The organism is Bacillus cereus group sp. MYBK222-1 (assembly GCF_051916425.1).
Taxonomy (GTDB): domain Bacteria; phylum Bacillota; class Bacilli; order Bacillales; family Bacillaceae_G; genus Bacillus_A; species Bacillus_A paranthracis.
Map to the genome: position 1 here is coordinate 1 of NZ_JBQAGP010000006.1, position 57,671 is coordinate 57,671.

Below are 57,671 nucleotides of genomic sequence, written 5' to 3' on the forward strand. Positions count from 1 at the left end.
CGCAGGTTCAAATCCTGTCCCCGCAACCAAATGGTCCCGTGGTGTAGTGGTTAACATGCCTGCCTGTCACGCAGGAGATCGCCGGTTCGACCCCGGTCGGGACCGCCATTTTAATAAGGCTCGGTAGCTCAGTCGGTAGAGCAGAGGACTGAAAATCCTCGTGTCGGCGGTTCGATTCCGTCCCGAGCCACCATTTACTTTAATAAAATACGCCGGCTTAGCTCAATTGGTAGAGCAACTGACTTGTAATCAGTAGGTTGGGGGTTCAAGTCCTCTAGCCGGCACCATGTAAGTTTCGGAGGGGTAGCGAAGTGGCTAAACGCGGCGGACTGTAAATCCGCTCCTTCGGGTTCGGCAGTTCGAATCTGCCCCCCTCCACCATTTACATAGGGGCATAGTTTAAAGGTAGAACTGAGGTCTCCAAAACCTCCAGTGTGGGTTCGATTCCTACTGCCCCTGCCAAATATATTTACACAACATGGCGGTTGTGGCGAAGTGGTTAACGCACCGGATTGTGGCTCCGGCATTCGTGGGTTCGATTCCCATCAGTCGCCCCATTTTTATTTTAAAAATTATAAATAATCTAATGGATACTTACATATAATTAAGTAAGAATTCGATGGGCTATAGCCAAGCGGTAAGGCAACGGACTTTGACTCCGTCATGCGCTGGTTCGAATCCAGCTAGCCCAGCCATTTTTGCGGAAGTAGTTCAGTGGTAGAATACAACCTTGCCAAGGTTGGGGTCGCGGGTTCGAATCCCGTCTTCCGCTCCAGTAAAATTTTATATGGCGGCATAGCCAAGTGGTAAGGCAGAGGTCTGCAAAACCTTTATCACCGGTTCAAATCCGGTTGCCGCCTTTTCTTTTGTGCCGATGTGGCGGAATTGGCAGACGCGCACGACTCAAAATCGTGTTCCTTCGGGAGTGTCGGTTCGACCCCGACCATCGGTATCACGAACGGCGTAATAAAAAGACTCTACACCAAATGTGTAGAGTCTTTTTATATTTTCATCACACTACAAAATAAGCATAAATAGTGTGTTGGTGAAATGGTAGGATTTTTTTGCTAAATTATGTTATGTGCTTCTAAAATTCGTAATAAACGTAGGAATTCATGTATAATATAACTTGTCGAAAGAACAAAATGATAGTGATTTATATTATGTCTGTAATATGAATCAAAAATGAACTTTTTATATTTCTTTTAAAAATGTGTTGAACACACATGATATTTCATATTAATATTTTTATGTAGATTTAAAACGGGAAAGAGAGTGGAAAGTATGGGTCGTAAATGGAATAATATTAAAGATAAAAAAGCATCAAAAGATGCAAATACTAGCCGTATATACGCGAAATTTGGACGTGAAATTTATGTAGCGGCAAAACAAGGCGAGCCAGATCCGGAATCAAACCAAGCGCTTAGAGTTGTATTAGAACGTGCGAAAACATACAATGTTCCAAGAACAATTATCGATCGTGCAGTTGAAAAAGCAAAAGGTGGTTCAGAAGAAAATTATGACGAGCTTCGTTATGAAGGATTCGGACCAAATGGAGCTATGGTAATTGTAGATACACTTACAAACAACGTAAACCGTACTGCAGCAGATGTACGAGCTGCATTTAGCAAAAACGGTGGTAACATGGGTGTAAACGGTTCTGTAGCTTACATGTTTGATGCAACAGCTGTTATCGGCCTTGAAGGGAAAACATCAGATGAAGTTCTTGAGATTTTAATGGAAGCAGATGTGGATGCACGTGACATACTTGAAGAAGAAGATGCTGTTATCGTGTATGCTGAACCAGATCAATTCCATGCAGTACAATCTGCTCTTAAAGATGCGGGTGTTGAAGAATTTACAGTTGCCGAATTAACAATGCTTGCACAAAACGATGTAACACTTCCTGAAGATGCACAAGCACAATTTGAAAAAATGGTTGATGCATTAGAAGATTTAGAAGATGTACAACAAGTTTATCACAACGTAGACTTAGGAGAATAATACGATAAAAGCCCCTGTTCGTTTAACGAATAGGGGCTTTTTTAATAAAGGTATTTTATTGTAAACAGGGAATATGCTTATAGGGATATATGAAATATTCATTATTGCTAGGAGGCTTAACATGGAACAAAAAACACCAAAACATATCGTTGCTGTAGCAGGCTATTTAACAAATGAAAAAGATGAAGTGTTATTAGCAAAGGTACACTGGCGAGCTGATACGTGGGAGTTACCAGGAGGACAGGTAGAAGAAGGGGAAGCACTCGATCAAGCTGTTTGTAGGGAAATGCTTGAGGAGACGGGTTTAACTGTGAAGCCGCTTGGAGTTACAGGAGTTTATTATAATGCTTCCATGAACATTTTAGCTGTCGTTTTTAAAGTAGCATATGTAAGCGGTGAAATAAAAATTCAACATGAAGAAATACAAGAGGCTAAATTTGTTGCTTTAAACGAAGAGAACATAAATGAGTATATAACGCGTCCTCATATGAAATCCAGAACACTTGATGCGATGAGAGCAACCCATTTCATTCCGTATGAAACGTGGGAAGTGCAGCCGTATAACTTAATAGGAAGATTGTAAAGAAAAGAGTAGCCGATTTGAGATACAGTCAAATCACTACTCTTTTTTGTATACTGTTTAAGAAAAAGGTCAAAATAATAATAGTGTTAGTATTGATTTAAAGAACGTTTGTTCTGTATAATATATGATATATTATGTACATTTAGATTACTAGATACTCAAAAGTATATATATTGGTAGATGATATAATGAAAATAGGGCGCTTTAATAGAGAAAGTATAATAGCCTTAAGATCTAATCTGCTATTGATTTAGCATAATCTATATTCAATATTTTAGATGAATAGTAGATAAAAAAGGACTGTGATACAATACTTTTTTATCCCGCTATTTGCCGGGCAGCCAGATTGGTGGGGGTCTGATGAAAGTTTCAATTTATACCTTACAATGATGTAAGGTACGTGTAAGAGAAATCGATGGGATATTTTTTTACAACAAGGTATTCTTAAAGTAAGAGTTATACGCTATGTGGAAAAGAGGTGTTTAAGATGAAAGAACGAGTATTATCTAGGGTGAATTATCATCAAAAAGTTGCATTAAATCCAATGACTAAGTTTTTTTATAAAGCCATTATTTTATTATTATTGTTAAGTTTTACGTTATTATTCATTGGAAATGTAATGATTGAGAAAAGTGATATTAGTAAATTACATGTACCGGCTAAGTTAGAGGTACCAGAATCATTGACACATGCATTTATTGCGACAGAAGATAAAAGGTTTTATCATCATAACGGTTTAGATTATATAGCGATTGTCAGAGCGTCTGTTGAAAATATAAAAGCTGGTGGTGTTGTGCAAGGCGGAAGCACAATTACACAGCAGTTATCTAAAAATGCTTTTTTAACGAATGAACGTACATTTTCTCGTAAGTGGAAAGAGATTTTCTATACGAAAAAAATTGAACGTACATTTACGAAGGATGAAATTTTAAAATTGTATGTAAGCAATATTTATTACGGAGAAGGAGCATGGGGAATTGAAAAAGCAGCAAACCTATACTTCGGTAAAAAGGTGAGCCAATTAACATTGGCTGAAAGTGCAATGATGGCTGCTGTAGTAAAGGCACCTGCTTATTACTCACCGGCACAAAATTATGATAAGGCCGTAGAGAGACGAAATGTCGTTTTGAGATTGATGGAGAAAGAAGGCTATATCAATCATGATGAGTATGTGCAAGCAGTTAGTGAGAAGTTAGTCATTCGTCATGATATAAAAACAGAGCAGTCGATGTTAAATAGTGCTCGTGAAAAAGCAGTAAGCTAATGGAAGTTCCTACATAGGAGCTTCTTTTTTTGAATAAATTGTGACAAATCGTGACACAATATCGTCACAATTATTGTGTTTTTGTAATTTATGTGAGCGTGTTCATTGCGTGACGTATATAAGTGTTGATATTATGTGTATTGTGTACAATGCTGTATACAGAATATGAAATTAAAGAGGAATGTATATGAAATCATCGAACAAACTCATGGCTCTTGGTATAGTTTTTTCCATTGCAGTATTGATTGTGATCGGAACGATTGCGTATAGCATCATAAATGACAAAAAAGATAAAGGGAATGAGATGTTTGCTTATTCCACACAACAATCTTTAGGGAAAGATGATGCTCCGGTTAAGGTAGTTGAATTTGGAGACTTCAAATGTCCCGCTTGTCGTACTTGGGATGTAACAGTATTGCCACGATTAAAAGAAGAGTATATTGATAAAGGTAAAGTGCAGTTATACTTTATTAATTTTCCGTTTATTGGGAAAGACTCTGATTTAGGTGCAGCAGCTGGTGAAGCAATTTATAAACAAGATAAAGATTCATTCTGGACTTTCTATGATGAGATTTATCAAAGTCAAAAGAAAGATACGGAAGAATGGATTACAGAAGAATTACTTCTTAACATTGTGAAAGAGAAGCTTCCGAAAGTTGATGTAGATCAATTTAAGAAAGATTTACACAGTAAAGAAATAAAAGAAAAAGTACGTAAAGATTCAGATCGTGCTCAAAAATTAAAAGTTCAAGGTGCTCCTTCAGTATATATAAACGGAAATCTTGCAAACCCTGATTTCGATAGTATGAAGAAGGCGATTGATAAAGAATTGAAAAAGTGATGAGCTACTCATCACTTTTTCGACTTTTTTCGATAAAATTCTTGCTTCCGCTTTTTGTACATGCTATACTACTTTACATAAGTTATTCTAATATCTTATATGTATTTCATATTTGCGGGTGTAGTTTAGTGGTAAAACAAGAGCCTTCCAAGCTCTGGTCGAGAGTTCGATTCTCTTCACCCGCTCCAAATTTTATTAAATGTTTTTCTATAAATTGTGATCAACGCAGTGTTTCGTTTCCGAGATAAACGAGGCATTGCGTTTTTTAATGTTTGGAAAACGTAATTGTATGCGAAAATAGAAGTAAAGAATAGTATTCCGAAAGTGAATTGCTAACTAATAGATCGTTACATAAAGGATGGATTCATCTGAGGAGGCGATTAGGAATGGATTTTGAACAATTAAAGCAAGATGTTATTGCGTATAGTAAAACGATTGGTATAGATAAAATAGGCTTTGCTAGTGCTTCACCATTTGAAGAATTAAAGCAGCGGTTAATCCAGCAGCAACAATTAAATTATCAATCTGGATTTGAAGAGCCTGATATAGAAAAGAGAACGAACCCACAGCTTCTATTACCTGGTGCAAAATCAATTATTGCGATTGCATTAGCGTATCCTTCAAAATTAAAAAATGCACCATTAAGTAAGCGTGGAGAACGCCGCGGGATTTTTTGTCGTGCTTCTTGGGGACAAGATTATCATCTCGTTTTACGAGATCGTTTGCAGAAATTAGAAGCATATTTAATCGAAAAACTTCCCGATATAGAAGTTAAGTCAATGGTTGATACGGGTGAATTAAGTGATCGAGCTGTTTCAGAGCGTGCTGGTATTGGATGGAGCGGTAAGAACTGCTCTATTATTACACCTGAATTTGGTTCGTATGTATATTTAGGAGAAATGATTACAAACGTTCCATTCCCACCAGATCAGCCGATAGAAGATCAATGCGGGAGCTGTACAAAGTGTATTGATATTTGTCCTACAGGTGCTTTAATACAAGGAGGACAGTTAGATTCGAAGAAGTGTATAGCATTTTTAACACAGACGAAAGGATTCCTACCAGAAGAGTATCGCGACAAAATAGGTAATCGTATTTATGGATGTGATACGTGTCAGACAGTTTGTCCGAAAAATAAAGGAATGGATTTTCATAATCACCCTGAGATGGAACCAGATCCTGAGTTAGTTAAACCGTTATTAACACCGCTTTTAACAATTAGCAATCGTGATTTTAAAGAGAAATATGGAATTATGTCTGGTTCATGGAGAGGTAAAAAACCGTTGCAACGAAATGCAATTTTGGCACTTGCACATTTTAAAGAAGCATCAGCAATTCCAGATTTAATAGGTGTTATGAAAGATGATCCAAGACCAGTGCTTCGCGGGACGGCAGCGTGGGCGCTTGGAAAAATTGGTGGAGACGGCGTGGGCGAAGCTATTGAAAAAGCGATGCAACGTGAGAAAGACGAAGAGGTTCTTCATGAAATGAATCGCGGACTTGAACTGTTAGCGCAGAAAAAAGAGTAGATAATATCTCCCTTTTTCATATTGTAATATGGGAGGGAGACGAAATGGTTGTAAAAATAAATATTGAAAAGCAAGTCCAACACTTTTTAGCATATATAACAGAGAAACGAACAAATGTAGATGGTATTGCTGAAGATTTATTACAAATAGCAAAGAGAAAGAAACAATTATTTCAAAAGCGTAATGCAGAGATAGTAAAAGCAACTGCGGATGTTTCTTTTATGAGGCAATTAAATAATAGCAATCATCAAGAAATTGATTATCAAATACATTTTAAATATTTAATTAAGCATAAAGAATTATTTTATATTGAAGAGGAACAATTAAAACGAAGAGTTTGTTTAAATAATAGCCGGATAATAAGTGATTATGCTATTGAAGTGCCAGAAGCAGTTGGAATGAGTGAGACATTAGAAAGGGAAGTTACAAAAGAGAAGTACGGTTCCTATCAGTACAACCGTTTAGAGGCAGTTAAATATGCAGAGCGTTGGTGGGATGATCGAAACCCTGCATATCGTAATTTCCCTGATAATTGTACGAATTTTATTTCTCAATGTCTTCATACTGGAGAAGTACCAATGAATGGATATCCTAATATTCGTAAAGGATGGTGGCAAAGGGAGAATCAGTGGAGTTGGAGCTGGGCTGTTGCACACTCTTTTTATTGGTATTTGTCAGGTGCTACATCAGGACTTCGAGCTGAAGCTGTAGAAAGGCCAGAGGACCTTATTCTTGGTGATGTCATCGCTTATGATTTCGAGGATGATGGTAGGTGGAACCATACGACGATTGTAGTAGCAAAAGACGCAGATGGTATGCCACTTGTAAATGCACATTCAGCGAATAGCCGTCGGCGTTATTGGAACTATGAAGATTCTAGTAAATATACACCACAAATGAAATATAAATTCTTTCATATTATTAATGGGTAGAGATTTTTCGCTCAAGTGGTATAATACGTAGTAGACAAAAAACAGAGGTGAATATCGCGTGGGAGTACATGTTGTTTTATATCAACCAGAAATTCCAGCAAATACAGGGAATATTGCTCGTACTTGTGCAGCAACTGGAACAGAATTACATTTGATTAGACCGCTTGGATTTTCAACGGATGATAAAATGTTAAAGCGTGCAGGATTAGATTATTGGCAGCACGTGAAAATTACGTATTATGATTCAATTGAAGAGTTTTATGAGAAAAATAAAGACGGTGAATTCTTCTATTTAACAAAGTATGGCGAGAAAGCTCATACAGCGTTTGATTATAGCAAACGTGAGAAGGATTACTATTTTGTATTTGGAAGAGAAACGAACGGCTTACCAGCTAATGTAATCGAAGAAAATTTCGATCATTGTTTACGTATTCCAATGACTGATAAAGTGCGTTCATTAAATTTATCTAACACAGCAGCTATTTTAATTTATGAAGCATTCCGTCAACAAAATTATCCAGGATTAGATTTAGAAATTGTTTATTAAAAGTCGCCATATGGCGACTTTTTTTCTAAAAATAAAAATAATATGTAATCATACATTTAAAAAAGGATACATATTCATATAAAATGGGATATATGAATAAAAATAGATCAGACGGGTTGAGATAAATATGAAGGAACAATATAGTAATCAAAATACCTTTTTAAGTATGATAGATATGGATTTAATAAGAAGAGGATTATTACATGCTATTCAAGATTTAGTATTTATTGTTAAAGTTATTGATGATGAAACATTTACATATATTTATGTAAATAAGTTAGGTATGGATTATGCGAAGCTAAGTGAAGAATGTTATGGAAAAACTTTTGCAGAAGTATTACCGGAAGATACGGCGGAAATATTGCAAGTACAATATGCAAAAGTAGCGAGCGAAGCGAAAGCACATACCTTTTGTGATGTAGTTAGTTTACCAACTGGTAACTTACATTATGAATCTTCACTTAATCCTGTATTTGATGAAGAAGGAGTATGTCAGTTTATTATTTGTATTACAAGGGATATCACAGCTCAAATAGAGGAGAAGATGGAGATAGAGGAAAAACAAATGCTGTTTAAGTCATTACTAGAATATAATAATGACTCCATCATATCTATAGATTCTATAGGAAGAATTACATATGCAAATCCAGCAACGTATGAAATATTTGGATACCGATTTGAAGAATTAAATAATAAGTTTATTTTTGAATTTATTAATAAAGAATATGAAAAAGATTTTCAAATTATATTTAAAGAAGCCATGCAAGGAAGGGCAAAGCAAATTGTTTCAAAGAAATATGTTCATAAAGAAGGGTACGAGCTCTATATTTCCTTGAGAACTATCCCGATTATTGTAAATGGTGAAATTGTTGGAGTATATATTGTTACAAGGGATGTTACAAAGCAAATATTAAATGAAATGAGAACGGAATATTTAGCTTATTATGATCAGCTAACAGGATTAATGAATAGAATTTCATGTACAAATAAGTTAAATGATTTTTTAAATGAGAAGGTAGCTTTTGCGTTTATCTTTATAGATTTAGATGAATTTCACCTTATTAATGATACGTTTGGTCATAAAGAAGGAGATAAAGTGTTACAAAAAGTTACAGAATGTTTAAGCAGTTTTCAAATACCCGGTATACACTTATTTAGAGAACACGATGATCAATTTGTTATGTTAATAGAAAATATAACGAAAGAACGTGTAGAGGGAGTTTCCAAAAACATACTGAAAAGGATTAGTGAACATTTTGTAATCGAAGAAGAGGACGTGTATTTAAGTGCTTCAATCGGAATTGTAATGGCTCCAACAGATGGAGAAGATGAAAAGATATTATTCCAAAGAGTTGATGCTGCTTTGGAAAAAGCAAAAGAAAAAGGAAAAGGGCATTATCATTTTTATTGCAGTGGGTTAGATTGTGAGCGTGAACAAAGATTTATAATAGAAAACCAATTACATCGTGCTATAGAAAAAAATGAATTCTTCTTATATTATCAGCCGCAAATTAATATTGAAACGAAAAAAATAGCTAGTATGGAGGCTTTAATAAGGTGGGAGAATAAAGAATTAGGATTTGTCTCTCCCAATCAATTTATTCCGCTAGCAGAAAGAACAGGATTTATTATTAAGCTTGATGAATGGGTAGTAAATGAAGTGTGTCGACAAATACGCGAATGGTTAAATAAAGGATATGAAGTTGTCCCAATTGCAGTTAATATTTCAGCCAGGCATTTTCGCTCTATTACATTAATAGAGATGATTACACGAGCTTTACATAAGTACAATGTACCAGCTCATTTATTAGCGATAGAGGTTACAGAAGGAGCCCTTATACATAAAGATATATCGAAAAGAGTATTGCTACAATTAAAAGAACAAAATTTAAAGATTCATTTAGATGATTTTGGTACAGGGTATTCATCTTTGAGTTATTTAAAAACGTATCCAATTGATACTTTGAAAATTGATCGTTCTTTTATGGAAGGTATACATGTAGATGAACGCGATACGAATATTACGGCTGCAATTATTCATCTAGCTCATACGTTGGAATTGAATGTAATTGCAGAAGGGGTAGAAAAAGCGGAACAAATACAATTTTTGAAGGAAAAGAATGTGAAGTTTGTACAAGGTTATTATTATAGCCGCCCTTTATCAAAATATGATGTGGAAAATGTGTATTATAAATAATCGATAAAAAAAGTGATGTGCTAAGAAGCACATCACTTTTTATGTGTACCGGGTTTATCATTGTAACCAGATGTAAAAATAGCTGTAAGAAATGTGAGTGATACACCTAAAATTAATAATAATTTCATACTAATATCCCTCCTATTTTTTCAGTTTACGAATCTGAAATATGAATCGAAATGTATGTAATGTTCTTGGAAGAAAAGAATTTATTTAAAATGAATAGAGGTGTAAAAACTTTAATACCTATATTATACAGAATTTTCTTTGAATTTTGGAGAGAATTTTATAACACTACTGTATATTTCATTTTGATTTAAAGAATGTTTAAGGACATCCTAGCATACCTTTTATAATAATCCGATTGAACAAGGAGATGGGGGAGGAGCTATAATGGATATTCTAAAAAAAATTGAACAGCATCGAGAAGCAGAAGAACGCTTACAATGGGAAGGTACGTTTGCGGAGTATTTGGAGCTTGTGAAGGAAAGACCATGGGTGGCTCAAACAGCACACTCTCGCATTTACAATATGATAAAAGATGCTGGAATTGAAGAAGTTGATGGTAGAAGAAAGTATAACTTCTTTAGTAATCAGCTATTTGGGTTAGAGGATGCTTTAGAACGTCTTGTAGAGGAATATTTTCATCCGTCTGCAAAACGATTAGATGTTAGAAAACGTATTTTATTATTAATGGGTCCTGTTAGTGGAGGTAAATCAACATTAGTTACGATGTTGAAACGAGGATTAGAAACATATTCAAGAACAGATCGAGGAGCAATTTTTGCAATTAAAGGGTGCCCAATGCATGAAGATCCACTTCATTTAATTCCGCATCATTTACGAGATGATTTCTTTGATGAGTATGGAGTAAGAATTGAAGGGAATTTATCACCACTCAACGTTATGCGCCTAGAGCAAGAATATGGTGGGAGAATTGAAGATGTAGTTGTGGAGCGTATTTTCTTCTCTGAAGATCGCCGAACTGGTATTGGTACATTTAGCCCTTCTGATCCTAAATCACAAGATATTGCAGATTTAACAGGTAGCTTGGACTTTTCTACAATTGCAGAATATGGTTCAGAATCAGATCCACGAGCGTATCGCTTCGATGGAGAATTGAATAAGGCAAACCGTGGGATGATGGAATTCCAAGAGATGTTAAAATGCGACGAGAAGTTTTTATGGCATTTATTATCGCTTACGCAAGAAGGGAATTTTAAAGCGGGAAGATTTGCACTTATTTCAGCAGATGAATTAATTGTAGCGCATACGAATGAAACAGAGTATCGCTCTTTCATAGCAAATAAGAAAAATGAAGCATTACACTCAAGAATTATTGTAATGCCAGTTCCATATAATTTACGAGTGAGTGAAGAAGAACATATTTATGAAAAAATGATTCGTGAAAGTGACGTGTCCGATGTGCACATTGCACCGCATACACTTCGGGTTGCAGCAATGTTTACGATTTTAACTCGTTTAAAAGATCCGAAGCGTCCAGATATTGATTTAATTAAAAAGATGCGTTTGTATGATGGAGAAACGGTAGAAGGTTATAATGCGATTGATGTAGAGGAGTTGCAACGCGAATATCAAGATGAAGGTATGAAAGGTATTGATCCTCGTTACGTTATTAACCGCATTTCTTCTACAATTATTCGAAAAGAGGTACCATCTATTAATGCTCTAGATGTGCTTAGATCTTTAAAAGATGGATTGGATCAGCATCCATCGATTAGTAATGAAGACCGAGAGCGCTATATGAACTTCATTTCATTAGCAAGAAAAGAATATGATGAAATTGCTAAAAAAGAAGTACAAAAAGCGTTTGTTTATTCGTATGAAGAATCCGCTAAGACACTTATGGATAATTACTTAGACAACGTTGAGGCGTACTGCAATAAGTCGAAATTACGTGATCCGTTAACAGGTGAAGAAATGAGCCCAGATGAAAAGTTAATGCGCTCGATTGAGGAGCAAATTGGAATTTCAGAAAATGCTAAAAAAGCATTCCGGGAAGAAATATTAATTCGCATCTCTGCTTATGCACGTAAAGGAAAACGCTTCGACTATAATTCGCACGAACGTCTTCGTGAAGCGATTCAGAAGAAGCTATTTGCTGATTTAAAAGATATAGTGAAAATTACAACATCAACGAAAACACCAGACGAAAATCAGCTGAAGAAAATTAATGATGTTGTTGCACGTTTAATTGATGAGCACGGCTATAATTCTTCTTCAGCAAATGAATTATTACGCTATGTAGGTAGTCTGCTAAACCGATAGTTTGATAACAAAACGCTGTCTCTTGTATTTTGCGGGACAGCGTTTTATTATCCAGTCATATGTGTAAAGTGTCATACCTTGTCCAAATGCAATAAATTAAGATGCAATTTTATGAATTTATTGTCAATTATTTTTACAATATGCATATGATAGAGTAACCAACCATTCATACGAAAAAAGCCAACACAATACAATATGTTGCAAAGTGTAAATGTGTGCAACTATGCATTGTGTTTCTTTCTTATCAAAGGCTGAATGATTCTTTTCTAGTATGTGAGTGGCAAAATTTTGTTTAGGATGCTCGGAGTATTATATGAAAAACGTTATATATGTTTATGGGATGATTTTCGATGGGCAGTTACCTTTCATTCTAGCTGGCACAGTATAAAACAAAATTTCTAGCTTGCTGTTCATATAGGAAGACAATTACAGTAAGGAGGGAAAGAAATGGGTGAAGAAAACCAACCAAATTATACGATTTCACAGGAAAACTGGTCCCTCCATCGCAAAGGATATGACGACCAACAACGCCATCAAGAGAAAGTACAAGAGGCAATTAAGAATAATTTACCCGATCTTGTAACAGAAGAAAGCATTGTTATGTCTAATGGTAAGGATGTTGTAAAAATACCGATTCGTTCTTTAGATGAATATAAGATTAGGTACAATTATGATAAAAACAAACACGTTGGGCAAGGAAATGGTGACAGCAAAGTTGGTGATGTCGTTGCGAGAGATGGATCAGGTGGTCAAAAGCAAAAAGGACCAGGAAAAGGGCAAGGAGCAGGGGATGCGGCTGGGGAAGATTATTATGAAGCTGAAGTCTCTATTTTGGAATTAGAGCAAGCATTTTTCAAAGAGTTAGAGCTGCCTAATTTAAAGAGAAAAGAAATGGATGAAAACAGGATTGAACATGTTGAATTTAATGATATTAGAAAAACGGGATTATGGGGCAACATTGATAAGAAAAGAACGATGATATCCGCATATAAACGAAATGCGATGCGTGGTAAAGCATCTTTCCATCCAATTCATCAAGAAGATTTAAAGTTCCGCACTTGGAATGAAGTATTAAAGCCAGATTCAAAAGCTGTTGTATTAGCGATGATGGATACGAGTGGATCGATGGGCATATGGGAGAAATATATGGCACGGAGCTTCTTTTTCTGGATGACGAGATTTCTACGCACAAAGTATGAAACAGTAGATATTGAATTTATTGCCCATCATACGGAGGCAAAAGTAGTTCCAGAGGAAGAGTTTTTCTCAAAAGGAGAAAGTGGTGGAACAATTTGTTCTTCTGTATACAAAAAAGCACTCGAGCTAATTGATAATAAATACTCACCAGACCGCTATAATATTTATCCATTCCATTTTTCAGACGGTGATAATTTAACATCAGATAATGCTAGATGTGTAAAACTTGTTGAAGAATTAATGAAGAAGTGTAATATGTTTGGGTATGGGGAAGTGAATCAGTACAATCGCCACAGTACACTTATGTCAGCCTATAAAAATATTAAAGATGAAAACTTCAGATATTATATTTTAAAGCAAAAAGCAGATGTATTCCATGCGATGAAGAGCTTTTTTAGAGAAGAATCAGGAGAGAAAATGGCATAACCCCTTTTTGAGGGGTTATTTTTTTAGTTGACATTGATAATGAAAATCATTATCATTTATTCGAGAAATGATTACATTTTAACTTATATATTTTGGAGGAGATGTCAAGTTGAAAAGAAATAAAAGAAAACATATAAATGCAATGATTATAGCGGCGACGTTATCACTTCCGTTTGCTGTTTATTCAACACCTGCTTTAGCGGCAGTAGCAATTGAGGCGAATAAAACGGGACAAGGTTTAGAAGATGGTACATATGACGCTGTTATTAAAGCGTATAAAGATAAAACAAATGAAGAGTCTATGGCAGCTGTTTATATAAAAAATCCGAAATTAACAGTTGAGAACGGAAAGAAAATTGTAACAGCAACGTTAAGTGATAGTGATTTCTTTCAATACTTGAAAACAGAGGATATACATACTCCTGGTGTGTTTCATGATGTGAAAGTAATATCAGAAGATAAAAAGAAAAATGGAACGAAAGTGATTCAGTTTGAAGTAGGGGAATTAGGAAAAAGGTATAATATGCAAATGCATATTTATATTCCGACAATGGCTTATGACAATAAGTATCAAGTACAGTTTGAAGTAAATACATTGAATTTAGAAAATAATGTTCCAGAAGCACAAAAGGAAAATAAAGAGGATAAAGTGGATCAACAAGATGAAAATGGAAATGTAATATTAGATAAGCAATTACAAAAGCATATTAATAAATATAACTTGAATAGAGAAAATTTAGATACCCCAATAACTAAGGAAGATTTATTAAAAGTTAAATCTTTAATAGTCGTTGAAGCTAAAAGTAAAGGAATAAAAGACGTAAGCAGTCTAGAATATATGAAGAACTTAGAAAACTTAACGTTGGAAGAAGTTAAGTTAGAAAATATAAAATTTATCTCGAATTTGAGGCAATTGAAATCATTAAGTATAACCTATGGCGAACTTGAAGATATTGGACCTTTGGCTGAGTTAGAACATATTGAGAGTTTAAGCTTGAGAAATAATAAAATTTCAGATTTAAGCCCACTAAGTCAAATGAAGAAGATTAAATTGCTAGATTTAAATAGTAATTATATAAAAGATATTAAACCATTATTTACAGCGAAATCTTTAAGGACTTTGACTGTAGCAAATAATCAAATTAGTAATGCTAATCTTGCTGGGATTGAGCAACTGAAGAATGTGAAGAGTTTATCTTTAAGTAACAATGGACTTACTAATATTGAACATATTACACCAATGAAAAAATTAGTAGAGTTAGACCTTTCTAAAAATGAATTAGAAAACATCGAACCTTTATCAAGAATGTCTACTGTACAATCACTTAATTTAGAAGAAAACTATATTTCAGATATAACACCACTTAGTCAATTAACAGGTTTATATGATTTAAAGCTAGCGTTAAATGAAATTCGTGATGTTAGACCGGTTCAAGAGTTAGGAAAAAGAACGTACATTGACGTTCAAAGACAAAAAATCTTTTTAGATGATGTAGAAAAAGATAAGGAAGTTAAAATACCTATCTATAATTTACAAGGCGAGCCACTCGATACTATTCAATTAAAGAATGGAGATGGAATAGTTAATAATGGTTCTGTTAAATGGAGTACTACCGGTGAAAAAACATATGAATTTATATTAGATATAAAGCCAGAAGAAAATCGTATTAAGTTTAATGGAACAGTAATTCAAAATGTTGTTGAAAGGTTAGATGAAATAAAAGAGGATAATGAACAAAAGGAAAATGTAATTCTCGATAAAACTTTACAACAACATATTAATAAAGAGAATTTAGGTAGAGAGAATTTAAACGCTCCTATCACAAAAGAAGATTTATTACAGATTAAAAAATTAGAGATCCTTAAAGAAAAAGGAAAAGAGATAAAAGATATAACAGGCTTAGAATACATGATGAACTTAGAAAAACTCACTTTGGAAGGAGTAGGTCTGAAAAATATTGAGTTCATCTTAAACATGAAACAATTGAATAATTTGAATGTATCTCATAATCAAATTGAAGATACTACTCCATTATCTTCATTAAAAAATTTACAATGGTTAAATCTTACAGATAATCGTATTAAAGATGTGTCAGTTCTTGGATCAATGTTAGACTTACTTAGTTTAAAATTAGCTGAAAATGAGATTCGTGATGTAAGGCCGTTAATACAATTAGGCCAGTGGGGAACAATTGATGTTAGAAGGCAAAAGGTCATTTTGGATGATGCAGAAATAAATAAAGAAGTGAAAATACCTGTATATGATTTAGAAGGGGAACGAATTGAAAAGATTACGTTAAAGAGTGCAGGTGGAATGCTTACTGATGAGGGAATCATTTGGAGTACTCTAGGAGAAAAAATATATGAATTTGACTTGGATGCAGATCATTATGAGACGGGCATATTATATAGTGGCATCGTCATGCAGAATATAGTAGAAAAATTAATACCGAAAGAAGAAGTAAAAGAGCCGGAAAAAGAAGTTGAAGAAACAAAAGAAGAAGTGAAAGAAACGATAAAAGAAGTTGAAGAAGAGCAGGAGGAAGTAAAAGAGCTGGAAAAAGAAGTTGAAGAAACAAAAGAAGAAGTGAAAGAAACGATAAAAGAAGTTGAAGAAGAGCAGGAGGAAGTAAAAGAGCCGGAAAAAGAAGTTGAAGAAACAAAAGAAGAAGTGAAAGAAACGATAAAAGAAGTTGAAGAAGAGCAAGAGGAAGTAAAAGAGCCAATAAAAGAAGTTGAAGAGGTAAAAGAAGAAGTGGACGAGCCAACAACAGGAGTTGAAGGGGCGAAAGCTGAGATAAAAGGAACAGGAAAAGAAATTGAAGGTTCAAAAGACGCAGTAAATCAATCCACAGTAGTCCAAGAACAAAACGTGAATAATGAAGTTGTGAAAGAAAATAAACCAGTTGTTAATAAGCAAGAAGAAAGTAAGAAATCATTAGGAGCAACAGGTGGACAAGAGAATACCTCAATATTACTTTCAGGCATAGCGTTAGTTCTTTCAGCATTGAGTATGTTTGTATTTAGAAAGAGATTATTTAAGAAATAAAAAACGTTTTATTTTATTATAATGTAATATGATTATATGAGTTTTTAAGAAGACATTATCATGGCGATTTCATTTTGAAATATGCTTATGATGATGTCTTTTTTAGAAGGAGATAAATGGAAAAGGTGTCGGAGAGCGGTTATTACAAGCTTCAATTCAATATATTTTCTCCTTCCAAGGGATGAGAGAGGTAGAACTATGTTTGAATACGAATTATGATCGTGCGATGAAGTTGTACAAGAAAGTAGGTTTTGAGGAGAAGGCATGTTTACAACACTATATAATAGAGTAAAAAACCCCATTCGTATGAAAATTATATTTCATACGAATGGGGTTTTTTAATTTACTTTTTTCCTCATTTATCATGGATTTAGAAATAATTTGAGGTGCCAATCGTTACATAACCTTTTTTATTTTTTGCGGAACTTCTTTCGTTTGCAAATTAACATCTTCTTTTCGTAGCTCTTTAAAGAGTGAAGTAACCATAAGGACGACTACGATAGAAAATGGTAGTGCTGCGATGATCGCTGCAATTTGCAGTGCATTTAATCCTCCAGCTTGTAATAAAATAGCTGCAATAATCGCGATTGTTAATCCCCATATAAGTTTTAAACTATTTTTTGGTGATAAGCTTCCGTTACTTGTTTGCATAGAAACGACAAATGTTGCCGAGTCAGCAGAAGTAACGAAAAATGTGGCTACTAAAATTAACCCGATAATTGTTAAAAATGTAGAGAACGGTAGATGTGAAATAACAGCAAATAATCCAATCTCTGTACCATTTTTTGCGATTTCATCAGCTATACCAAGCGATTGGAACATTTCCATATGGATAGCGGTACCGCCAAATACTGCAAACCAAAATGTGCAGATGAGAGTTGGGACTAATACAACTCCAAAAATAAATTCTTTTATTGTGCGTCCTTTAGAAATACGGGCGATGAATGTACCGACGAATGGAGACCAAGAGATCCACCATCCCCAATAGAAAATAGTCCAGTTTTCTATCCAAGAAGAAGATTTTTCATTAAATGCTCCTAAATTTAATCCCATACTAGGTAAAGCTCCAATATAAGAACCGAGTGTAGATGTGAAATATTTCATAATAAATACAGTTGGTCCTAAAAGTAAGAAGGAGACGAGTAATATACCTGCAAGAGAGAAATTTAAGTTACTCAAATATTTAATCCCACGATCTAAGCCTGTTTGTGCACTTGTTAAATATAAAACAGCGAAGATAGCGATAAGTACGAGCTGTGTAAGTAAAGTGTTATGAATAGAAGGGAATAAATAGCTTAATCCTCCAGCAATTTGTTGAGCACCAATCCCAACAGAGGGCACAATACCAAATACTGTGGCTAAAACAGCTAAAATATCGACTGTTTTTCCGATAGGAGAATTTTTCGATCGATTAAATAATGGAGTAACTGTAGCCCCAATTGTGCTACCTTTTTGTTTGCGGAATGTGAAATATGCAATTGTTAAAGCAACCATTGCGTATAGTGACCATGGAAAGAGACCCCAGTGGAAAAATGAATATTGCATAGCGAGCTTGGCGCTTTCCTCTGTACCTGCTTTTCCTGTTAGTGGATCTGTAAAGTGTGAAATCGGTTCAGCGATTCCATAAAAGAGGAGTCCAATTCCCATTCCTGCCCCAAATAACATGGATAGCCAAGATGGATAACTATACTTTGGTTTTTCTCCATCTTTACCAAGACGAATAGAACCGTACTTAGAAAATGCTAAATAAGCAGCTAAAATAATCATTGCAGTCATAAGTAGAGAGTAAAACCATCCAAATTTATTGAGGATAAATGAGTTTAAAGAAGATGTAACGCTTTGTAAATCATAGCCTTGTATCCAACTTGCCGGGGTAATTCCCCATATGATGAATAATGTTGTTAGCAAGATGGAGATATAAAATACACTGTTCTCTTTTTTTATCATAGAATCCCACCCTTGTTTAATAAAGTTAACAATTATATTAATCATAACAATTAAAGGGTTAATTGTCAAAAAATTCGATTTTTAATGTGTGTAAAAGGACTGTTTAATCGCTAAAGATTCATAACTATTGGCGGCTAGATAGTAGGGAGATTGTTCACGATATGTACAAAATGTAAGGAGAAATAATATGAAATATTGCATTTTATATTGTTGTATCTAGATTTTATGTTAAATTCTTGGATGGAATATTAAAATAGGGGGCAAGGATATGAACAAGAAATCAAAGATCAATAAAGTGATGCTTAGCATTAGTACAATGGCTCTATCGCTGGGGGCAATTCAAACTCATGCATCAGCAGAAGAAAAGGTGCCATATAATGTATTGCATTCGAAACCAGTAGGAATTGAAAAGCCAGTAGATGAGATTGGACACGTTTCTAAAGCGGAGGAAACATTATCGTTTCAAGAACGGTTAAAAGTAGGAGACTTTTCACAACGACCAGCATCTATTCCGAACAAAGCGGCAGTAAAGCAAGTTAAAGAAAGCTATTCAATGGCTGATTTAAACAAAATGAATGATCAAGAATTAGTCGAAACGTTAGGTAGTATTAAGTGGCACCAAATTACAGACTTATTCCAGTTTAATGAAGATGCAAAAGCTTTTTATAAAGATAAAGGGAAAATGCAAGTCGTTATAGATGAATTAGCTCATCGGGGTAGTACATTTACGAAAGATGATTCAAAAGGAATTCAAACGTTTACGGAAGTGCTACGTTCAGCTTTTTATCTGGCATTTTATAATAACGAATTAAGTGAATTAAATGAAAGAAGTTTCCAGGACAAATGTTTACCTGCTTTAAAATCTATCGCAAAAAATCCAAACTTTAAGCTTGGTACAGCTGAACAAGATACAGTCGTATCTGCATACGGAAAATTGATTAGTAACGCTTCAAGTGATGTTGAAACGGTTCAATACGCAGCTAATATTTTAAAACAATATAATGATAATCTTCATACGTATGTAGACGATCGTATGAAAGGACAAGCTGTATACGATATTATGCAAGGGATTGACTATGATATACAGTCTTACTTAATTGAGGCTCGTAAAGAAGCGAATGAAACGATGTGGTATGGAAAAGTAGATGGGTTTATTAATGAAATAAATCGTATTGCTCTTCTAAATGAAGTAACACCAGAAAATAAGTGGCTCGTTAATAATGGAATTTACTTTGCTAGTCGTTTAGGGAAGTTTCATAGCAATCCAAATAAAGGATTAGAAGTTGTGACACAGGCAATGCATATGTATCCACGTTTAAGTGAGCCGTATTTTGTCGCAGTAGAACAAATTACAACAAATTATAACGGAAAAGATTATAGCGGGAATACAGTAGATTTAGAGAAAATACGTAAAGAAGGAAAAGAGCAGTACTTACCAAAAACGTATACATTTGATGATGGATCTATCGTATTTAAAACAGGAGATAAAGTATCGGAAGAAAAAATTAAGAGACTATACTGGGCTGCAAAGGAAGTAAAAGCGCAGTATCATCGTGTAATTGGGAATGATAAAGCGTTAGAGCCGGGCAATGCAGATGATATATTAACGATCGTAATTTATAACAGTCCAGAAGAGTACCAATTAAATAGACAACTGTATGGATATGAAACGAACAACGGTGGAATTTATATTGAAGAAACAGGAACATTCTTTACATATGAACGCACGCCAGAACAAAGTATTTATAGTTTAGAAGAATTATTCCGCCATGAGTTTACCCATTATCTGCAAGGGAGATATGAAGTGCCAGGTTTATTCGGAAGAGGAGATATGTATCAAAATGAAAGGTTAACTTGGTTCCAAGAAGGAAATGCAGAGTTTTTCGCAGGGTCTACTCGAACAAATAATGTAGTACCGAGAAAGAGCATCATTAGTGGATTATCATCTGATCCTGCAAGTCGTTATACAGCAGAGCGTACATTATTTGCTAAATACGGTTCTTGGGATTTCTATAATTACTCGTTCGCATTGCAGTCTTACTTATATACGCATCAGTTTGAAACATTTGATAAAATTCAAGATTTGATTCGTGCGAATGACGTGAAAAATTATGATGCATATCGTGAAAATCTAAGTAAAGATCCTAAGTTAAATAAAGAGTATCAAGAGTATATGCAGCAGCTAATCGATAATCAAGATAAATATAATGTACCGGCAGTAGCAGATGATTATTTAGCTGAACATGCCCCAAAATCATTAACAGCAGTAGAGAAAGAAATGACTGAAACGTTGCCGATGAAAGATGCAAAAATGACAAAACATAGCTCCCAATTCTTTAATACATTTACATTAGAAGGTACGTATACAGGTAGTGTAACAAAAGGTGAGTCAGAAGATTGGAACGCAATGAGTAAGAAAGTAAATGAAGTTTTGGAACAACTTGCGCAAAAAGAATGGAGTGGCTACAAAACTGTTACAGCATATTTCGTCAATTATCGTGTAAATAGCTCAAATGAATTTGAATATGATGTAGTCTTCCACGGTATCGCAAAAGATGACGGAGAAAATAAAGCTCCAACGGTTAATATAAATGGCCCTTATAATGGACTTGTAAAAGAAGGTATTCAATTTAAAAGCGACGGCTCAAAAGATGAAGATGGAAAAATCGTTTCTTATTTATGGGACTTTGGAGACGGAAGCACAAGTGCAGAAGTAAATCCAGTACATGTATATGAAAGAGAAGGTTCATATAAAGTAGCGTTAATAGTAAAAGATGATAAAGGGAAAGAGAGTAGAAGCGAAACAACGGTTACGGTTAAAGATGGAAGTTTAACAGAATCAGAACCAAATAATCGCCCGGAGGAAGCAAATCGTATTGGACTAAACACTACGATAAAAGGTAGCCTTATCGGCGGGGATCACACTGATGTTTATACATTTAGTGTAGCATCAGCGAAAAATATTGATATTTCCGTTTTAAATGAGTATGGAATCGGGATGACATGGGTACTTCACCATGAATCAGATATGCAAAATTATGCTGCTTACGGTCAAGCAAATGGCAATCATATAGAGGCAAACTTTAATGCAAAACCAGGTAAATATTACTTGTATGTATATAAATATGATAATGGCGATGGAACATACGAATTATCAGTAAAATAAGTGCTTTTCCAATGTATGTTTAACTTTACTTTTTGTGGAAAATAGTATATTATATAGATATATAATATATCGGTTATTTTCTAGGAGGAGCCTGTCACAATAGGCTTCTCCTGTTCTTTTTTAGAGGCCTGTACTGCAGGCTTTTCTTTAAAGAATAAATAACTGAAAATTAAGAACAATAATCTTTGAAAGAGGTGGGGCATACACATAACAAAAAAGGGATTGTTTAAGAGAGGGGGATAAGAAATGGTTTTGTTTGGTTATCCACTTGAGACAATTTATTTATACGGATTTATTATTGCTACTATACTCACTGTGATTTATATCTTTTTTGGGGATATATTTGAATCCATATTTAGTTTTGGAGGCGGATCTGTATCCGTTGTTACTTTATTACTTAGTTTTTTCGCTATGTTATGTGGACTTAGTTATATAGGAGAATATTTATTTTCCTTTAATAGTATTCTTATTTTCGTGGCTGCATTTGCTATATCCTTTATTGGTGTATTCATAATGAAAATATTAATTTTAAAGCCGATTGCAGAGGCTGAACAAAATACTGTGCAACGTATGGATGAATTCATTGGTTGCAAGGGAGAAGTCATTACGACAATTCCTACAGAAGGATTTGGTGAAGTATTAATATCCTCCCAATTTGGAAGTAATGCAATTCCAGCTAAAACAATTGGGAAAAAAGATATTTCACAAGGAACTGAAGTTATTATCGAGGGAGTCCAAGATGGTGTTTTGCTTGTACAAAACATCGCTTATTCTTTAAAAAAACCAAAATTATAAGGGGGAATTTACATGACGATTCCATTAATTATTGGTGGAGTTTTACTCGCAATTTTAATTCTACTCATTTTAGTATTCATTACGAAGTATCGAACAGTTGGACCAGATGAAGCGTTAATTGTTACAGGGAACTGGCTTGGTGGTGGGAAAAATGTAGTTACCACTGATGATGGAAAGAAGATTAAGATTATTCGCGGTGGCGGTACATTCGTAGTGCCAATTATGCAAAGAGCAGAACCTTTAAGCCTACTAAATTACAAGTTAGAAGTGGGTACACGTGATACGTATACGAAGCAAGGTGTTCCAGTTACAGTAAATGGTGTTTCTATTATTAAAGTAGGTTCTACAATTGAAGAAGTATCTACAGCAGCTGAGCAATATTTAGGAAAAGAGACAGAAGAGTTAAAGGTAGAAGCAAAAGAGGTTTTAGAAGGTCATTTACGTGCGATTTTATCCTCTATGACAGTAGAAGATGCGTATAGTAATAGAGAGCAATTTGCTCAAAAAGTGCATGAAGTAGCTTCTACAGATTTAAAGAAAATGGGTCTTCGCATCGTTTCCTTTACAATTAAAGAAATCATGGATAAGAACGGTTACTTAGATGCACTTGGTCAGCCACAAATTGCGACGGTTAAGCGTGATGCAACAATTGCAAATGCAGAGCGTGAAAAGGAAGCTCGTATTGAAAAAGCTCGTGCTGAGAAAGAAGCGAAAGAAGCTGAATACCAACGTGATGCCCAAATCGCTGAAGCTGAAAAACATAAAGAATTAAAAGTACAATCTTATAAGAGAGAGCAAGAACAAGCTCGTGCAGATGCGGATCTTTCTTACGAATTACAACAAGCGAAAGCGCAACAAGGTGTTACAGAAGAGCAAATGCGCGTTAAAATCATTGAGCGTGAGAAACAAATTGAATTAGAAGAAAAAGAGATTGCGCGTCGTGAAAAGCAATACGATGCAGAAGTAAAGAAAAAAGCAGATGCAGATCGCTATGCTGTTGAGCAATCAGCGGAAGCAGAAAAAGTAAAACAAATTAAAAAGGCAGATGCGGATCAATATAAGATTGAAGCTGAAGCGAGAGCACGTGCGGAAGAAGTACGTGTGGAAGGTTTAGCGAAGGCGGAAATCGAAAAAGCGCAAGGTCAAGCGAAAGCGGAAGTACAAAAAGCACAAGGTACGGCGGAAGCCGATGTTATTAGGTTAAAAGGTTTAGCAGAAGCAGAAGCGAAACAAAAAATTGCAGAGGCATTTGAGTTATATGGCCAAGCGGCAATTATGGATATGGTACTTAAAATGCTTCCAAGTTATGCGAAGGAAGTTGCAAGCCCACTTAGTAACATTGATAAAATTACAGTTGTCGATACAGGCGGCGGTGGTAAAAATAGCGGCGCCGGAAAAGTTGCAGGTTATGCGACTGATTTAATGGCAACGATGCAAGAAACATTAAAAGCTTCTTCTGGTATTGATTTAAAAGAGTTATTAGAAGGATTTGCTGGAAAAGGAGCAGTACAACAATTATCAAACGATAAACCGGTTGTATCAGTAGTAGAAGATGAGAAAAAAGAAGTAGAAAAAGATAAAGAATAGTATAGTGGGTGGAACCTCTAGTAAGTGAGATACTAGAGGTTCTTCTGTGAATTGTTCGAATAATTTACATTTTAATATATTGTTTTAATTATTTAATTTATATAGAATGAAAAAGGTATGTATTAATTCTTTAATAGAAAAAGAGATAAAGAGTTGATACGTTTTAATCGTATAATTTATATAAAGAAATTAAATGTAAAACAATTACATTTAAAACGGTATGGAGGGGTAGAGATATGTTTCAAGGGAAATTAAGAAGAAGTAGTTTAAAAGCAAAGTTACTTGTGTCATTTGTTATTGTTTTAATTCTTCCAAGTATTGTAATTGGTTGGACGTCTTATCAGCAAGCAAAGACAAATTTTAATGAAACAATTTTACAATCAGCGGAAGATAACGTAAAGATTTTAAATAATGTTATTAATAAAGAGATAGACAGTAAAAAGGTAGACGCAGTATATTTTACAAAGTTATTTAACGGAGTAAGTTACGGAACTGATCAGCTTCAAAATGTGCAAAATAAATTAGAAGAATATAATAAATTACATCCAGAAATAGAAGCAATTTATACGGGGGCTAGTACGGGACAATTTATTCAATCACCGTCTATTCAAATGCCAGATGGGTATAATCCTACCGAAAGAGATTGGTATAAAGAAGCAGCGAAAAAAAGCGGAGAAGTGGTTATCACAGCCCCATATAAGTCAAGTACAACAGGGAATATTGTTATTACAATAGCAAAACAAAATGAGGATAAGAGCGGTGTTCTCGGTATTGATTTAATTATTAATGATATTGTAAATACTTCAAAAATGGTCAATATCGGCAAAAAAGGATATGTAGCAATCTTCGACCAATCTAAACATGTAATAGCACATCCGACGATGAAACCGGGTGACAAAATAGAAGAAAAACTTGAGAAGGAATTGTACAAACAGGAAACAGGTGATTTTAAATTCAAACTCGATGGTGATGATCGCAATATTACCTTTATAACAAATAAGCAGACTGGATGGAAAATAGCAGGAATTATGCCTTCAAAAGAAATTATTGAAGCAGCTAATCCTATTTTCTATAAAACGCTAACTGTTATTGGTATTTCATTAATAATTGGTGGGATTTTAATTTACTTCATAATTGCTTCTATCATTAGTCCGTTAAAACAACTTGTTATATCATCGAAAAAGATTAGTGAAGGCGATTTAACAGAAACAATTACAGTTCATTCTAAAGATGAAATTGGACAGCTAGGAGAAAGTTTTAATGAGATGGCGGCATCATTACATCAGGTCATTTCCAATATAAATACTTCAGCAAGTCACGTGGCGGCATCTTCAGAAGAATTAACAGCTAGTATGAAGCAGACAAGTGAAGCGACGGAACAAATTACACAAGCAATAGAGCAAGTGTCGAGCGGGGCTGAAATACAAACGAAAGAAGTTGAAGAAGGCGCAACATTATTAGAAGAAGTTACAGAAGGAATTCAGCGTGTTGCAGATAGTTCTTCATTAGTATCCACAGCATCTATGTATACGAAGAAAAAGGCTGAAGATGGTGGGAAGTTAGTTGAACAAACTGTGAATCAAATGCAATTAATCCATGAGTCTGTTTCACAATCAGATAAAGTTATTGTTTTGTTAGATGATAAATCAAAACAAATTGGAGCAATTCTTGAGGTGATTCAACACATTGCAGAGCAGACCAATTTATTAGCGTTAAATGCGGCAATTGAGGCTGCAAGAGCTGGAGAGCAAGGAAGAGGATTTGCAATTGTAGCAGATGAAGTACGAAAATTAGCTGAGCAATCAGGACAGTCTTCTACGGAAATTGGAAAACTAGTGAAAGAGATCCAATTTGATATCAAGGAAACGGTAAGTTCTATGAAGCAAGTTGGGACAGAAGTACAATCAGGGCTTGTAGTTGCAAATGAAACGAAGCAAAGCTTTGCTGAAATACTGAAATCTACGGATGATACAGTTGTACAAATTGATAACATGGTAGAAGTAGCGAAGCAAATGACAGTAGATGCAAAACAAGTTAGTGCATCAATTAATGAAATTGCAGCTACGATTGAAGAAAATGCAGCAAGCGTTCAAAATATTGCTGGTTCTTCAGAAGAACAATTAGCTTCAGTAGATGAAATCAATGCAGCAGCAGTTCATTTATCACAAATGGCAGAAGAATTACAGGAGATGATTGGTAAGTTTAAAGTGTAATAATGATTGTTAAGAAACGAGGTAATAATTTTACTTCGTTTCTTTTTTATGAAGAGAAAAAGAAAGAAATATAGAGTAACCGTGTTATGATTAAGTATAATTAAAGAGACTGTATATTCTTTAAATTCTATCTTTAATCATGTTAGGGGAATGGTTTTGAAATTTAAAAAATTAAAACTCCAACCGAGAATCACATTAACTATTAGTACACTTATTCTTGTTGTACTTATGCTAACGAGTTATTTATTTTATTACATATTATCTGAAACGGTAGAAGAGCAAATTGGCAAAAGAGCTTTGCATGTTGCGAAAACAGTTGCTGCTATACCAGAAATCAAGGAAGCTTTTCAAACAGAAAATCCAGCTTCTATTATTCAACCGATTGCGGAAAAAATTCGAATTGATACAGATGCTGATTTTATTGTAGTTGGAAATAAAGAAGGGATTCGTTATGCACATCCTAGGAAAGATAAAATAGGAGAAGCAATGGTTGGCGGAGATAACAAAGGAGTTTTATTAGAAGGGAAATCTTACGTTTCGAAAGCAACTGGATCATTAGGCCCTTCATTACGTGGAAAAGTTCCAATCCATAATCAGGAAAATGAAATCATTGGTGTGGTATCTGTTGGATTTTCAATGGATGATATTCATGGAGCGGTAGAAGTGTATGGAAAGCGTGTGTTTTGGATTACAATAATAGGCTTATTAATTGGAGTAATCGGCTCTATATATTTAGCTGGCAGTATAAAAAGAATGATGTTTGGGATGGAGCCAGAAGAAATTTCATCTTTATATGAAGAGCATAGTACAGTGATTCAATCTGTACGTGAGGGGATTATTGTCATTGATCAACATGGCATAATTAGTTTAGTTAATCAAGCAGCCTATGATATTCTTTCGCTAGATGAACAACGAAATATTATTGGAGAATTTATTTTAGATATAATTCCTAATTCAACGATATTAGATGTACTTCAAACTGGTGAAGAACAGTTTGACCGCCAATTAAATATAAAAGGGCAGGCTGTTATTGCGAACCGTCTACCCATTAAAGTAAAGAATAAAGTAACTGGCGTTGTATCGAGCTTACGTTTGAAATCTGAAATGGATCAGTTAACAGCAGAATTATCTCAGACGAAGCAATATACAGAGGCATTACGAGCGCAAACGCATGAATATAACAATTTGTTGTATACGCTTTCAGGTCTTATCCAGCTAGAATTATATGAAGATGCTTTGGAGCTTATTCATAAGGAAACAGCGGTATATCAAGATTTTGTTCAATTTATTATGAAACGAATTCAAAATCCATGGTTAGGTGGGATTTTAATTGGATTCTATAATAGAGCAAGAGAGTTGAAGATTGATTTTATGCTAGATAGAGAGAGTAGCTTAGACAAATTAAGCCCGCATATTGAGAGTAATTATGTCGTTTCTATTTTAGGAAATTTAATTACGAATGCATTTGAAGCGATTGAAAGAAATGAAGAACATGATAAGAAAGTAAGAATGTTTGTAACTGATATCGGAGAAGAAATAGTCATTGAAGTGGAAGACTCAGGACAAGGGATTCATGATGAGGTCATTACTAGCATATTCTATAAAGGCTTCTCGACGAAAGAAGGCGAGAAGCGAGGATATGGATTAGCAAAGGTGAAAGAGTTAGTAGAAGATTTAAATGGAAGTATCGCAATCGAAAAAGGGGATTTAGGTGGTGCATTGTTTATTATTGCATTACCAAAAGAGAGAGGCGAATTGTAATGGGTGAGGAGATTGAAGTATTGATTGTAGAAGATGATATTCGAATTGCAGACATTCATCGTCGTTTTACTGAAAAGATTGAGGGATTTAAAGTAATTGGAACAGCGACGACTGGGGAACAAGCGAAAGAATGGCTAGATCTTGTGAAGCCACAGCTCGTTTTATTAGACGTGTACTTACCTGATATGCAAGGAACGGAACTTGTCACATATATTAGACATAATTTACATGATACAGATATTATTATGATTACAGCTGCATCGGAAACAGATGTAGTGAGGCACGCCCTGCGAGGTGGAGTAACAGATTATATCGTAAAGCCACTTATGTTTGATCGATTTAAAGCAAGTTTGGAAAATTACCAAAAAAAGCTTGTGCAGTTAAAGAAAAATAACCAATTATCTATCGAACAAATAGAACATCTATGGTCTCAAAGAGGCGTAAAGGGAAATGAAATAGAATATGCCCCGAAAGGTATAGACCCCTTAACTTTAGCAAAAATAAAAAAGCATATGTTAACAGTGAATGAAGAAGGTATTACTGCGGAAGTGCTAAGCTCAATGGTCGGAGTAAGCAGATCGACAGCGAGGCGTTATTTAGAATATTTAATATCAGGAAAGAAAGTTCATGCGGAGCTTATATATGGGAGTGTTGGGAGACCAGAAAGAAGATATTTTCTTATTCCTTCATAATAAAAAACAGTAGAGGATATATGTCCGCTACTGTTTTTTTATTTTATATTGGAATAACCCCAATTAAAATTCCAGTAATCAACATGACCATTGTCGTTCCAACTGCCCACAATAAAGTAAAACGTTGATGTTCACCAAAATCAACCTTTGCCATCCCAACTAATAAATAAGTGGATGCAACAAGAGGGCTTAATAAGTGAACAGGTTGCCCGAGTAAGGAAGCGCGTCCCATTTCAGCTGCACTAATTCCATAGGTAGCAGCAGCTTTCGTTAAAATAGGTAGTACACCGAAGTAAAATGCATCATTGGACATGAAGAATGTGAATGGCATACTAAGAAGTGCTGTAATAATTGGTAATTGTGGGCCAAGAGCATCTGGTATAAGAGTTACTACACTTTTAGCCATTGCATCTACCATTTTTGTTCCTGATAAAATTCCAGTGAAAATCCCAGCGGCAAATACGAGAGAAACAACTGCTAATACGTTTCCTGCGTGAGAAGCAATACGCTCTTTCTGTTGCTCTAAGTTCGGATAGTTAATCATAACAGCAATAGCGAAAGCGATTGTAAATAAAACAGGTAATGGCATAACTTCTAGTATAAGACAGACAAGTAAGGTAGCAGTTAATAAAAAGTTAATCCATAGAAGTTTAGGGCGCTTATGAACAGCAGCTTCTACTGTTGCAGCTTGCTCATCTGTTGTTTGCATTTGTTTTAAATATTGTATATCCATAATTCCTAAACGTTTTCTTTCTTTTTTTCCAAGATAGTAAGCAACGAAAACTACCCAAAGTGCACCAGCAATCATTCCTGGTATAAGTGGTGTAAAGAGCTCTGATGCGTCTAGTCCAAGTGCACTCATAACACGAGCTGTCGGTCCACCCCACGGTGTAAGATTTGTCACGCCTGCACCTAACATAACAACCCCAGCTAATATAAGTGGATTCATTCCAAGGCGTTTATATAGTGGGTACATTGCGGAAACAGTAATCATATACGTTGTCGTTCCATCCCCATCTAATGAAACGATAATTGTAAGAATCGCTGTACCAACAACAATTTTTAAAGGATCTCCTTTTACAAATTTCAAAATCCTACTAATGACAGGATCAAATAAACCGCTATCAATCATAATTCCAAAATATAAAATAGCAAACATAAGCATAATACCAGTAGGTGCTAGTTTTTGAATGCCCTCTAACATCATAGGTCCCATGTTTGCATAAAATCCTCCAATTAATGCGAACGTAATTGGAATTAATATTAATGCTACTAGTGCTGACATACGTTTTGTCATAATTAAAAACATAAAGACAAATACCATTGCAAATCCAAGTAGTGCTAACATGTAATCTCCCCCTCAAAAATGATTGCGCTTTCAAAATAAAATAAAAATTCAGAAAAAGGTTTTTTGTTTATCATAAAAGCATCTATTTGAATGGTAAATAATTTGAAAAATAACATCATTAGAAGCATAATTTTTATTTTGGTCATTTTGTTCACGGGAGTTAATTTGAATTTTTAAAAAGTAAGCTGCTCTCCATAAGAATGGTAGAATAAGATGACAATATTGAAGTGTGAAATAGGGAGTAGATTTTATATGAAAACAAGAATGGAAGAGATTTGTAGTTCTTATGAAGGAAAAGTAGAAGAGATTTTTGTTAATGAATCTTCTTACGTATATGAGTGGGAAAAATTAATGATGATCCGAAAAAATAACGGTGAACTTGAAAAGGTTGCAGTCGGCATCAGTGGAAATATAAGATTAGTAAATGTAGTTGTTGGGCAGCAAATTCATACAGATACATTATTAATTAAAATAGAAGATGATTTAGTAATTACAGGTTGTGAATGATGAGAGGTGTGTAGAGAGGACTACACATCTTTTTTGTTCCATATATTACAAAAGACACATCATTTTTTCACAAATCGCACACAAGTTTTTGATATGCTCCTTGTAGAAGATACGGTTAGGGAGGAAATACAATGAGAACAAAGTATGTGATGCTTGCTATATGCTTATTCTTTGTCTTTACAATTGTAGGATGTGGTAAGAAACAAGCAGAGGCTGTGGCAATTGATGAGAAGCATGATAAGTGTGATATTTGCCAAATTGGGGTAATGGATAATCAATTTGCAACAGAAATCATTTTAGAAAATGGAAAAGCATTAAAGTTTGATGATATCGGTTGTATGTATAAATGGATGGAGATTAATCCAGGTGAAAAGACGAAAGAAAAATTTGTTCGAGATTATGATTCGAAAGATTGGGTTTCGTTAGAAGACGCTACTTATGTATATGATAAAACAATTACAACACCAATGGCTTATAATGTCATTTCATTTAAAAACAAAAAAGATGCAAAGAGCTTTGTATCTAACTATAAGGGGAAAGTTCTCTCGTATAAAGAGCTAGCAGAGCATAAATGGGAAATGAATAAAGAAATGATGGGGAACACGAAAAAGGGAAATCACGGTGGGCATCATTAATACTAGAAAAAGACAACTGCATAGTTGTCTTTTTCTAGTATTATTCAGGTGCAAATATAGAAAAGGTGTAAAATTTTTAGAAGAACGGTTACAATGGAATGTAGTGACCTAAAGCAACCATGTATGTACTTTTTAGAAATGTATACAAATGCGGTGAAAACGTGCTAAACTAATTGCTTCATAATGCTAATGATGAGGCCATCAGGCGTATCATTCCAATAGGTTGAGAAACATCATATAAGTTTAAGATAATCCAATTAAAGAAGGAATATAAAGTGCTTATGGATAAATGTACTCAAGAAGAGTTATTGTATGTGATGGAGGAATGGTTAAGAAAACATTATCTTTCATAGGAGCTGTAGTTGTGAGAAAACAAAAAATTTTATTATGTATGTTATTAGGACTTTTAATGACGGTAGTGGCTTGCGATAAGCAAGAAGAGCCAGAATCGAAACCGGTTCATGTGAAAAACGAAAAGAAACAAGAGAAGCATAAAGAACAGGAAGAATCTAAAGAAGAAAAAAGTATAAATTTAATGGACAAACAGTTGCTACTTTCTGCCACTCTTGGAGACACAGAAACAGCTATGAAGTTGATTCAAGATGGAGCGAATATAAATGTAGAAGGTGACAACGGAGAAACACCTGTCCTTGCAGCAACGTACCAAAATCATGTAGAGACAGTGAAAGCATTAATTGGTGCAGGTGCTAATATTGAAATTAAAGATGAGAAACAAAGTAATCCACTTCTTTATGCGAGTAGAGAAGGATATACGGATATTGTAAAAGTATTAATTAATGCAGGAGTTAATACGAAAGAAACGACTAAGTCAGGTGGAACAGCACTTATTTCTGCATCTGAGCGTGGCCATGTAGAGGTCGTAAAAGAATTGTTAGAGCATACAGATATTGATGTCAATTATAAAAATGCTCGTGGTGGAACAGCTTTAGTAGAAGCAATTGTATTAGGAAATGGTAGTGAAAATCACAAGAAAGTAATTCAAATGCTTATTGACCACGGGGCAGATGTAAATATGGCCAATAAGGAAAATATTACGCCACTGCAATATGCTGAAAAAAGAGGTTTTAAAGATATTGCAAATATGTTGAGGGTAGCTGGAGCGAATGAAGTAGTACAGCCACAACCGCAACCGGTAGAATAACAAGTATGAAATAATCCCATTTAGATAGACAGAATGAAGAAGTCATTGAGTATGATGGATTCAGTAATGTGTATGTAAATGGGATTTTTGTTTTGGGCATGAAAAATAGATTATGAATGGTATATGGAGTAACTAAGGAGAATATAAATGAGGCTCTCAGAACTTGATTTAATAGCAATTCAGGTAGAGGTTTTATTTGTTCATAATCAAGTAGGAAAAATGAAATATGTAAATGAACAAGGAAATCCGAAAGCACCACGCTGTTTTCTTGGCAGAACTCGTGAAGGGAGTATAACGAGATATCATTGTGATCTGGATGATGAAACGGTAGGTAAGATTGAGAAATTAATTCGAGAACCTTCAAATCATATAGAGATAGCAAAGATTATCCATGTATTAAATGAAGAAAGAACAGTAAAAAATATTTGGATGGGCCCTGCTTTCATGTTCTCTAATAATTTACATAAGCCAACTAGAACAATACAGATAACAGAGAAGAATAAAGAGCTTTTGCGAGAAAATTTTCCTAATCTAATAGAACAGATGGAGTGGAGGCAACCTTACTTTGCAATTGTAAAAAATGAAAAGGTAGTTTCTATATGTTGCAGTGCTAGGAGTACACCTGTAGCTGCTGAGGCGAGTGTGGAAACTTTAGCGGAGAATGGGTATGGTACTGATGTTGTTACAGCCTGGGCGATATCAATACAAGAAGAAAACCGCATTTCACTTTATAGTACTTCTTGGGATAATTATGCCTCACAAGAAGTTGCGAGAAAACTAAAATTGATTAACTATGGAATGAATTTGCATATTACTTGAATTTTAAAGATAGTTGTTTGCTGTTGGGGGTTATTCGTATATCTAGATTAATGTTAAGAAAATATGGTGAATATTAACATTCGATTAACAGCTAATTAACAATCTATCAAAACTGACTTAATAAATGCATACTATAGTAAAGGTAACAAAATAACTAGGGTAGAGAACATTTGAGAACACCCGCTTACATATAACGTGCCACTTTCTTAGGTGTGCTCTATTCCCTAGAGTTCAAATAAGGAGAAAGGTGTTCTATGTAAGTAGGTGTTTTTAGTTTGGATAAAAACAGAAAAGCTAGGTGGAATGAATGTTTAAAGAACCTTATATTGCGATGATAAAGGATTGGAAAGGATACAACACATACAAAAAATTACCGAAAACAGTTTTTCTTATGACGGGTTCAATGCTGGAGTTACCAGAGCGTGTATATGAATTACAGAAACATGGACATGATGTCTTTCTTCATTGTGATTTTATACAAGGTTTAAATACGAATACAGAGGAAGCACTTTTGTATATTCAAGACGTTATCGGAGCACAAGGTATTATTTCAACAAAAGGATCTACAATTCGAAATGCCAATAAAATTGGATTAAAAACGATCCAACGTATTTTTATTGTCGATACTTTATCTCTTACAAAATCAATTGAAAATTGTAAAACGACTAAACCGAATGCAGTAGAGATTATGCCTGGTATTATGCCTTCCATTATTAAGCAGTTAGCAGAGGAAATAGAATTTCCTATCATTGCAGGCGGACTGATTCAAACACGAGAAGATGCGGAAATTGCTATTCGTGCAGGCGCAAGTGCAATTTCAACGAGTCATTATGAAGTATGGATACAAGAAGAAAAAAGGAGTGCAACTTTGTGATTGAATTGAAAAATGTTTCAAAGGTATATAAAAATGCAGAAGAGACAGCGGTTAAGGGGGTATCGGTTCACATTAAAAAGGGTGAGTTTTTTGTTTTAGTTGGGCCTTCAGGATGTGGGAAAAGCACATTATTACGAATGATCGCTGGCCTAGAAGAAATTTCTTCGGGGGATTTAATTATTAATGAACGTGTTGCAAATGATTTAGAGCCGAAAGATCGTAATCTATCAATGGTATTTCAAAATTATGCACTATACCCACACTTATCTGTAGAAGAAAATATTTTATTTGGACTTAAGGTAAGGAAAGTACAAAAAGAAGAGCGGCAAAAGAGATTAATGGAAGCTATTGAAATGGTAGGGCTGAAAGAGTATGTGAAAATGAAACCAGGTCAATTATCAGGTGGACAAAGACAGCGTGTTGCGCTTGCTAGAGCGATTGTGAGCCAAGCACCGATTTGTTTAATGGATGAACCACTTTCGAATTTAGACGCGAAATTACGTGCGCAAATGAGAATTGAAATTAGAGAAATTCAGCAGCGTTTAGGAATTACAATGATTTACGTTACTCATGATCAAATAGAGGCGATGACTATGGGAGATCGCATCATGGTTTTAAATAAAGGAAGCATACAGCAAGTTGGAACACCGCTTGACATCTATAACGAACCAGCAAATGAATTTGTTGCAAGTTTTATAGGGTCTCCTTCGATGAATATAAATGATGGAGAAGTAAACAAAGAAAAAGGTGTATTACATATAGGGCAATTGCAAATTCCGTTATCTATTGGACAGTTAAAGCAATTACCAGAAGGAATAATTCGCATAGGCATGCGTCCTGAGCATATTGCCCTGTCTGAGGAAGGACAAGAAGTTACGCTACAATCTGTAGAAGTATTAGGCAACGAATCTATATTAAACTTCGCAATAAATGGAACAACTTGGAGTGCAAAAGTCATTGGACAGCTAATCCTGAACAAAGGTGACAAAGTAAAATTATTATTCTCACAAGATAAGTTATGCTTCTTTCATCAAAATACGAATGAACGATTAAAAGTGGTAGCTGAAGAAGAGTTGAAAGTGGTGGCGAAATAATGATTGAAGTAGGCAAGTTACCAGCCCAAGCAAAGGTGGCAAAAAAGAAGAATTTATGGAGTAGAACGAAAGATTTAAGAATAGGATTATTATTTTTAGCGCCATCTATTTTATTGTTCTCGATTTTTCTTTTTTATCCATTATTTAGGACGATTTACTATAGCTTTTATTTAACAGATATACACGGAGAAGCTAATCTTTTCGTTGGCTTAGAAAATTATCAATACTTATTTTCTGATCCTGCTTTCTACAAAAGCATAAAGTCAACTTTATTATTTGTTGTATATACAGTGCCTACGAGTATTATACTCGCTTTATTTCTTGCATTGATTGCAAACGGAAAGGTAAGAGGTATTGGGTTATTTCGAGTTCTGTTTTCTTCGACAATGGGAATATCAGTAGCTGCTAGTGCGGTGATTTGGTTATTTTTATTTCATCCAAGTGTCGGGTTATTCAATAATATATTAGCTTCTATGAATTTTCCTGCAATTGCATGGTTAACGAGTCCGGACTGGGCACTATTCTCTGTATCAGTTACAACGGTTTGGGTGAATACAGGATTTGCATTTTTAGTTATATTAGGTGGTTTACAAAATATTGATACGTCTTTATATGAGAGTGCATCTATAGATGGTGCTAGCTATTTATATAAGCTTCGTCGTGTTACATTACCGATGCTATCACCAACTTTATTCTTTATCGTGACAGTAACGTTAATTAGTGCGTTCCAAAGCTTTGGACAGATTGATATTTTAACGCACGGTGGACCAAATGATGCAACAAATTTAATTGTATATTCGATTTATAAAGAGGCATTTGTGAATCATCAATTTGGGACAGCAAGTGCACAAGCGATGGTACTATTTGTTTTCATTTTCATTGCTACATTACTTCAATTTAAGTTTGCTGAGAGAAAGGTGCATTATAAATGATCGTTAAACAGTGGAAACAAAATTTCCTGCTATACATGCTGCTCATAATTAGTGCAGTAATGGTATTTTTTCCTGTGCTGTATGCGTTTTTAATAAGCTTTATGACACCAGACGATATTCAAATGAGAAGGATATTTCCAACTCAATTTACTTTTGATAATTTCATTAATATTTTTCAAAAAGTACCACTTTTTACATATTTATATAACAGCTTAGTTGTATCGACAGTTGTTATGATTGGACAACTTATCGTGTCAAGCTTAGCGGCGTATGCTTTTGTCTTTCTTCAGTTTAAGGGAAGAAATCTTATTTTTTTCCTGTTTATTTCAACGATGCTTATTCCGTGGGAAGCGACGATGGTACCTAACTTTTTAACGATTCAAAACTTTGGCTGGATCAATAGTTTCGCTGGGATGACAGTGCCGTTTTTTGCAACAGCTTTCGGTATTTTCTTGTTACGCCAACATTTTATGACACTTCCGAATGAACTGAAAGAAGCTGCTTTTATTGAAGGGATTGGAAATGTAAGATTTTTGTTCAGCGTTGTAATTCCGTATTGTAAAACGAGTTTTATTACGCTTGGCGTATATAGTTTTTTAACAACATGGAATATGTACTTATGGCCACTTTTAGTGACCACTGATGAAAAGGTAAGAACAGTTCAAATTGGTGTGAAGCAGCTTCAATCTCAAGAAGTTGCAACTGATTGGGGAAGCGTAATGGCTGGCGTTACGGTTATCGTTATACCAACATTGATTCTATTATTTTTAGGACAAAAGCAATTACAACAAGGATTAACAAAAGGTGCAATTAAATAACTAAGAGAAGGTGAGATTAAAATGAGTCTAGTTAAAAAAGGTGCTGCTCTATTAATGGTAGCAACAATGGCATTATCTAGTGCTGCTTGTTCAAATAGTAAAACAGAAGGAAAACCTGAAGCACAGGCGAAAGTAGCACCAGTTGAAAAAAATGGTGATAAAACTGTAATTCGTTTTTGGCACGCGATGGGTGGAAAAACACAAGGGGTATTAGATGGGCTTGTTGCGGACTATAATAAGTCACAAAATAAATACGAGATAAAGCCAGAGTTCCAAGGGACATATGAAGAGTCTTTAACGAAATTTAAAACGATGTCTGCTACGAAAGAAGCGCCAGCTCTTGTTCAGTCGAGTGAAATTACAACAAAATATATGATTGATAGTAAAAAGATTACGCCAATTGATAGTTGGATAAAAAAAGATAAGTACGATACTTCAAAGTTGGAAAAAGCAATTACAAATTATTATTCAGTTGATGGAAAAATGTATTCTATGCCATTTAATTCATCTACACCAGTATTAATTTATAATAAAGATGCTTTCGCAAAGGCGGGCTTAGATCCAGAGAAAGCTCCAAAAACATATGCGGAATTGCAAGAAGCAGCGAAAAAGTTAACGATTAAAGAAGGCGGAAATGTAAAACAATATGGATTTTCAATGCTGAATTATGGTTGGTTCTTTGAGGAATTGTTAGCGACACAAGGCGCTTTATATGTAGATAATGAAAATGGTCGTAAAGATGCTGCAAAGAAAGCTGTATTTAACGGTAAAGAAGGACAGAAAGTATTTGGGATGCTAGATGAGTTAAATAAAGCTGGTGCACTAGGAAAGTATGGAGCAAGTTGGGATGATATTCGTGCCGCGTTCCAGTCTGGACAAGTTGCTATGTATTTAGATTCTTCAGCTGGTGTTCGCGACTTAATTGATGCATCTAAGTTTAATATAGGCGTGTCATATATTCCATATCCAGAGGATTCGAAACAAAATGGTGTTGTTATTGGAGGAGCATCATTATGGATGACGAATATGGTTTCAGAAGAAACACAACAAGGTGCTTGGGACTTTATGAAATATTTAACGAAGTCAGACGTACAAGCAAAATGGCATACTGCAACAGGTTATTTCTCTATTAATCCAGATGCATATAATGAACCATTAGTAAAAGAGCAATATGAAAAATATCCACAGTTAAAAGTAACAGTAGATCAATTGCAAGCGACGAAACAATCTCCAGCAACACAAGGTGCTTTAATTAGTGTATTCCCAGAATCACGAGATGCAGTTGTAAAAGCATTAGAAGCAATGTATGACGGAAAGAATAGTAAAGAAGCGTTAGATGAAGCTGCCAAAGCGACAGATAGAGCAATTAGCATTTCAGCTCGTACGAGTCAAAAATAAGAGAAAGCCGTATCCGAAAAAGGATACGGCTTTCTTTAGGAGATAAGGGATCAAAAAAATGAAGAAGTCTTATCTCTTTTATATGAGTAAAGGGTCTAGAATGAATCTTGTCCTTTTCATTATTTGTTTAACTCCATTGCAACTTGTTTGCCATTTACGAAAACCTCTGCCACTGCTACTAAAACTTCCATCACTTTTTTCATTTCTCATCTCTCCTTGTTTTTTGTTTCATTTCTTACTTTTAGTATAAGGAAATATAGCAATTGCAACTATCGAATTGAATGACAAGAGACTTACATTGTTGTAAGGATAATCGTTGTATCTGTAATAAATACGGTTTTAAAATACAATTCTGAAGTTTCTGTCGTTTTGAATTATAATTAGAAAGAGGGGTGATAATATGAAAAGAATTCTTGTTATTAGTGATATTCATGGCGAAATAGAAAAGTTCGAACAGTTATTAGAAGAAGCTCAATACGATGCAAAAAAGGATCAACTAATTTTATTAGGGGATTATGTAGATCGTGGTCCAAATGCACGTGCAGTAATTGAAAGGGTAAAAGAGTTAAAAGAAGATGGAGCCCTCGTTCTAAAGGGAAATCATGAAGATATGATGATTAAGGCGTTAACGACTGATGAGGAACGTTCATGGAACCATTGGGTAAAAAGGAATGGTGGAGATAAGACATTATATAGCTATGGATTTGTAGAAGAAGATATTGTAGTTAATGAGGAAGACTTCCAAAAACCAATTTTACAATCGCATGTTTTAGAAGATCATGTAAAGTTTATTCAAGAATTAAATCATTACATTGAAACAGAAGAGTACATATTTGTACATGCTGGTGTTGAGCCTATGAAACGAGTTTCTGAATGTGAACCATATACGTTAATGTGGATCCGTAATGAGTTTCATAATGGATATAGTGGCGAAAAGGTTGTTGTATTTGGCCATACGGAAACAAAAACGCTTCACGGTAGTGAGAATTGTGGCGTGTATTTTGGTAGTAATCGAATTATTGGAATTGATGGCGGGGCTGTGTATGGTGGTCAGCTAAATTGTTTGGAATTGCCAAGTAAAAAGGTATATGTAGTAAAAAATTGAAAGAGATAAGGGAAATCTTATTTCTTTCAATTTTTTATTAAGCTAAATTTAAGAAAGAGTCTTTATAATTAATCTTTAAAATTCTGTATCAAGAAAAAGTGTAGAAAGAACGAATTAAAAATGAAGTTACAAAATATAATGATATTCTTTTGTTAGGAAAAGCAGGAATGTGATTATAAATAGAATCGAACGATATGGTGGAAGGTGAGAATATGCGCTTACTCGTAGTAGAAGATAATGCTTCGTTATTAGAGTCTATCGTACAAATTTTGCGTGATGAATTTGAAGTAGATACAGCATTGAATGGAGAAGAGGGATTATTTCTAGCGTTACAAAATATATATGATGCAATTTTGCTTGATGTGATGATGCCAGAGATGGATGGTTTTGAAGTAATTCAAAGAATACGTGATGAAAAGATTGAAACACCAGTCCTGTTTTTAACAGCGAGAGATTCTTTAGAAGATCGGGTGAAGGGATTGGACTTTGGTGGAGATGACTATATCGTTAAGCCATTTCAGGCCCCTGAATTAAAAGCGAGAATTCGTGCTTTACTACGCAGAAGTGGTAGTTTAACAACAAAGCAGACTATTCGATATAAAGGGATTGAACTGTTCGGAAAAGATAAAGATGTTCAAGTAGATGGACAAAGTATGAAGCTAACATTAAAACAATATGAGCTTCTAGAGTACCTTATTCAAAATAGCGGAAAGATTTTAATGAGGGAACAAATTTTTGATCGTGTTTGGGGATTTGATTCAGATACGACAGTGGCAATTGTAGAAGTGTATGTACATCATTTACGTAAAAAATTAGAGCCATTCGGTTATCAGAAAGATATTCAAACCGTTCGAGGTATTGGATATATATTAAAAGAACAATGAAAAAGGGAAGTATGTTTCAGAAGACGCGTATTCGATTGACTATATTGAATTCATTAGTATTTATCATTTTGATAGGCGTATTAGGTAGTATCATTTATTCTTACACATATAAGCGTATTTATAGTGGAGTAAATGAATCGATAGAAAAAGCCGTTCAACATAGAAAGAATGCAGATGATAAAAAACTACCTAAAAAAATTAGAGGCTATCCTCCAATTGGGGATCCAAGGATAATGGAGTTAACTTGGCTTGGAAACACGGTGGAGATAGATATTGAAAACGGCAAACGTCGTTTTATTTTTGAAGACAATTTGGAGAAGTTTTCTCCAAAGAAATTAGGAACTTTGCAAGATATAGAAGTGCAAGGACTATATTTTAGGACGTTTGCATTTCAACAAGATGGAAAAATAGTTCAAATCGTACGCGATATAACAGCTGAAGAAGAAATGTTAAATACTTTATTTTTAATTCTTACTATAGGTTGTAGCATAGGAAGCCTCTGTGCAATCGGTATCGGCTTTTTCCTAGCTGGTAGGGCACTCGTACCTATTCAAAATTCATGGGAAAAACAGCAGCAATTCGTTTCTGATGCATCACATGAACTAAGGACACCGCTTGCAGTTATTCAATCAAAAACAGATGTTTTATTCCAGTCACCATCCGCTACGATAGAAGAAAAAGCGATGGATATTTCTACAATTTCAAAAGAATGTAGGCGGTTATCAAAACTCGTTAGTAATTTATTATTGCTAGCACGTTCTGATTCTAATCAAATTGAGATGGATAAGAAAACATTTGAACTCGATAAATTGTTAGAGGAAATAGTAGCTCCATATAAGGAGATTGCTTCTTATCAAGAAAAAGAAATGATACTAAAAGTAGAACGTGGCGTATCTTTTATGGGTGATAGAGAGCGGATTCATCAAATGATGGTCATACTGTTAGATAATGCGATGAAGTATACGAACGAAGGCGGGCAGATTCAAATCAATTGCACGCAAACGAGTAGTTCAATTCGTATACAGGTGAAAGATGACGGGATAGGAGTGAAAGAAGAAGATATTCCGAAATTATTTGATCGTTTTTATCAAGGGGATAAAGCAAGAAGTACGTCAGAAGGAGCTGGATTAGGTCTTTCAATCGCAAATTGGATTGTAGAAAAACATTACGGAAAAATATCAGTAGAGAGCAAATGGGAAGAGGGCACTTGTTTTGAAGTGATTTTCCCTAAACACCAAAGAATATAAGTGAGAAGACGATCTTGTTTTTACAAGGTCGTCTTTTTTTAAGGGAAAGTTAAGAAACTATTTTTAACATGTATTATATACAGAAAAGTTCGCCCTATAAAAAGAAGCGATTATAAAAAGGTATTTGAGTAGATTATATCGATCATAATGTTATTTCGATTATGAATAGGGAATGATGGAAAAGAAAGTGTAAGAGGGAGGAATTAATTTTGAAAAAGAAAATGATGATGGTATTCACTATTGGAGTAATGAGTTTAAGTATATTAGGGGGTGCCTCTCCTTCTGAAACATCAAAAGGAAAGACAGATTACACACAGCGCAGCAAAGAACAATTAAACAATGGAAAGATACATGCTGTGCATACAGAAGAAAAGGCGGAGAATTTAGGGATTGAAACGGCAGGGAAAGAACAAATTACGCTAGAAAAAGAAATCCATGAGACGGAAGTAGGAAGAGAAGCAGAACAGTTAGGAATTTCGATTGAAGGAAAAGATGTTGGAACTCTTTCAGAAGAAATCTATGAAACAAAAGTGAAGCAAGAAGCGTTAAAGCTAGGCATATCAATAGAAAATACATCAATTGTAAATTTGATTACTCAAATTAATACGATTAAAATTAACGATGAAGCGGATAAATTAGGTATTTCGACAAATGGAAAAGAAATAGAGGACATTGCAGAAGAAATCTATGGAACGAAAGTAAGAGAGGAAGCAGGCAAGTTAGGTATTTCACCAAAAGGAAAAGAGATAGAAGTGTTAGCGCAAGAAGTATACGAACAAAAAGTACAGGAAGAAGCAAAAGAATATCATATCGATTTGTATGGGAAAGATATATATCAAGTATTAAGCGAAATTAATGAACAAAAAGTGTTACAAATGGCAGATGAGCTTAATATGGATAAAACGAATAGGAACGTTCAAGAATTAGCAGAAAAAATAAAAAAGGATCAGCCTGAAAAAGGAAAAGAACTAAATTTTGTACCAGTGATTCGAACGGATGCGGACGCGTTTTATTCTTATTTAACGAACTAAAAAGGGCGTGAAAGTGATACGGAAGTTTAAGTGGTATATAGGTATGGCTTTACTCGTTATAGCAGTATGGGGGATCTATACAAATGGAATTACAAAGTATGTGGAGAAATTAACATTCTTCAATATGAAAAGTGGAAAACAAGTAGAGTTTAATCGTGATGAAAAGGTCATTTTATCAAATGTACCTTTCATTCAGCAGTTACCAGAGTTAGATAGAGGCTGTGAAGTGACGAGCTTAGCGATGATGTTACAATACGCAGGTATTACAGTGGATAAGATGAAATTAGCAAACGAAATAAAGAAAGTTGATTTTATGAACGATGGTGTACGTGGGAATCCGAATGAAGGATTTGTAGGAAATATTTATACCTTTTCTGAATCAGGATATGGTGTATATCATGGACCACTTTTTCAATTAGCGAAAAAGTATTTACCTAACAAAGCTGTGGACTTAACAGGGAAGAGTATAGAAGAGCTTTATAAGAGTGTAAAATCAGGACAACCGGTAGTCATGATTACGAATGCAACATTTGCGCCATTAGATAAAGATGAATTTACTACATGGGAAACAAATAGTGGAGATGTTTCTATTACGTATAATGAACATTGTGTAGTACTTATTGGATATGATAAGGAGTTTGTATATATTCGAGATCCTCTAAGTGATAGCTTAGATGTAAAAGTACCGAGAGAAAGTTTTGAAAAGGCATGGGTGCAAATGGGTAGTCAGGCGATTAGTTACATATAAGATGGGTAAATAAAAGGAAGGAGGCTGAAACAGCCTCCTTCCTTTTATTTATTTTCTGTTGCATTGATTACAAACTGATCATAATATTTTTCATTCACGTATATATTTAATACCCATAATCCAGATGAAGGTAGTGACATAGTGAGTGGGAGTTCGGTTGTAGTAGAATCAATTGTATTTGAAGTAGTCCAAGTTGGTTTAGAAGTTTCTTGTTGAAAGAGTACGGGTGTTGGGGTTACTGATCCTTGTTTTAGTGCAATAATAGATAGTTTTCCAGTTGGCATTTCAGGATCTAAAAAGTACCACATCATTTCATTTTTTTCATTTGCGATAATAGGGCTATCAGCCAGTGCGATTTTTTCTTCGATACCTTTTAAAGGTGTTTTTTCTTGTATGAAGGAGGGTGTTTCTTCCCAATTTACATCTTTTAAAACGCTAAGATGAAAGAAGGAAGGTGCATTAACTTGGGTGGATGACGTGGCGATAGCTTCTTTTTTAGGTGCTTCTGAATCAGGCTGCAATTGCGAGCATCCAGTGATGAGAAAGGAGAAAAGTAGCATAGTTCCAATTTTTTTCATGGTGTCACACTCCTAATTTTTACTGTTAGTGTAATTGTATTTGCCAGAAAGAGGGACAATTCCTTTAAAGTATAAAAAGAGGTCGTAAGTTTTGTACGACCTCTTTTGACATTTTTTATATTTGTTCAGTTGAAAAGGTTGGTTCTCGTTCTTTTTGAGGCATCGTTAAGAAAATAACAGAAAGAACGATACATACGCCGCCTAGTAATTGATACGCTCCAAATGATTCATTTAGCCAAGCGATTGAAACGATAGCTGCTACAAGTGGTTCAATGCTAGATAAAATGCTCGTTTCTGTTGCTGCTAAATATTTCAGACTACCGATATAAAGAAGGAAAGAAAGAGTGCCACTTATAATGATAAGGATAAGCATAGAAAAAGTTTTTGGTGTAAAGGTTTGTGAAAGTTGACTCCATCCAAACGAGCGATTAAAAATAAGCAGAGCGATGCCGCCGATTAGCATCCCCCAGCCAATTACTATGGTTGTTCCGCATTCTTTAATAAGAGAAGCTGGATGGAGGGTATAAAATGCAAATCCAATTGCTGTTAATAGGCCAAAAATAATGGCTTCTTTCGATAAAACAATATTTTCAATTGAACCGTTTGTAATAATAAAGTACGTTCCCGTTAGTGCAGTAATAATTGCGAGTAGTTGCATAGAAGCAGGGAATTTTCTTTGTCCAAATGCGACATAAATGGTAATAAAAACAGGACCTAGAAATTGAAATAATGTCGCTGTGACCGCATTACTAATATGAACTGTTTCGATAAAGGCATATTGCGCACCGAGCATGCCGAGAATAGAGAAAATAATAAGTTGTATAGAATGTCTAGAGTGTTTCCAAATTTGAAATATGTTTTGTTTCTTTATAAGTAAAAAAGATAAAATAAATAATCCCGCAAGCAACAAGCGAATTGTTAAAAAATCAATTGATGATACGTTAGTATGTTGAAATAGCCACTGAATCATCGGACCAGATAATCCCCATAAGGTAGCTCCTGTAATAATCATAATGAGTCCAATCCGTCTACTATTGTTCATAATCATGCATCTCCTCTCGAGTATTTGATTTTTTATGTGTGACATGATAAAAGGAATTATATATAACTTCTGGTACTGTAAAAAGTATCAGATTTTAGTTTTATTAAGGGGTCAGATATTATGTTAGAATTAACGCCTAATTTAAATATGAATAGTAAAAAGGCATTGTACGTGCAATTGTATGAGTATATAAAAAAAGAGATTAAGGATGGAACGATTTCCGCTTTTACAAAATTACCCGCAAAGAGAAAGCTGGCGAGCTATTTACAAGTGAGTAAGAATACAATAGAAGCGGCTTACGAGCAATTACTTGCAGAAGGTTATATTGAGTCGATATCAAGAAAAGGTTATTTTGTATGTAAATTTGAACAAATGATGGATGTAGAAGGAAGCGAAGCGAAAGTAGAAGAAGTATCGTTTCGGGAGGAGAACTATACATTTGATTTCACACAAACAGGGGTTGATACAAAAACTTTTCCGTTCACTATGTACCGCAAGCTTATAAATGATGTATGGCAGCCGCGTAATAATGATTTACTTTTTCTTGGACACCCTCAAGGAGAATTAAGCTTACGAGAGGAAATTGCGAACTATTTGTATGAATCTAGAGGTGTACGTTGTTCAGCTAGTCAAATTGTATTAGGTGCGGGAACACAAATATTAGTGAAGTTACTTTTTCAATTGTTGAAGGGAAGTAATTACGCTGTTGAAAATCCAGGGTACCATAGGAAAATGGTCGTTTTTGAACAGGGAGAAAAGAAGGTTCAAATGTTGTCTTTAGATAGGGACGGCATTTGTATGGCAGATTTAGAAAATAGCACTGCAAATGTTGTATTTGTAACTCCTTCTCATCAGTTTCCATATGGAATGATTATGCCTATTACGAGAAGGACGCAGCTTTTACAATGGGCAAAGAAAGAAGAAGATAGGTATATTATTGAAGATGATTACGATAGTGAATTTCGTTATTCAGGAAAGCCAATTCCGGCACTACAAGGGTTAGATACAGATGGGAAAGTTATTTATATGGGGACGTTATCAAAAGCTTTGTTGCCCTCATTACGGATGAGCTATATAGTATTACCGAAGAATTTAATTAAAAAGTATCAAAAAGAATATTTATTTTATACACAAAGTGTTTCAAGAATGGATCAAGAAGTGATTAGAAAGTTTTTACATGAAGGTTATTGGGAAAAACATATTCATAAAATGCGTGTCGTCTACCGGAAAAAGAGGGATCGACTTGTTTTTGAAATAGAGAAGTATTTCTCTAATCATGTTGAAGTGATAGGAGAAGATTCGGGATTACACATTTTATTAAAAGTACATAATGGAATGCGAGAAGAAGAACTCATTCAAGAAGCTGCAAAATATAGTATTAAAATATATCCTGTTTCTACGTACTATAAAGACGGTACTGCACCTGAAAATGTCGTTTTACTTGGGTTTGCGATCTTATCAGAAGAAGAAATTGCGCAAGCGATTCAACTATTAAATACAGCGTGGTTTAGAAAAAAGTAAAAAAACATCCTCATACATGAGAGGATGTTTTTTATTATTTATTTTCGTCTAAGAATAAGACCATATGCTCTTCGTCCCAATATTGTCCGTTATATTTTAATGAACGTTCTTGTACACCGAATGTTTTAAATCCTAATGATTCATAAAGTTTTTTTGCTCCATCGTTGCCAACAACAACATCAAGCATAACTTGTTCCACCTCTAAAGATTTAGCAAGCTCAAGACATTCTTTAATAAGTGCTTTCCCTGCTCCAAGTCCGCGTGCTTTTGGAGATACATATACAGAACCGATTTTAGCTTTATGTTCTTGTTTTACATATGGTTTCGTTTCCAGCGTTGCAACCCCGATTAATTTTCCATCTTTGAATGCGCCTAGCGTATAGTTTTCATCTTGTGCTAATTTTTGTGCTTTATATTCAATCGCACACTCTTTATTAATAATATCTTCATAAGAAGAGCTGAAAGCCTCAGGGTTTTGCTTTAATCCTTCTACACGAAGTTCTAAGTAAATTTCCGCTTCGTCTTTTGTTAATACATGGATATCCAATTATATCACCCTCCAAATCTTTGACAAATGTATCTTTATTTTATATTGAAATAAGAATAATTTCAAAAGCTTAGCTTATATAAGCTGATTTTATGAACAAAATAACACCAGTAGTTTTTACTATTACTGGTGTTTTCACACACATATTATTCAAAAGGTAGCTCAATTATAAAGGTAGTTCCTACCCCTAATTTGCTTGTTACTAGAATGGCACCGTTATGCAATTCCACAATTTCTTTAGCAACAGCTAGCCCGATACCTTTTCCCCCAGTAGCTCTCGTTCTAGATTTATCAACACGATAAAAACGATCGAAAATATGCGGAATATCTTCTTCAGGAATACCTTCACCTTCATCTTGTACACTTATTGTAAAAGAATTTGTTTCAGCGAGTACGCGTATCGTAATAGTAGTGTTTTCTAGTGAGTGTTGATAAGCATTGTGTAATAAATTTAACATAACTTGTTCCATACGTCTTTCGTCTATGCAAACTCCTAAATCGTCTTTGCAATATACATGGAGTTGCATTTGTTTGTTAGTTAATGTTGTTTTTGTTTTTTCAACCATTCGCTCTAAAAAAGGCCTAAGAAGCACTTTTTGTTTTTTTATAACAAATTGGTGTTGTTCTAATTGTACAAGCATAAATAAATCTTGAACGAGATCAGTTACACTATCTGTTTCATCCTCAATGATTTGTAAGTATTCTTCTCGCTCTTCTTTCGTTAAAGTGTCTCTCTTTGCCACTTTCGCATAACCTTTCATATAGGTTAATGGAGTTAATAATTCATGAGCAACACTAGCGAGAAACTCACCTCTTTCTTTTTTCATGTAAGTCAGTTCACTGGATAAATCTTCAATCGTTTTTGCTAAGCTTCCAAGTTCATCATTCCGTTTAATACCTAATTGAATTGGCTTATTTAATTTTGACATTTTTTCTGTTGCCCTCTTCATTTTGATGAGCGGTTCTGTAATAACACGAGAAAAAATAAAGACAGAAATAGTCGTTAAAATAATCGTCAAAACACTAATAATAAGAAATTGCTTCATGAGTTTAAGTAACATGTTTTCTAAGAAAGATGTTTTTAATAACATATATAACTTTCCTTGAAACTTTGTTGTGTTAAGTGGGCTTACTGTGGTGATGAATTTTGATTTTTTCCAGTTTCTTTCAACGATTAATCCGCTTTCTGGGACAGATTCTGTTTTACAAGTAAGTTGTTTTTGCATTTCTTTTGTTACGGGTTCTGAGGTGGAAATAATTTTGCCGTTATGGTCAGTAATAATAATAGCTATATCGGAGTTAGAAATTGATTCCGATTCAACTAAGTGTGCAGCCGCATTCGCAATATCGAACTCGGGGTACACGGGGCGTTTAGGATTTTTATTATGTTCAGTGTGTTGCATTTCTTTATAATATTCATCCCGTCTCTCGCGGTTTTTAATTTTTTTACTATAGCGATTACCTTTTTCTAAAAGAGCGAGTGTTTCCTCTTCAATGCGCATTTTAGAAATACTTTTGTAAAAAGATACGAAAGCAATCGTTTCAATGCATAAAGCTAATATTAAAAAGTATGTCCCGATTTTAAGTGAAAGTTTACTCATTTTCTCACCATACCTTATTCATAATAAAGGGTCAGTGGTATACTAGTTTCCACTGACCGAAGTGATTATTCACTTTTCCATTTATATCCGACCTTATAAACAGTTTCTAAGTAATTTTCAACTGGAAATCCTTTTTTCCGTAATTTATCGCGGATATTGCGAATATGTGAATCGATTGTTCTATATTCAATGTCTGTTTCATAACCCCAAATTTTTTCGATTAAATCATCTCGGCTATAAGCACGGTTTGTATTTTGTAAAAATAGTCCAAGTAACGAAAATTCGATAGGAGTCAGTGAGATTTTTTCGTCATACACTGTGACAGTATGTTTCGTTTTATCCCACTCAATACCATTGAAGCTAACAAATCCATCTTTCTTTGTACGGCGTAATATAGCCTCAATTCGTGCAACTAATACATGCTCATCAAATGGTTTTGTAATATAGTCATCTGCGCCGATCGTAAGGCCTTTTACCATATCGTAATTTTGATTACGAGCTGTTAGCATAATGATTGGAACGTTGGAAATTTGACGAATTTGATAGCAAGTATCCCATCCATCCATATTCGGCATCATTACATCTAACAAAACAATATCGAAGTCTTTTTGTTCTATTAACTTTAGTGCTTCAAGGCCAGAGGTAGCTTTCATACAAAAATAGCCACGAGGACTTAAGAACAGATCTAATAATCGTAACATACGTTCTTCATCGTCTACTAATAAAATTTTTACCATAATCTTGTGCACCCCAAACTGTTCATTCTACTTGTATAGTTTACATGAAAATGATAAAAAACTCTTTTTATGTGATTGAGTGGAAGAGTGATTTCTCGCTCAGAGTAATTGACATAAAAAATGCACTAGTTTTGCACAACTATTTTTTATAATAGAAAACGTAGCGACACAAAATACCCTATGTTGCGACATAACGTCATGTCATTTTATTTATAAAATGACAATTCCATTCTATTGTGTATGTGAGATAGAGAGGGTTTTCGTATTCACCTCGCATCGGATAAGAAAAATTTCCTATCTCACACTTTTTTTAAAAGGAGATCATACACATGAATCCAAAAGAAGAAATTTCAAAAAAAGAAAAGCAAGATCGTAATACGGTTGTCATGTGCGTTGCCGTATCTATGGTTATTATTATAAGTTGTGTAAATAAAATTTTGGGGATTTTATAATATAAAAAAAGCTTATTGCTTCTTAAGAAGCAATAAGCTTTTTTCGTTGTTAGGGGGAGTATTTTTATATAATAAACCAAGGTAAAATTGCTAATCCAGAAGTTACAATTGCTGTAGTAAATATTAAAAGCATAGCTCGTTTGTTTTGTTTCATGTCACATTCTCCTCTACATATCAAGTACATGCGATCAGCGTGGGATGTAGTTCCCCACTGAGTAAAGTTTCACTTTATATTTTTAGTATAATGAATGGAAAGGTTTGGTACGATCGATAAAGGTGACATGAAGATTACATTGTTGTAATGAAAAAAGCATCTTTCTTAATAAAAAGATGCTTTTGGAAAACTAGATTGAAGTATTAATCATTTAAGAATAGAACCATATGTTCTTCGTCCCAATATTGACCGTTATGTTTTAATGAACGCTCTTGTACGCCGTAAGTTTGGAAACCTAATGACTCATATAATTTTTTTGCTGCATCGTTACCAACTACAACATCGAGCATAAGTTGTTCTACATGTAATTTATCGGCATTTTCAATAATTGCTTTAATAAGAGCTCGTCCTGCTCCAAGGCCACGTGCTTTAGGGGAAACAAAAACGGAACCGATTTTTGCTTTATGTTCTTGTTTAATGAAAGGCTTTGTTTCTAAAGTAGCAATGCCGATTAAATCGTTATCTTTGAAGACACCTAGAGTATACTTATCCGGATTGCTTAATCGTTTTGCCATAGCAGCTACAGGATCCTCATGTTTAAGAACATCTTCATAAGAAGAGCTAAAAGCTTCCGGGTTCTTCGTTAAACCTTCCATACAAACTTTTAAATATATTTCTGCGTCCTCTGTCGTTAATAAGCGAATTTCCATCGTTGTAACCTCCTTGGTCGATTTCAAATAAAGTGAACCTTTTATAAGATTGTGTATGTGTTTTGTGAGCAGTCTCTTTTAATTTGTAAAAGAATGAAAAGATATATGCTACAATGTTTTGTTTTTTAATATGTAATGAAATTATATATTAACTTTATTAACTATTCAAGTGTTTAATATATTACATTTTTATAACTAAAATAACTCCTCGATTGAGGAGTTATTTTAGTTATTCGATTGATAACCATCAATTCGATGTGGATGCGTGTAAATATTACAAGAGTCATTTCTAATAAATCCTACGACTGTAATGCCTAAATCGTGAGCGAGTTGCAATGCTAGTTTTGTTGGAGCGGATTTAGATAGAACAATTTCACATCCGATTTTTGAAACTTTGAGTAAAATTTCGGATGAAATACGCCCGCTAAATGCAATGATTTTTCCTTTAACAGATATATCGTTGCGTAAACAATGTCCATATATTTTATCTAATGCATTATGTCTTCCAATATCCATTCTTGATAGGAGGATATTGTTTCGATCACATAGCGCGGTATTGTGAACACCGCCGGTTTGGCGAAAGGTAGTAGAAGATTGTTGTAAAGTATTCATTAAGTAAAAGCATTCTTCAGGAGTAATTTTTATATGTATATCATGTAAATCTTTTGCTTTTGCTGCATCGTTAGCGAAAATAAAACCTTGTCTACCTTTTCCGCAGCAGGAAGTGATGTATCGTTTATTATATAAATTTTGATAGAGCGGATTTATTTTTGATGATGTTACATGGACAATTCCGTTATCTTTTTGAACCCATAGTTCTTCAATATCTTTATAGGAAGAAATAATCCCCTCAGAAATTAAAAAACCAATTACCATATCTTCAATATAATTTGGTGTACATACGACTGTTACATATTCTTCACCATTCAATTTAATAGTAATAGGAGATTCTGTAACAATCTCATCAGTTTGTTTTGAAAATGTACCAGAGTGATAGCGTACAATTGTATAACTCTCTTGCGTAGGTCCCATATGAAATTCCCCTTTTATATGTATTTTCTCCCACATTCATCATAAAACATTGAAAAAATAAAAACATCTATTAGAAGGAAGGTATCAGATTATTTTGGTTATTATTGTATATATACGATATAATAGAAATGTAGAATAGTGAAATTTTCAAGCTTTCGTAGTGATACCTTATAAACATCTAGAATCGACTTCATAAGAAAAGTATTTAGGCAGGGCGTTTCAAAAATATGTACAGTAATTCATTTGTGAAAACGGATTCACAAGTGTGTTGTACAGTTGGTTGTAAGGAGAGGGGAAACTATGGCAGAACAGACAGTCCGTGTAACCGTAGATGGTAAAGAATTTTCAGCATCAGGTGAAAAGACGATACTACAATTATTTAACGAGAGTAATTTGGAACATCCTCAAATTTGTCATGTACCAGAAGTAGATCCAATTCAAACTTGTGATACGTGTATTGTAGAAGTAGATGGGAAGTTAATGCGTGCTTGTTCAACGCAAATAGAGAATGGTATGCATATTGAAAGACAGTCACAGCGTGCGAAAGAGGCGCAGACTGAGGCGATGGATCGAATATTAGAGAATCATTTATTGTATTGTACCGTATGTGATAACAATAACGGTAATTGTAAGGTTCATAATACAGTACATATGATGGGAATTGAAGAACAGAAATATCCGTATGAGCCGAAAGTAAGTGCTTGTGAAGTGGATATGTCACATCCGTTTTATCGGTATGATCCAAATCAATGTATTGCTTGTGGACAGTGTGTAGAAGTATGTCAAAACCTACAGGTTAATGAAACGATATCGATAGACTGGAGCTTAGATCGTCCGCGTGTTATATGGGATCATGGTGTAAGTATAAATGACTCATCTTGTGTAAGTTGCGGGCAGTGTGTAACAGTATGTCCATGTAATGCGTTAATGGAAAAATCAATGTTAGGTGAAGCTGGATTCATGACAGGATTAAAACCAGATGTGTTAGATCCGATGATTGATTTTGTAAAGGATGTAGAGCCTGGATATAGTAGTATTTTAGCGGTTTCAGAAGTAGAGGCTGCGATGCGTAAGACGAAAGTGAATAAAACAAAAACAGTTTGTACATTTTGTGGTGTCGGTTGTTCATTCGAAGTATGGACGAAAGATCGCCATATATTAAAAGTGCAACCTGTTTCAGATGCACCGGTTAATGGTATTTCCACATGTGTAAAAGGTAAATTTGGATGGGACTTTGTAAATAGTGAAGATCGAATTACGAAGCCATTAATTCGCCAAGGAGATATGTTTGTTGAAGCTTCATGGGAAGAAGCGTTAGAAGTTGTTGCTTCTAACATGCAACATATTAAATCAGAATACGGCAGCGATGCATTTGGATTTATTTCTTCTTCGAAAGTAACGAATGAAGAAAATTATCTTATGCAAAAACTAGCTCGTCAAATATATGGAACAAATAATGTAGATAACTGCTCGCGTTATTGCCAATCTCCAGCAACAGATGGTTTATTTAAAACTGTCGGTATGGGCGGCGATGCTGGAACAGTGAAAGATATAGCTGAAGCAGGCCTTGTCATTATCGTTGGTGCGAATCCAACAGAAGGACATCCTGTACTCGCGACGCGTGTAAAACGTGCTCATAAATTACACGAGCAAAAACTGATTGTAGCAGATCTTCGTAAACATGAAATGGCAGAGCGTGCGGATTTATTTATTCATCCGCGCCAAGGTACAGATTACGTATGGCTTGCTGGTATTACGAAATATATTATTGATCAAGATTGGCATGATAAAAAGTTCATAGCTGAAAATGTGAAGAACTTTGATGAATATAGCACAATGTTAGAAAAGTATACGCTTGATTATACAGAAGAAATTACGGGAATTTCGAAAGAAAACCTGAAAGCAATGGCTCGTATGGTATATGAAGCAGATGGAACTTGTATACTTTGGGGAATGGGTGTAACGCAAAATACAGGAGGAAGTACAACATCTGCTGCCATTTCCAATTTACTGCTTGTTACGGGGAACTATCGTCGTCCTGGTGCAGGCGCATATCCATTACGAGGTCATAATAACGTACAAGGTGCTTGTGATATGGCGACATTACCAAACTGGCTTCCAGGTTATCAAGCAGTATCGGATGATACGCTTCGTGCTAAGTTTGAAAAAGCATACGGCACAACGATTCCGAAAGCACCAGGATTAAATAATATCGCAATGTTACTTGCGGCAGAAGAAGGAAAACTACGTGGTATGTATGTCATGGGGGAAGAAATGGCTTTAGTCGATTCCAATGCGAACCATGTGCAACATATTTTAGCGAATTTAGACTTCCTCGTTGTTCAAGATATGTTCTTATCAAAAACAGCTCGTTTTGCTGATGTTATTTTACCAGCGGCACCAAGCTTAGAAAAAGAAGGAACGTTTACGAATACAGAGCGACGTATTCAAAGATTATATGAAGTATTAAAACCACTAGGTGATTCAAAACCAGATTGGTGGATTTTACAAAAAGTTGCTCGTGCACTCGGTGGGGATTGGAATTACGAAAGTCCAAGTGAAATTATGGACGAAATCGCATCGCTTGCACCGTTATACTCTCAAGCAACGTACGATCGTCTAGAAGGATGGAATAGTTTATGTTGGGGTAGTCATGATGGTAGTGATACACCGCTATTATATGTAGACGGATTTAACTTCCCAGATAAACTAGCTCGTTTATCATTAGATGAATGGGTACCACCAGTTGTAGCGCCAGATGAGTATGATTTACTTTTAAATAATGGACGTATGCTAGAACATTTCCATGAAGGGAATATGACGAATAAGTCGGCTGGTATTTTATCTAAAGTATCTGAAGTGTTCGTTGAAATTTCACCTGAGCTTGCTATAGAGCGCAATGTGAAAGATGGTGGTCTTGTAGAATTAGCATCACCATTTGGCAAAATTAAAGTACAAGCGCTTATTACTGAGCGTGTAACGGGGAAAGAGCTATACTTACCGATGCATGCAACGATAAATGAAGAAGCGATCAATATTTTAACTGGGACGGCAACAGACCTTTATACGTGTACACCGGCGTACAAACAAACGATGGTGAAAATGCGTGTATTACGTGAAAAAGGAAATCGTCCGTTACCATCTTCAAACCCGCGAGATAAAAAGCGTAATCCGCAAAATGGTGTTGAAATCGAGCAAAAATGGCAAAGAAAACAATACGTATCACTCGTGGACTAGGGGGCGGAGATAGTGGCGAAAGAGATTACTTTAATTAAAAAGAAAGTTGTAACAGAGGAAGAACAGAAACAGCAAGTAGCAGATGAACTTCTAAATGAGCTATCTAATAATCGTGAAGCAGTAGAAGAAACGATGCAGCTGTTAGCGCAGTTACAGAAGGCTGGAATATTAGATGCGGCGATTAGTTTACTTGCTGCTAAGGAAGATGTTTCAAAAATCGCTGTGGAGCAATTAAATCGTGAACCAGTTAAAAATGCACTTAACAACATGATGGGGGCGGGGGAAGCACTGTCCTCAGTTGACCCAGAAGTAACAAAGCAAATCACATCGAGTTTAGTCACTGGATTGCAATTTGCAACAGATGAATTAAAGAGTGGTAAAAAAACAAAAGTGATGGACTTCTTTAAAGTGTTAAAAGATCCAGATATCAATAGAGCCATCACATTCGGATTTAGCTTCTTGAAAGCATTTGGACAAGGGTTAGAGAAAAAATAGAGTAAGTGAAAAGTGATGGGAAGTAGCCATCACTTTTTTCATTGTATGTATAAGAGTGTTCATGTTAAGCGGAATATATTATTATTAAAGGGATGGGTTAGAAATGGAAATGTGGAATCCATCTCAAATATCGTTTTAGAATGTGGAGGAATATATGCAACACCGTAAAAGACTATCTATACCAGGAGTAATGAGACATTCCTTTCAAACTGTTAGATTTGCCTTTTGGAATGTGTTAACATTCCAACTTGCTTATAAATTGTTAGCAGCGATTGTGTTTATCCCGCTTTTCGGTATTATTTTCAATAAGTTGTTGTACTTTGGTGGGTATGCAAACGCAACAAATGATGAGTTATTAGCATTTTTGAAAACACCATACGGGATTTTGGCGATCGTAATTTTATCTATATTGGCATTGTTCCTGATCTTTACAGAGTTTGCAGTACTTATTATCATTTCGTACTTCGCTCATAAAAGGCAGAAGGTGAGATTACGTCCGATTTTATATAAAACAGTAACGTATTTACCTTCTCTGTTTACATATTGCTTACCTGGCTTTGTTTTGTATGCAGTTGTACTATTACCACTATTAAGTATGGGATATAAATCTGCATTGATTCCTGAAATTCAAATTCCTAATTTTATTACAGGTGAACTATTTAAGACAACAATGGGGCAAGTTGGATATTATACTTTCTTTGCTGTAGTTGCCTATTTGAACCTTCGTTGGATTTTTGTTTTACCTATTATCGTTTTAGAGGAGAAGCCGTTCCGTACGGCAGCACGCAAAAGCGCAAACTTAGTAAAAGAAAGCTTCTTTAAAGTTTTGTTCTTTTTAGTAGGTTTTTTCATATCTGTAGGAATTGTTTTTCTTTTATGTGTAGGAGTTTATTTACTTTGTCTGTGGGGAGTATATGAATTTACAAACCCAGAAGGGACATTTGCACTACTAGCAGAGTCAACTATTTCAGTTTTCCTAACAAGTACATTGTATCTATTTAGCTTTATTATGACACCGTTCTATATTATGGCGTTAACAAGATTGTATTTACAAAAGGTTCCAGTCGAAGATGTTTTATTAGAAGAAGGATTAGATTATTCAAAGACGAAGGCAGATAAATGTTTCTTCCAAAAACATCGTTGGAAATTTATTGGTGTATATATTGTAGGAATTATTACGGCGGGAATGGTTGTTGCTTTCATTGTGACCTTTATTACAAACACATATAAAGAACCGATTATTATGGCTCATCGCGGTTATATTTCAAAAGGTGTAGAAAATACGAAAGAAGCTGTGCAGGGAGCTATTGATGCGAAAGCAGACTACGCTGAAATAGATGTATTACAAACAAAAGACGGTGAACTAGCAGTTATACATGATTTGAAGTTGAAACGTCTTGCCAATGCTAACGTTCATGTTTCGGATTTAACGATGGAAGAGTTAAGGCAGCTTACCCTTAGTCAAGATGGTTTTTCAGGACAAATCAGTACGCTGGATGAAATCATTAAGTTGGCAAAGGGTAAAATCAAACTCAATATTGAAGTGAAGCTTCATGGGGGCGAAAAAGACTTTGTAAACAAAGTATTAAAAACGATTAAAGATAATGAATTTGAGAAGCAATGTGTTATTCAAACGTTACATTATCCGCTTATAAAAGAGTTTAAGCGTGCAAATCCAAATATAAAAGTAGGATATATATTATATGCAAGTAGAGCTCACTTAAAGAATGTAAAGGCTGATTTTTATGTAGCGGAAGAATACATGTTAAATAAGAAATTAGTAAAAGAAGCAAGGAAGTTAAATAAACCAATTTACGTATGGACGGTAAATGATATGGAAAGTTTAAAGGGATATTATAAATTGAACGTAGATGGTATCATTACCGATTATCCTGAATCGGCACGTGAAACAATTAAGATGTTAAAAGAGCAAGAAGAGGAAGA

Annotated in this window: 45 protein-coding genes, 11 tRNA genes and 2 pseudogenes (1 of these 58 running past the window's edge); 49 read left to right on the forward strand and 9 right to left on the reverse strand. The window is 34.7% G+C overall.

From position 1 onward, the window contains the following. The first annotated feature begins 32 nt into the window (after positions 1–32). The 23 genes and pseudogenes from ACTFR9_RS21505 to ACTFR9_RS21615 all read left to right on the forward strand — a co-directional run. Positions 33–108 (forward strand) — tRNA-Asp (locus ACTFR9_RS21505). 9 nt (positions 109–117) lie between these two features. After that, a tRNA-Phe gene (locus ACTFR9_RS21510) sits at positions 118–193 on the forward strand. A gap of 18 nt (positions 194–211) precedes the next feature. Further along, positions 212–287, forward strand: a tRNA-Thr gene (locus ACTFR9_RS21515). 10 nt (positions 288–297) lie between these two features. After that, positions 298–381 (forward strand) — tRNA-Tyr (locus tag ACTFR9_RS21520). A gap of 7 nt (positions 382–388) precedes the next feature. Continuing rightward, positions 389–462: transfer RNA gene (locus ACTFR9_RS21525), tRNA-Trp, on the forward strand. Between the two features lie 19 nt (positions 463–481). Further along, a tRNA-His gene (locus tag ACTFR9_RS21530) sits at positions 482–557 on the forward strand. Positions 558–620: 63 nt separating this feature from the next. After that, positions 621–695: transfer RNA gene (locus tag ACTFR9_RS21535), tRNA-Gln, on the forward strand. 5 nt (positions 696–700) lie between these two features. After that, positions 701–775, forward strand: a tRNA-Gly gene (locus tag ACTFR9_RS21540). 14 nt (positions 776–789) lie between these two features. Next, positions 790–860, forward strand: a tRNA-Cys gene (locus ACTFR9_RS21545). A gap of 10 nt (positions 861–870) precedes the next feature. Beyond that, positions 871–952, forward strand: a tRNA-Leu gene (locus ACTFR9_RS21550). A gap of 332 nt (positions 953–1,284) precedes the next feature. Beyond that, positions 1,285–2,004, forward strand: coding sequence for a YebC/PmpR family DNA-binding transcriptional regulator (locus ACTFR9_RS21555; RefSeq protein WP_000532946.1), 720 nt, complete (start codon positions 1,285–1,287; stop codon positions 2,002–2,004). 121 nt (positions 2,005–2,125) lie between these two features. Continuing rightward, entirely contained in the window at positions 2,126–2,587 is a 462-nt protein-coding gene (locus ACTFR9_RS21560; protein WP_000436092.1) for an NUDIX hydrolase, read from the forward strand. A gap of 487 nt (positions 2,588–3,074) precedes the next feature. Further along, positions 3,075–3,851 (forward strand): transglycosylase domain-containing protein, encoded by a 777-nt coding sequence (locus ACTFR9_RS21565; RefSeq protein WP_000664704.1) that lies wholly within the window; start codon positions 3,075–3,077, stop codon positions 3,849–3,851. 187 nt (positions 3,852–4,038) lie between these two features. After that, a complete protein-coding gene (locus ACTFR9_RS21570; protein WP_000842720.1) occupies positions 4,039–4,692 on the forward strand; it encodes a DsbA family protein in 654 nt (217 codons plus the stop codon). 114 nt (positions 4,693–4,806) lie between these two features. Next, a tRNA-Gly gene (locus tag ACTFR9_RS21575) sits at positions 4,807–4,880 on the forward strand. Between the two features lie 198 nt (positions 4,881–5,078). Then, the gene (gene queG, locus ACTFR9_RS21580; RefSeq protein ID WP_000345218.1) at positions 5,079–6,221 is read left to right on the forward strand and encodes a tRNA epoxyqueuosine(34) reductase QueG; all 1,143 of its coding nucleotides are present in this window, start codon (positions 5,079–5,081) and stop codon (positions 6,219–6,221) included. A gap of 44 nt (positions 6,222–6,265) precedes the next feature. Beyond that, a complete protein-coding gene (locus ACTFR9_RS21585) occupies positions 6,266–7,153 on the forward strand; it encodes an amidase domain-containing protein (protein WP_000260542.1) in 888 nt (295 codons plus the stop codon). 58 nt (positions 7,154–7,211) lie between these two features. Next, positions 7,212–7,700, forward strand: a complete 489-nt coding sequence (gene trmL, locus ACTFR9_RS21590; RefSeq protein ID WP_000538147.1) for a tRNA (uridine(34)/cytosine(34)/5-carboxymethylaminomethyluridine(34)-2'-O)-methyltransferase TrmL — start codon at positions 7,212–7,214, stop codon at positions 7,698–7,700. 127 nt (positions 7,701–7,827) lie between these two features. Then, positions 7,828–9,897 carry a sensor domain-containing protein gene (locus ACTFR9_RS21595; protein WP_000664307.1) on the forward strand — a complete coding sequence of 690 codons (2,070 nt, stop codon included), beginning with the start codon at positions 7,828–7,830 and terminating at the stop codon, positions 9,895–9,897. Between the two features lie 393 nt (positions 9,898–10,290). After that, positions 10,291–12,186, forward strand: coding sequence for a PrkA family serine protein kinase (locus ACTFR9_RS21600; protein WP_000353279.1), 1,896 nt, complete (start codon positions 10,291–10,293; stop codon positions 12,184–12,186). Between the two features lie 447 nt (positions 12,187–12,633). After that, a complete protein-coding gene (yhbH, locus tag ACTFR9_RS21605) occupies positions 12,634–13,809 on the forward strand; it encodes a sporulation protein YhbH (protein WP_000503513.1) in 1,176 nt (391 codons plus the stop codon). A 109-nt stretch (positions 13,810–13,918) separates the two neighbouring features. Further along, on the forward strand, positions 13,919–16,858 hold the full coding sequence (locus tag ACTFR9_RS21610; protein WP_270721644.1) for an NEAT domain-containing protein: 2,940 nt from the start codon (positions 13,919–13,921) through the stop codon (positions 16,856–16,858). Between the two features lie 121 nt (positions 16,859–16,979). Further along, positions 16,980–17,150 (forward strand): annotated as a pseudogene (locus ACTFR9_RS21615) (GNAT family N-acetyltransferase); the annotation flags it as partial. Positions 17,151–17,254: 104 nt separating this feature from the next. Here the strand turns inward: ACTFR9_RS21615 and opuD are convergent. Beyond that, entirely contained in the window at positions 17,255–18,805 is a 1,551-nt protein-coding gene (gene opuD / locus ACTFR9_RS21620; protein ID WP_000591587.1) for a glycine betaine transporter OpuD, read from the reverse strand. A 268-nt stretch (positions 18,806–19,073) separates the two neighbouring features. Here opuD and colA point away from each other — a divergent pair, with 268 nt between their 5' ends. From colA to ACTFR9_RS21655, 7 genes and pseudogenes are all read left to right on the forward strand, one after another. Continuing rightward, positions 19,074–21,971 carry a collagenase ColA gene (colA, locus tag ACTFR9_RS21625; protein ID WP_073536203.1) on the forward strand — a complete coding sequence of 966 codons (2,898 nt, stop codon included), beginning with the start codon at positions 19,074–19,076 and terminating at the stop codon, positions 21,969–21,971. A gap of 246 nt (positions 21,972–22,217) precedes the next feature. After that, a complete protein-coding gene (locus ACTFR9_RS21630; protein ID WP_000242441.1) occupies positions 22,218–22,766 on the forward strand; it encodes an NfeD family protein in 549 nt (182 codons plus the stop codon). A gap of 12 nt (positions 22,767–22,778) precedes the next feature. Beyond that, positions 22,779–24,353, forward strand: a complete 1,575-nt coding sequence (locus tag ACTFR9_RS21635; RefSeq protein WP_000155014.1) for a flotillin family protein — start codon at positions 22,779–22,781, stop codon at positions 24,351–24,353. 236 nt (positions 24,354–24,589) lie between these two features. Further along, positions 24,590–25,627: pseudogene (locus tag ACTFR9_RS21640) on the forward strand (HAMP domain-containing protein); the annotation flags it as partial. Between the two features lie 78 nt (positions 25,628–25,705). Then, entirely contained in the window at positions 25,706–26,566 is an 861-nt protein-coding gene (locus ACTFR9_RS21645) for a methyl-accepting chemotaxis protein (protein WP_370647195.1), read from the forward strand. A 150-nt stretch (positions 26,567–26,716) separates the two neighbouring features. Continuing rightward, positions 26,717–28,327 (forward strand): ATP-binding protein, encoded by a 1,611-nt coding sequence (locus tag ACTFR9_RS21650; protein WP_073536204.1) that lies wholly within the window; start codon positions 26,717–26,719, stop codon positions 28,325–28,327. Continuing rightward, positions 28,327–29,019: a response regulator gene (locus tag ACTFR9_RS21655; RefSeq protein ID WP_000503450.1), complete on the forward strand. Its 693-nt coding sequence runs from the start codon at positions 28,327–28,329 to the stop codon at positions 29,017–29,019. Before ACTFR9_RS21650 ends, ACTFR9_RS21655 begins: the two co-directional genes overlap by 1 nt. A gap of 43 nt (positions 29,020–29,062) precedes the next feature. Here the strand turns inward: ACTFR9_RS21655 and ACTFR9_RS21660 are convergent, their stop codons facing one another. Then, on the reverse strand, positions 29,063–30,367 hold the full coding sequence (locus ACTFR9_RS21660) for a CitMHS family transporter (protein ID WP_000880454.1): 1,305 nt from the start codon (positions 30,365–30,367) through the stop codon (positions 29,063–29,065). A gap of 252 nt (positions 30,368–30,619) precedes the next feature. Here ACTFR9_RS21660 and ACTFR9_RS21665 point away from each other — a divergent pair, with 252 nt between their 5' ends. The 14 genes from ACTFR9_RS21665 (at position 30,620) to ACTFR9_RS21730 (ending at position 43,621) form a co-directional block, all read left to right on the forward strand. Next, positions 30,620–30,874 (forward strand): hypothetical protein, encoded by a 255-nt coding sequence (locus ACTFR9_RS21665; RefSeq protein WP_000857644.1) that lies wholly within the window; start codon positions 30,620–30,622, stop codon positions 30,872–30,874. A gap of 131 nt (positions 30,875–31,005) precedes the next feature. Continuing rightward, positions 31,006–31,509: a nitrous oxide reductase accessory protein NosL gene (locus ACTFR9_RS21670; RefSeq protein WP_001259405.1), complete on the forward strand. Its 504-nt coding sequence runs from the start codon at positions 31,006–31,008 to the stop codon at positions 31,507–31,509. 289 nt (positions 31,510–31,798) lie between these two features. Beyond that, the gene (locus tag ACTFR9_RS21675; protein WP_002163759.1) at positions 31,799–32,671 is read left to right on the forward strand and encodes an ankyrin repeat domain-containing protein; all 873 of its coding nucleotides are present in this window, start codon (positions 31,799–31,801) and stop codon (positions 32,669–32,671) included. Positions 32,672–32,818: 147 nt separating this feature from the next. After that, the gene (locus tag ACTFR9_RS21680; RefSeq protein WP_001239731.1) at positions 32,819–33,490 is read left to right on the forward strand and encodes a hypothetical protein; all 672 of its coding nucleotides are present in this window, start codon (positions 32,819–32,821) and stop codon (positions 33,488–33,490) included. Between the two features lie 307 nt (positions 33,491–33,797). Next, a complete protein-coding gene (locus ACTFR9_RS21685; RefSeq protein WP_000472009.1) occupies positions 33,798–34,364 on the forward strand; it encodes a glycerol-3-phosphate responsive antiterminator in 567 nt (188 codons plus the stop codon). Continuing rightward, positions 34,361–35,458, forward strand: a complete 1,098-nt coding sequence (locus ACTFR9_RS21690) for an ABC transporter ATP-binding protein (RefSeq protein ID WP_000571386.1) — start codon at positions 34,361–34,363, stop codon at positions 35,456–35,458. The genes ACTFR9_RS21685 and ACTFR9_RS21690 overlap by 4 nt, the downstream gene beginning before the upstream one ends. Next, complete coding sequence (locus ACTFR9_RS21695; RefSeq protein ID WP_073536205.1) at positions 35,458–36,390, forward strand: carbohydrate ABC transporter permease; 933 nt, start codon at positions 35,458–35,460, stop codon at positions 36,388–36,390. The genes ACTFR9_RS21690 and ACTFR9_RS21695 overlap by 1 nt, the downstream gene beginning before the upstream one ends. Next, positions 36,387–37,208, forward strand: a complete 822-nt coding sequence (locus ACTFR9_RS21700) for a carbohydrate ABC transporter permease (protein ID WP_000635931.1) — start codon at positions 36,387–36,389, stop codon at positions 37,206–37,208. The genes ACTFR9_RS21695 and ACTFR9_RS21700 overlap by 4 nt, the downstream gene beginning before the upstream one ends. A 21-nt stretch (positions 37,209–37,229) precedes the next feature. Next, the gene (locus tag ACTFR9_RS21705) at positions 37,230–38,606 is read left to right on the forward strand and encodes an ABC transporter substrate-binding protein (protein ID WP_000060603.1); all 1,377 of its coding nucleotides are present in this window, start codon (positions 37,230–37,232) and stop codon (positions 38,604–38,606) included. A gap of 400 nt (positions 38,607–39,006) precedes the next feature. Continuing rightward, entirely contained in the window at positions 39,007–39,711 is a 705-nt protein-coding gene (locus tag ACTFR9_RS21710; protein ID WP_073536206.1) for a metallophosphoesterase family protein, read from the forward strand. 212 nt (positions 39,712–39,923) lie between these two features. Continuing rightward, entirely contained in the window at positions 39,924–40,595 is a 672-nt protein-coding gene (locus ACTFR9_RS21715; RefSeq protein ID WP_048558074.1) for a response regulator transcription factor, read from the forward strand. Positions 40,596–40,606: 11 nt separating this feature from the next. Continuing rightward, positions 40,607–41,842: a sensor histidine kinase gene (locus ACTFR9_RS21720; RefSeq protein ID WP_374877236.1), complete on the forward strand. Its 1,236-nt coding sequence runs from the start codon at positions 40,607–40,609 to the stop codon at positions 41,840–41,842. A 209-nt stretch (positions 41,843–42,051) separates the two neighbouring features. Continuing rightward, on the forward strand, positions 42,052–42,873 hold the full coding sequence (locus ACTFR9_RS21725) for a hypothetical protein (RefSeq protein ID WP_000728570.1): 822 nt from the start codon (positions 42,052–42,054) through the stop codon (positions 42,871–42,873). A gap of 13 nt (positions 42,874–42,886) precedes the next feature. Continuing rightward, complete coding sequence (locus ACTFR9_RS21730; protein ID WP_002163756.1) at positions 42,887–43,621, forward strand: C39 family peptidase; 735 nt, start codon at positions 42,887–42,889, stop codon at positions 43,619–43,621. Positions 43,622–43,665: 44 nt separating this feature from the next. Here the strand turns inward: ACTFR9_RS21730 and ACTFR9_RS21735 are convergent, their stop codons facing one another. Both ACTFR9_RS21735 and ACTFR9_RS21740 read right to left on the reverse strand, forming a co-directional pair. Then, entirely contained in the window at positions 43,666–44,199 is a 534-nt protein-coding gene (locus ACTFR9_RS21735) for a DUF4871 domain-containing protein (RefSeq protein WP_000719663.1), read from the reverse strand. Positions 44,200–44,314: 115 nt separating this feature from the next. After that, a complete protein-coding gene (locus ACTFR9_RS21740) occupies positions 44,315–45,241 on the reverse strand; it encodes a DMT family transporter (RefSeq protein WP_001066056.1) in 927 nt (308 codons plus the stop codon). Positions 45,242–45,361: 120 nt separating this feature from the next. Here ACTFR9_RS21740 and pdxR point away from each other — a divergent pair, with 120 nt between their 5' ends. After that, positions 45,362–46,762: a MocR-like pyridoxine biosynthesis transcription factor PdxR gene (pdxR, locus tag ACTFR9_RS21745; protein ID WP_000891903.1), complete on the forward strand. Its 1,401-nt coding sequence runs from the start codon at positions 45,362–45,364 to the stop codon at positions 46,760–46,762. Positions 46,763–46,796: 34 nt separating this feature from the next. Here the strand turns inward: pdxR and ACTFR9_RS21750 are convergent, their stop codons facing one another. The 3 genes from ACTFR9_RS21750 to ACTFR9_RS21760 all read right to left on the reverse strand — a co-directional run bounded on the left by ACTFR9_RS21750 (position 46,797) and on the right by ACTFR9_RS21760 (position 49,647). Next, on the reverse strand, positions 46,797–47,309 hold the full coding sequence (locus ACTFR9_RS21750; RefSeq protein ID WP_000351212.1) for a GNAT family N-acetyltransferase: 513 nt from the start codon (positions 47,307–47,309) through the stop codon (positions 46,797–46,799). Positions 47,310–47,455: 146 nt separating this feature from the next. Next, entirely contained in the window at positions 47,456–48,910 is a 1,455-nt protein-coding gene (locus ACTFR9_RS21755) for a sensor histidine kinase (RefSeq protein ID WP_073536209.1), read from the reverse strand. A 65-nt stretch (positions 48,911–48,975) separates the two neighbouring features. Beyond that, complete coding sequence (locus ACTFR9_RS21760) at positions 48,976–49,647, reverse strand: response regulator transcription factor (RefSeq protein ID WP_000238954.1); 672 nt, start codon at positions 49,645–49,647, stop codon at positions 48,976–48,978. Between the two features lie 329 nt (positions 49,648–49,976). On the opposite strand from ACTFR9_RS21760, the gene ACTFR9_RS21765 reads away from it, so the two are divergent. Next, positions 49,977–50,099 carry a hypothetical protein gene (locus ACTFR9_RS21765; protein ID WP_001068392.1) on the forward strand — a complete coding sequence of 41 codons (123 nt, stop codon included), beginning with the start codon at positions 49,977–49,979 and terminating at the stop codon, positions 50,097–50,099. A 357-nt stretch (positions 50,100–50,456) separates the two neighbouring features. Here ACTFR9_RS21765 and ACTFR9_RS21770 read toward each other — a convergent pair whose 3' ends face one another. Then, positions 50,457–50,963 carry a GNAT family N-acetyltransferase gene (locus tag ACTFR9_RS21770; RefSeq protein WP_000405875.1) on the reverse strand — a complete coding sequence of 169 codons (507 nt, stop codon included), beginning with the start codon at positions 50,961–50,963 and terminating at the stop codon, positions 50,457–50,459. 225 nt (positions 50,964–51,188) lie between these two features. Beyond that, the gene (gene fdhD / locus ACTFR9_RS21775; RefSeq protein WP_000529212.1) at positions 51,189–51,995 is read right to left on the reverse strand and encodes a formate dehydrogenase accessory sulfurtransferase FdhD; all 807 of its coding nucleotides are present in this window, start codon (positions 51,993–51,995) and stop codon (positions 51,189–51,191) included. Positions 51,996–52,295: 300 nt separating this feature from the next. Here fdhD and fdhF point away from each other — a divergent pair, with 300 nt between their 5' ends. The 3 genes from fdhF to ACTFR9_RS21790 form a co-directional block, all read left to right on the forward strand. Beyond that, entirely contained in the window at positions 52,296–55,232 is a 2,937-nt protein-coding gene (fdhF, locus tag ACTFR9_RS21780) for a formate dehydrogenase subunit alpha (RefSeq protein WP_061185199.1), read from the forward strand. Between the two features lie 12 nt (positions 55,233–55,244). Further along, positions 55,245–55,727, forward strand: coding sequence for a DUF1641 domain-containing protein (locus ACTFR9_RS21785; RefSeq protein WP_001040528.1), 483 nt, complete (start codon positions 55,245–55,247; stop codon positions 55,725–55,727). A 154-nt stretch (positions 55,728–55,881) separates the two neighbouring features. After that, positions 55,882–57,671: the 5' portion of a glycerophosphoryl diester phosphodiesterase membrane domain-containing protein gene (locus ACTFR9_RS21790; protein WP_001164743.1), read on the forward strand. It continues 82 nt past the right edge of the window; the window shows 1,790 of its 1,872 coding nt (coding positions 1–1,790); the start codon lies at positions 55,882–55,884; the stop codon falls past the right edge of the window.

Coding starts and splice junctions, on each gene's coding strand:
- ACTFR9_RS21555 (WP_000532946.1), top strand. CDS start 1,285: ATGGGTCGTAAATGGAATAATATTAAAGATAAAAAAGCATCAAAAGAT.
- ACTFR9_RS21560 (WP_000436092.1), top strand. CDS start 2,126: ATGGAACAAAAAACACCAAAACATATCGTTGCTGTAGCAGGCTATTTA.
- ACTFR9_RS21565 (WP_000664704.1), top strand. CDS start 3,075: ATGAAAGAACGAGTATTATCTAGGGTGAATTATCATCAAAAAGTTGCA.
- ACTFR9_RS21570 (WP_000842720.1), top strand. CDS start 4,039: ATGAAATCATCGAACAAACTCATGGCTCTTGGTATAGTTTTTTCCATT.
- queG (WP_000345218.1), top strand. CDS start 5,079: ATGGATTTTGAACAATTAAAGCAAGATGTTATTGCGTATAGTAAAACG.
- ACTFR9_RS21585 (WP_000260542.1), top strand. CDS start 6,266: ATGGTTGTAAAAATAAATATTGAAAAGCAAGTCCAACACTTTTTAGCA.
- ACTFR9_RS21595 (WP_000664307.1), top strand. CDS start 7,828: ATGAAGGAACAATATAGTAATCAAAATACCTTTTTAAGTATGATAGAT.
- ACTFR9_RS21600 (WP_000353279.1), top strand. CDS start 10,291: ATGGATATTCTAAAAAAAATTGAACAGCATCGAGAAGCAGAAGAACGC.
- yhbH (WP_000503513.1), top strand. CDS start 12,634: ATGGGTGAAGAAAACCAACCAAATTATACGATTTCACAGGAAAACTGG.
- opuD (WP_000591587.1), bottom strand. CDS start 18,805: ATGATAAAAAAAGAGAACAGTGTATTTTATATCTCCATCTTGCTAACA.
- colA (WP_073536203.1), top strand. CDS start 19,074: ATGAACAAGAAATCAAAGATCAATAAAGTGATGCTTAGCATTAGTACA.
- ACTFR9_RS21630 (WP_000242441.1), top strand. CDS start 22,218: ATGGTTTTGTTTGGTTATCCACTTGAGACAATTTATTTATACGGATTT.
- ACTFR9_RS21635 (WP_000155014.1), top strand. CDS start 22,779: ATGACGATTCCATTAATTATTGGTGGAGTTTTACTCGCAATTTTAATT.
- ACTFR9_RS21645 (WP_370647195.1), top strand. CDS start 25,706: ATGAAGCAGACAAGTGAAGCGACGGAACAAATTACACAAGCAATAGAG.
- ACTFR9_RS21650 (WP_073536204.1), top strand. CDS start 26,717: ATGGTTTTGAAATTTAAAAAATTAAAACTCCAACCGAGAATCACATTA.
- ACTFR9_RS21655 (WP_000503450.1), top strand. CDS start 28,327: ATGGGTGAGGAGATTGAAGTATTGATTGTAGAAGATGATATTCGAATT.
- ACTFR9_RS21660 (WP_000880454.1), bottom strand. CDS start 30,367: ATGTTAGCACTACTTGGATTTGCAATGGTATTTGTCTTTATGTTTTTA.
- ACTFR9_RS21665 (WP_000857644.1), top strand. CDS start 30,620: ATGAAAACAAGAATGGAAGAGATTTGTAGTTCTTATGAAGGAAAAGTA.
- ACTFR9_RS21670 (WP_001259405.1), top strand. CDS start 31,006: ATGAGAACAAAGTATGTGATGCTTGCTATATGCTTATTCTTTGTCTTT.
- ACTFR9_RS21675 (WP_002163759.1), top strand. CDS start 31,799: ATGTACTCAAGAAGAGTTATTGTATGTGATGGAGGAATGGTTAAGAAA.
- ACTFR9_RS21680 (WP_001239731.1), top strand. CDS start 32,819: ATGAGGCTCTCAGAACTTGATTTAATAGCAATTCAGGTAGAGGTTTTA.
- ACTFR9_RS21685 (WP_000472009.1), top strand. CDS start 33,798: ATGTTTAAAGAACCTTATATTGCGATGATAAAGGATTGGAAAGGATAC.
- ACTFR9_RS21695 (WP_073536205.1), top strand. CDS start 35,458: ATGATTGAAGTAGGCAAGTTACCAGCCCAAGCAAAGGTGGCAAAAAAG.
- ACTFR9_RS21700 (WP_000635931.1), top strand. CDS start 36,387: ATGATCGTTAAACAGTGGAAACAAAATTTCCTGCTATACATGCTGCTC.
- ACTFR9_RS21705 (WP_000060603.1), top strand. CDS start 37,230: ATGAGTCTAGTTAAAAAAGGTGCTGCTCTATTAATGGTAGCAACAATG.
- ACTFR9_RS21710 (WP_073536206.1), top strand. CDS start 39,007: ATGAAAAGAATTCTTGTTATTAGTGATATTCATGGCGAAATAGAAAAG.
- ACTFR9_RS21715 (WP_048558074.1), top strand. CDS start 39,924: ATGCGCTTACTCGTAGTAGAAGATAATGCTTCGTTATTAGAGTCTATC.
- ACTFR9_RS21720 (WP_374877236.1), top strand. CDS start 40,607: ATGTTTCAGAAGACGCGTATTCGATTGACTATATTGAATTCATTAGTA.
- ACTFR9_RS21735 (WP_000719663.1), bottom strand. CDS start 44,199: ATGAAAAAAATTGGAACTATGCTACTTTTCTCCTTTCTCATCACTGGA.
- ACTFR9_RS21740 (WP_001066056.1), bottom strand. CDS start 45,241: ATGAACAATAGTAGACGGATTGGACTCATTATGATTATTACAGGAGCT.
- pdxR (WP_000891903.1), top strand. CDS start 45,362: ATGTTAGAATTAACGCCTAATTTAAATATGAATAGTAAAAAGGCATTG.
- ACTFR9_RS21755 (WP_073536209.1), bottom strand. CDS start 48,910: ATGAGTAAACTTTCACTTAAAATCGGGACATACTTTTTAATATTAGCT.
- ACTFR9_RS21760 (WP_000238954.1), bottom strand. CDS start 49,647: ATGGTAAAAATTTTATTAGTAGACGATGAAGAACGTATGTTACGATTA.
- ACTFR9_RS21765 (WP_001068392.1), top strand. CDS start 49,977: ATGAATCCAAAAGAAGAAATTTCAAAAAAAGAAAAGCAAGATCGTAAT.
- ACTFR9_RS21770 (WP_000405875.1), bottom strand. CDS start 50,963: ATGGAAATTCGCTTATTAACGACAGAGGACGCAGAAATATATTTAAAA.
- fdhD (WP_000529212.1), bottom strand. CDS start 51,995: ATGGGACCTACGCAAGAGAGTTATACAATTGTACGCTATCACTCTGGT.
- fdhF (WP_061185199.1), top strand. CDS start 52,296: ATGGCAGAACAGACAGTCCGTGTAACCGTAGATGGTAAAGAATTTTCA.